At 59.6% G+C, this 41344-nt stretch carries 45 protein-coding genes and 1 tRNA gene; 17 read left to right on the forward strand and 29 right to left on the reverse strand.

Annotated features, from left to right (window positions below; translation table 11 throughout):
- Window positions 1–70: 70 nt before the first annotated feature.
- Window positions 71–1003, reverse strand: coding sequence for a LysR family transcriptional regulator (locus AC1D2P_RS16020; protein ID WP_046027480.1), 933 nt, complete (start codon window positions 1001–1003; stop codon window positions 71–73).
- Window positions 1004–1106: 103 nt separating this feature from the next.
- On the opposite strand from AC1D2P_RS16020, the gene AC1D2P_RS16025 reads away from it, so the two are divergent.
- Window positions 1107–2849, forward strand: coding sequence for an amidohydrolase (locus AC1D2P_RS16025; RefSeq protein ID WP_477757520.1), 1743 nt, complete (start codon window positions 1107–1109; stop codon window positions 2847–2849).
- Between the two features lie 109 nt (window positions 2850–2958).
- Window positions 2959–3696, forward strand: coding sequence for a TorF family putative porin (locus AC1D2P_RS16030; protein ID WP_477757519.1), 738 nt, complete (start codon window positions 2959–2961; stop codon window positions 3694–3696).
- Between the two features lie 106 nt (window positions 3697–3802).
- On the opposite strand, the gene AC1D2P_RS16035 is transcribed toward AC1D2P_RS16030, so the two are convergent.
- The 11 genes from AC1D2P_RS16035 to AC1D2P_RS16085 all read right to left on the reverse strand — a co-directional run bounded on the left by AC1D2P_RS16035 (window position 3803) and on the right by AC1D2P_RS16085 (window position 14632).
- Window positions 3803–4096, reverse strand: coding sequence for a DUF971 domain-containing protein (locus AC1D2P_RS16035; protein ID WP_046027484.1), 294 nt, complete (start codon window positions 4094–4096; stop codon window positions 3803–3805).
- Window positions 4093–5055 carry a HEAT repeat domain-containing protein gene (locus AC1D2P_RS16040; protein ID WP_477757518.1) on the reverse strand — a complete coding sequence of 321 codons (963 nt, stop codon included), beginning with the start codon at window positions 5053–5055 and terminating at the stop codon, window positions 4093–4095. The genes AC1D2P_RS16035 and AC1D2P_RS16040 overlap by 4 nt, the downstream gene beginning before the upstream one ends.
- Window positions 5052–5900: an ABC transporter ATP-binding protein gene (locus AC1D2P_RS16045; RefSeq protein ID WP_477811502.1), complete on the reverse strand. Its 849-nt coding sequence runs from the start codon at window positions 5898–5900 to the stop codon at window positions 5052–5054. Before AC1D2P_RS16045 ends, AC1D2P_RS16040 begins: the two co-directional genes overlap by 4 nt.
- Window positions 5900–6673: an ABC transporter permease gene (locus tag AC1D2P_RS16050; RefSeq protein ID WP_477757516.1), complete on the reverse strand. Its 774-nt coding sequence runs from the start codon at window positions 6671–6673 to the stop codon at window positions 5900–5902. The genes AC1D2P_RS16045 and AC1D2P_RS16050 overlap by 1 nt, the downstream gene beginning before the upstream one ends.
- A gap of 159 nt (window positions 6674–6832) precedes the next feature.
- The gene (locus AC1D2P_RS16055; RefSeq protein ID WP_177412208.1) at window positions 6833–8257 is read right to left on the reverse strand and encodes an ABC transporter substrate-binding protein; all 1425 of its coding nucleotides are present in this window, start codon (window positions 8255–8257) and stop codon (window positions 6833–6835) included.
- Window positions 8258–8472: 215 nt separating this feature from the next.
- Complete coding sequence (locus AC1D2P_RS16060) at window positions 8473–8718, reverse strand: 4Fe-4S dicluster domain-containing protein (protein WP_007946457.1); 246 nt, start codon at window positions 8716–8718, stop codon at window positions 8473–8475.
- Window positions 8719–8743: 25 nt separating this feature from the next.
- On the reverse strand, window positions 8744–10489 hold the full coding sequence (locus AC1D2P_RS16065) for a fumarate reductase/succinate dehydrogenase flavoprotein subunit (protein ID WP_477811503.1): 1746 nt from the start codon (window positions 10487–10489) through the stop codon (window positions 8744–8746).
- Entirely contained in the window at window positions 10486–11238 is a 753-nt protein-coding gene (locus AC1D2P_RS16070) for a GntR family transcriptional regulator (protein ID WP_109784689.1), read from the reverse strand. The genes AC1D2P_RS16065 and AC1D2P_RS16070 overlap by 4 nt, the downstream gene beginning before the upstream one ends.
- A gap of 269 nt (window positions 11239–11507) precedes the next feature.
- Window positions 11508–12476 carry a Gfo/Idh/MocA family protein gene (locus tag AC1D2P_RS16075; protein ID WP_477757514.1) on the reverse strand — a complete coding sequence of 323 codons (969 nt, stop codon included), beginning with the start codon at window positions 12474–12476 and terminating at the stop codon, window positions 11508–11510.
- A 16-nt stretch (window positions 12477–12492) separates the two neighbouring features.
- Window positions 12493–13380, reverse strand: a complete 888-nt coding sequence (locus AC1D2P_RS16080) for a Dyp-type peroxidase (protein ID WP_046027496.1) — start codon at window positions 13378–13380, stop codon at window positions 12493–12495.
- A gap of 205 nt (window positions 13381–13585) precedes the next feature.
- Window positions 13586–14632: an AraC family transcriptional regulator gene (locus tag AC1D2P_RS16085; protein WP_258668037.1), complete on the reverse strand. Its 1047-nt coding sequence runs from the start codon at window positions 14630–14632 to the stop codon at window positions 13586–13588.
- A 208-nt stretch (window positions 14633–14840) separates the two neighbouring features.
- Between AC1D2P_RS16085 and AC1D2P_RS16090 the strand changes: the two genes are divergently transcribed.
- Window positions 14841–15785 carry a SphA family protein gene (locus AC1D2P_RS16090; RefSeq protein ID WP_046027499.1) on the forward strand — a complete coding sequence of 315 codons (945 nt, stop codon included), beginning with the start codon at window positions 14841–14843 and terminating at the stop codon, window positions 15783–15785.
- Window positions 15786–15935: 150 nt separating this feature from the next.
- Here AC1D2P_RS16090 and AC1D2P_RS16095 read toward each other — a convergent pair whose 3' ends face one another.
- From AC1D2P_RS16095 to AC1D2P_RS16105, 3 genes are all read right to left on the reverse strand, one after another.
- Window positions 15936–17144, reverse strand: coding sequence for a DSD1 family PLP-dependent enzyme (locus tag AC1D2P_RS16095; protein ID WP_223524849.1), 1209 nt, complete (start codon window positions 17142–17144; stop codon window positions 15936–15938).
- 74 nt (window positions 17145–17218) lie between these two features.
- The gene (locus AC1D2P_RS16100) at window positions 17219–18613 is read right to left on the reverse strand and encodes a D-arabinono-1,4-lactone oxidase (protein ID WP_408980980.1); all 1395 of its coding nucleotides are present in this window, start codon (window positions 18611–18613) and stop codon (window positions 17219–17221) included.
- Window positions 18614–18632: 19 nt separating this feature from the next.
- Window positions 18633–19022 (reverse strand): c-type cytochrome, encoded by a 390-nt coding sequence (locus tag AC1D2P_RS16105; protein ID WP_109784685.1) that lies wholly within the window; start codon window positions 19020–19022, stop codon window positions 18633–18635.
- Between the two features lie 267 nt (window positions 19023–19289).
- Here AC1D2P_RS16105 and AC1D2P_RS16110 point away from each other — a divergent pair, with 267 nt between their 5' ends.
- Both AC1D2P_RS16110 and AC1D2P_RS16115 read left to right on the forward strand, forming a co-directional pair.
- Complete coding sequence (locus tag AC1D2P_RS16110; protein WP_477757513.1) at window positions 19290–20915, forward strand: NADP-dependent glyceraldehyde-3-phosphate dehydrogenase; 1626 nt, start codon at window positions 19290–19292, stop codon at window positions 20913–20915.
- Between the two features lie 41 nt (window positions 20916–20956).
- Complete coding sequence (locus AC1D2P_RS16115; protein ID WP_077430264.1) at window positions 20957–22000, forward strand: FUSC family protein; 1044 nt, start codon at window positions 20957–20959, stop codon at window positions 21998–22000.
- 3 nt (window positions 22001–22003) lie between these two features.
- Here AC1D2P_RS16115 and AC1D2P_RS16120 read toward each other — a convergent pair whose 3' ends face one another.
- On the reverse strand, window positions 22004–22897 hold the full coding sequence (locus AC1D2P_RS16120; RefSeq protein ID WP_077430265.1) for a DMT family transporter: 894 nt from the start codon (window positions 22895–22897) through the stop codon (window positions 22004–22006).
- A gap of 133 nt (window positions 22898–23030) precedes the next feature.
- On the opposite strand from AC1D2P_RS16120, the gene AC1D2P_RS16125 reads away from it, so the two are divergent.
- Window positions 23031–23468, forward strand: coding sequence for an Lrp/AsnC family transcriptional regulator (locus AC1D2P_RS16125; protein WP_046027511.1), 438 nt, complete (start codon window positions 23031–23033; stop codon window positions 23466–23468).
- Between the two features lie 56 nt (window positions 23469–23524).
- A complete protein-coding gene (locus AC1D2P_RS16130) occupies window positions 23525–23854 on the forward strand; it encodes a YceK/YidQ family lipoprotein (RefSeq protein WP_046027512.1) in 330 nt (109 codons plus the stop codon).
- 59 nt (window positions 23855–23913) lie between these two features.
- Here the strand turns inward: AC1D2P_RS16130 and AC1D2P_RS16135 are convergent, their stop codons facing one another.
- On the reverse strand, window positions 23914–24585 hold the full coding sequence (locus AC1D2P_RS16135; RefSeq protein WP_477757512.1) for a Bax inhibitor-1/YccA family protein: 672 nt from the start codon (window positions 24583–24585) through the stop codon (window positions 23914–23916).
- Between the two features lie 123 nt (window positions 24586–24708).
- Here AC1D2P_RS16135 and AC1D2P_RS16140 point away from each other — a divergent pair.
- Window positions 24709–24796 (forward strand) — tRNA-Ser (locus AC1D2P_RS16140).
- A gap of 78 nt (window positions 24797–24874) precedes the next feature.
- Here AC1D2P_RS16140 and AC1D2P_RS16145 read toward each other — a convergent pair.
- Window positions 24875–25498 (reverse strand): NIPSNAP family protein, encoded by a 624-nt coding sequence (locus AC1D2P_RS16145; RefSeq protein ID WP_477757511.1) that lies wholly within the window; start codon window positions 25496–25498, stop codon window positions 24875–24877.
- Between the two features lie 185 nt (window positions 25499–25683).
- Window positions 25684–27684 (reverse strand): peptidase U32 family protein, encoded by a 2001-nt coding sequence (locus AC1D2P_RS16150; RefSeq protein ID WP_477757510.1) that lies wholly within the window; start codon window positions 27682–27684, stop codon window positions 25684–25686.
- 1066 nt (window positions 27685–28750) lie between these two features.
- On the opposite strand from AC1D2P_RS16150, the gene AC1D2P_RS16155 reads away from it, so the two are divergent.
- The 6 genes from AC1D2P_RS16155 (at window position 28751) to AC1D2P_RS16180 (ending at window position 32762) form a co-directional block, all read left to right on the forward strand.
- The gene (locus AC1D2P_RS16155) at window positions 28751–29515 is read left to right on the forward strand and encodes a COG4705 family protein (protein ID WP_477757509.1); all 765 of its coding nucleotides are present in this window, start codon (window positions 28751–28753) and stop codon (window positions 29513–29515) included.
- A gap of 27 nt (window positions 29516–29542) precedes the next feature.
- Window positions 29543–29980: a hypothetical protein gene (locus tag AC1D2P_RS16160; protein WP_477757508.1), complete on the forward strand. Its 438-nt coding sequence runs from the start codon at window positions 29543–29545 to the stop codon at window positions 29978–29980.
- 106 nt (window positions 29981–30086) lie between these two features.
- The gene (locus AC1D2P_RS16165; protein ID WP_109784669.1) at window positions 30087–30752 is read left to right on the forward strand and encodes a response regulator transcription factor; all 666 of its coding nucleotides are present in this window, start codon (window positions 30087–30089) and stop codon (window positions 30750–30752) included.
- Window positions 30728–32083 (forward strand): ATP-binding protein, encoded by a 1356-nt coding sequence (locus AC1D2P_RS16170; protein WP_477757507.1) that lies wholly within the window; start codon window positions 30728–30730, stop codon window positions 32081–32083. The genes AC1D2P_RS16165 and AC1D2P_RS16170 overlap by 25 nt, the downstream gene beginning before the upstream one ends.
- Window positions 32084–32202: 119 nt before the next feature.
- Complete coding sequence (locus tag AC1D2P_RS16175; RefSeq protein ID WP_046027520.1) at window positions 32203–32412, forward strand: hypothetical protein; 210 nt, start codon at window positions 32203–32205, stop codon at window positions 32410–32412.
- A 116-nt stretch (window positions 32413–32528) separates the two neighbouring features.
- A complete protein-coding gene (locus AC1D2P_RS16180) occupies window positions 32529–32762 on the forward strand; it encodes a DUF6555 family protein (protein ID WP_046027521.1) in 234 nt (77 codons plus the stop codon).
- A 25-nt stretch (window positions 32763–32787) separates the two neighbouring features.
- Here the strand turns inward: AC1D2P_RS16180 and AC1D2P_RS16185 are convergent, their stop codons facing one another.
- The gene (locus AC1D2P_RS16185) at window positions 32788–33123 is read right to left on the reverse strand and encodes a hypothetical protein (RefSeq protein WP_477811504.1); all 336 of its coding nucleotides are present in this window, start codon (window positions 33121–33123) and stop codon (window positions 32788–32790) included.
- Window positions 33124–33214: 91 nt separating this feature from the next.
- A complete protein-coding gene (locus tag AC1D2P_RS16190) occupies window positions 33215–33415 on the reverse strand; it encodes a hypothetical protein (RefSeq protein WP_046027873.1) in 201 nt (66 codons plus the stop codon).
- A 172-nt stretch (window positions 33416–33587) separates the two neighbouring features.
- On the opposite strand from AC1D2P_RS16190, the gene AC1D2P_RS16195 reads away from it, so the two are divergent.
- Window positions 33588–33827 carry a hypothetical protein gene (locus tag AC1D2P_RS16195; protein ID WP_223524696.1) on the forward strand — a complete coding sequence of 80 codons (240 nt, stop codon included), beginning with the start codon at window positions 33588–33590 and terminating at the stop codon, window positions 33825–33827.
- Window positions 33828–33840: 13 nt separating this feature from the next.
- A complete protein-coding gene (gene osmE / locus AC1D2P_RS16200; RefSeq protein ID WP_477757506.1) occupies window positions 33841–34188 on the forward strand; it encodes an osmotically-inducible lipoprotein OsmE in 348 nt (115 codons plus the stop codon).
- Window positions 34189–34211: 23 nt separating this feature from the next.
- On the opposite strand, the gene AC1D2P_RS16205 is transcribed toward osmE, so the two are convergent.
- Window positions 34212–34559, reverse strand: a complete 348-nt coding sequence (locus AC1D2P_RS16205) for a hypothetical protein (protein WP_477757505.1) — start codon at window positions 34557–34559, stop codon at window positions 34212–34214.
- 117 nt (window positions 34560–34676) lie between these two features.
- Complete coding sequence (locus AC1D2P_RS16210) at window positions 34677–34874, reverse strand: SPOR domain-containing protein (protein WP_077430272.1); 198 nt, start codon at window positions 34872–34874, stop codon at window positions 34677–34679.
- A 210-nt stretch (window positions 34875–35084) separates the two neighbouring features.
- Here AC1D2P_RS16210 and AC1D2P_RS16215 point away from each other — a divergent pair, with 210 nt between their 5' ends.
- Entirely contained in the window at window positions 35085–35447 is a 363-nt protein-coding gene (locus AC1D2P_RS16215) for an NUDIX hydrolase (RefSeq protein WP_046027530.1), read from the forward strand.
- Window positions 35448–35453: 6 nt separating this feature from the next.
- Here AC1D2P_RS16215 and AC1D2P_RS16220 read toward each other — a convergent pair whose 3' ends face one another.
- The 6 genes from AC1D2P_RS16220 to AC1D2P_RS16245 all read right to left on the reverse strand — a co-directional run bounded on the left by AC1D2P_RS16220 (window position 35454) and on the right by AC1D2P_RS16245 (window position 41216).
- Window positions 35454–36146 (reverse strand): alpha/beta hydrolase, encoded by a 693-nt coding sequence (locus tag AC1D2P_RS16220; RefSeq protein WP_046027532.1) that lies wholly within the window; start codon window positions 36144–36146, stop codon window positions 35454–35456.
- Window positions 36147–36187: 41 nt separating this feature from the next.
- Window positions 36188–36961, reverse strand: a complete 774-nt coding sequence (locus tag AC1D2P_RS16225) for a 1,6-dihydroxycyclohexa-2,4-diene-1-carboxylate dehydrogenase (protein ID WP_477757504.1) — start codon at window positions 36959–36961, stop codon at window positions 36188–36190.
- 7 nt (window positions 36962–36968) lie between these two features.
- Window positions 36969–37982: a benzoate 1,2-dioxygenase electron transfer component BenC gene (gene benC / locus AC1D2P_RS16230; protein ID WP_477757503.1), complete on the reverse strand. Its 1014-nt coding sequence runs from the start codon at window positions 37980–37982 to the stop codon at window positions 36969–36971.
- Between the two features lie 10 nt (window positions 37983–37992).
- Window positions 37993–38481, reverse strand: coding sequence for a benzoate 1,2-dioxygenase small subunit (gene benB / locus AC1D2P_RS16235; protein ID WP_223524690.1), 489 nt, complete (start codon window positions 38479–38481; stop codon window positions 37993–37995).
- Window positions 38478–39842, reverse strand: a complete 1365-nt coding sequence (benA, locus tag AC1D2P_RS16240; RefSeq protein WP_109784662.1) for a benzoate 1,2-dioxygenase large subunit — start codon at window positions 39840–39842, stop codon at window positions 38478–38480. The genes benB and benA overlap by 4 nt, the downstream gene beginning before the upstream one ends.
- A 414-nt stretch (window positions 39843–40256) precedes the next feature.
- Entirely contained in the window at window positions 40257–41216 is a 960-nt protein-coding gene (locus AC1D2P_RS16245) for an AraC family transcriptional regulator (RefSeq protein ID WP_477757502.1), read from the reverse strand.
- Between the last annotated feature and the right edge of the window lie 128 nt (window positions 41217–41344).

The raw sequence follows: 41344 nt of genomic DNA on the forward strand, positions 1-41344 counted from the left end.
GTTCAAAAAATCGCAGCCTCGTTTCACTCGACAGCTGCTACAGGGGCCCGGTCAGTGTGTAAATGAAAACTCAACTGCCGCCGTCTTCATTCAAGCCCCGAGACGCCAGAAAACCTGCGATGTAGTCGATAAACGCCAAGACCTTCGCGGTTGCCCGGCGATGGCTCGGGTACACCGCCAGAATGTGCGGGCCAAAGCTGTCCGGGTCGATGTCATAGTCGGCCATCAGCCGCACCAGCCGGCCGTCGGCAAGGTATGGCGCGGCGCTCCACAACGGCGTGTGCAGCAAACCGCGCCCGGCCAGCGCGTTGGCCAGCAACAGGTCGTAATTGTCGCTGCGCAGTCGCGGTGAAACCGGTTGAGGCAGGCTCAGACGCTGCCCGTCGCGTTCGACCCACCAGAATTCGCGACTGAGCAACGGATGGCGGTACAACAGCCATTCGTGGTCATCCAGGGTTTGTGGGGTGACAGGCAGCGTTTTACGCGCCAGATAAGCCGGGCTGCCACACAGGGCCAGGCGATTACTGCCGACAACGCGAGCAATCAGCCCCGGCAAGTCGTCGTGGCCTTCGCGCAAGGCGAGGTCGTAACCGCTTTCCAACAAATTGACGAACTCATCGCACAAGTCCACTTGCAGATTGATCTGCGGGTATTGCTCCAGAAAGCCGCCACACACTTGATCGAGAAACGCCTGCCCATAGGCCAGCGGCGCGGTGATTTTCAGATTGCCGCGCAGGCCATGCTGCAATTGCTCGATTTCCTCACCCGCCTCCTCCAGCCGCTGCAACACCTGGCGCGCGGTTTCCAGATAAAGCCGCCCGGACTCGGTCAACAGAATCCGTCGAGTGCTGCGCTCGAACAACCGGGCGCCGAGCTCGGCTTCCAGGTGATTGACCGCTTTGGTCAGGGCCGACGGGGTTTTACCCAGCTGCTCGGCGGCACGGCTGAAGCTGCCGAGTTGCGCCGTGACCACGAACATTTTCAACGCACCCAGCTTGTCCATACTTTTTCCATTCCGGCAAAAACGTTTTTCGTGAGGAAGGCGTTCTGCTGCGCACAAGCAGCCACTAATCTGGCCATCAGACGCAATAACAAGGAAACATTCAATGAAAAGATTCATCCCGAATCTATTGATGGCCGCAGTGAGTTTTGCCTCGATGGAAGCCATGGCAGCCACCGACCTGGTGCTGATCAATGGCAAGATTTTCACCGCTGACCGCACCCAACCGAAGGTGCAGGCGCTGGCAGTACAAGACGGCAAGGTGCTGCAAGTGGGCAGCGATGCGCAGATCAAGGTCTTGATCACACCGGAAACAAAAGTGGTGGATCTGGGCGGTAAAACCCTGATGCCCGGTCTGATCGACACCCATTCCCATGCGATTTTCGGCGGCCTGGAAATGGTCGTGGCCAACATGGAAGACGAGGTGGTCGAGCTCGACGAACTGGAAAAACGCCTGCGCGGCTGGCGTGACGACGGTAAGGCCAAACACGGCGATGTACTGACCGTGGCCGGCATGAGCTCGGTTTACTGGGCGCAGGCCGAGGCCCTGGGCAAAAAATTCAACACCGGTGAATGGGCCGATGTGCCCGTGGTGTTCACCGGCAGCGACCACCACACGGCCTGGGCCAACGACTTCATGCTCAAGCGCGCCGGCGTCGATGCCGCGTTGCTCAAGTCATTGCCCGCCGCCGAAGTCGACACCATTGGCAAGCGCGCCGATGGCACCCCCAACGGTTTCCTGGTGGACGCCGGGTGGGACCGAGTGTCCTCGAAAATGCCGGTGCCGAGCACCGCCGATATGCTCAAAGCCGCCCAATCGGCCGTGCGCTACAACAACAGCTTCGGCATCACGGCGTGGATGGACCCCGCCGCCAATGCCGCGCCCGGCGAACCGCTGTTCGCACTCAAACCCACGGAAAAAACCGTTGGCGTGCTCCCTGCCTATAAGGCGCTGGCCGAAAGCGGTGACATGAGCGTCCACGTGGCCGCCCTGCTGGTGGCCAACTCGAAAAGCGTGCCGGCCGATCTCGATACGCTGGACAAGGTTCGCCAGCAATTCCAGGGCATCCCGAACCTGACCCTGCCGGGCGTGAAGATTTTCGCCGACGGCGTGATCGAATTCCCGGCCCAGAGCGCGGCAATGATCGACCCTTACAGCAACTCGCACAAACAGGGCGAACTGCTGATCGATCCGAAGCATTTCGGCGAACTGGTCAGCGCCATCGACCAGCGCGGCTGGCTGGTGCACATCCATGCGATCGGTGATCGCGCGGTGCGTGAGTCGCTGAACGGCATCGCCCAGGCACGCAAGGATCGCCAGAGCGGCGTGACGCACTCGATCACGCACTTGCAAATCGTCAATCCGAAAGAGTTTGCGCGGTTCAAACCGCTCAACGTCATCGCCTCGATGCAACTGCTGTGGGCCTCGGCCGACGACTACACCACGGACATGATCAAGCCTTACGTCAGCGCCCTCGCCTTCCGTTACCAATACCCGGCGCATTCGCTGCTCAAACAAGGCGCGACGATTTCGGGCGCCAGTGACTGGCCGGTGTCCTCGCCCAACCCGTGGAACGCCATGGCCCAGGCCATCACCCGCGTCGGTCCGCTGGGCGTGTTGAATGCCAAAGAAGCTGTCGACCGCGAAACGATGTTCTACGCCTACACCGCGAACGCCGCGCGCACCATCGGCCTGGAAAAACAGATCGGTTCGCTGACCCCAGGCAAGCAGGCTGACTTCATCGTGCTGGACCGTGACGTTTTCACCGTCGACAACAAGGCCCTGCACGACACAAAAGTGCTGCAAACCTGGTTTGCCGGCCGCGAAGTCTACGCCCCCACCCTCTAATAAAAATCCACGGTCACCCCTGCCCGACCCCGCGCTCAACGCCGGGGCCCGGCGCAGCTTTGCGTAAAAAAACTGCCCATAAAACAATCACAACATCGGGACTTTATTCATGAAAGCTTTCACCCTGTTCGCCCTCGGATCCCTGAGCCTGCTGCCATTGAGCAGCCAAGCCATTGTCCTCAATGATGACTTTTCCGTACTGGTGGACCTGACCCTGGCGAGCGATTACCGCACCCGCGGCATTTCACAAACTCAGAATGATCCCGCCGTGCAGGCCGGCGTGACCCTCACTCACAGCACGGGGTTGTACGTGGGGGCCTGGAGTTCGAATGTCGACTTCGGTGGCGGCCTGAAAACCCGCCAGGAAATCGACTACTACGCCGGCTGGTTTTGGGAAGCCACCGAAGACGTCAACCTGGACGTCGGTTACCTGAAATACTCGTACCCGAAAGAAAGCCAGTTCAACCAGAGCGAGGTCTACAGCATTCTCAGCGTCTACGGGGTGAAGTTCGGCGCCTACTATTCCGACGATGCGCCGGGCATCGAAAGCGAGCAGAACTCGCTGTACACCTATGTCGGTTACGAAACCCACTTGCCGTATGACACGGGCCTGAAACTGCGCTACGGCAACATGGACTTCAAGGACCCGCACCTGTACTCAAGCTCGGGCCACACCGAAGATTCGTACCGCGAATGGGAAGTCAAACTGACCCACGAACTGGCCGGCGTGATGCTGGGCTTGAGCTACGTCGACACCGACCTGTCGAAAAGCCAATGCGCCAGCAACTGGGGGTTTGACGACGTGTGCAGTGCGACCGTAGTGGCGAGTGTCAGCAAGTCCTTCTGACTGCGCACATCCCCCCTGTGGGAGCGGGCTTGCCCGCGATGAGGCCATTACATTCAACATCTATACCGAATGTCAGTCCGCCATCGCGGGCAAGCCCGCTCCCACATTAAATTTCAATAGACTCGCAAATGAGTTGTGCCAGGTAGGGCCACGGGTAGATGCCGCGTTCGTGGCCGTCGCTGAACACCAGTTGCAGGCCATAACCCTGGGCATTGAGTTCAACCACACGAATGCGCGGATCAACCTTTACCGTCAGCCCTTGCAGCCGAAACGCCCGGCACTGCGAGCACGGGCATTGGCGCCGCAACTCGGCATGTCCCAGCCACTGTTCACGCCCATCCGGCCAGTTCAATCGCAGCTGCTGTTTCCCCTGGGAGTTGACCACGGCCAACGGGTTCATTGCAGTTGACTCAAGGCGATGCGCACGGCTTTGCGTACTTCCGGGTCGCCGTCGTCTTGCGCGGCCTGCAAGGCGGCGATGGCGCCTTTGTCGTTCAATTCGCCAAGGGCCAGCGCCGCTTCCTTGCGCAGGTTGCTGATGCGGTGGCCGAGGGATTCGATCAGTGCGTCGAGGGCCGGGGCGTAACGCAAGCGGCCGAGGCTGCGGGTGGCACGCAGGCGGACTTGCCAGTAATCATCGCTCAAGGCTTCGACCAAGGCGTCGCCGGCATCCCTGTGACCGACTTTGCCCAGTGTGGTCGCGGCTTCTTCGCGCACTTGCCAGGCGTTGTCCTGCAACGCTTGGCAGAGCGCCGGCAGCACTTGCGCGTCGGATGCCAAACCGAGGGCCCCGGTGGCGGCGCGGCGAACTTCGGTGTCCGGGTCCTGACTGGCCAATCGGGCCAGGGCCGGCAAGGCATCGAGTTGCTTGAGCCAGCCGAGTACGCCGACCGCTTCGCGCCGGACACTGGCGTCCTCATCGTTCAACGCCACGATTGCAGCACCGGCGGCATCAGGAAACCGCAACTCACGCAACGCCCTGAACGCGGCAATGCGCACGCTGATCGCGGCATGCGCCGTCCATGGCAGAATCACCCGGCCCGCTGCTTCGCTTTTGAGCAAACTGAGGCTTTGTGCAGCGGCCGATTGCACGGTCAACGAGGGATCGGTCAGCGCCTGACACAGCGCTTCGACCACGGGTTCTTCCTCCCAGGCTTCGAGCAAGCGGGCGGCCTCGGCGCGGACTTCTTCGGTGGGGTCTTCGGCCAGTCGATTCACCAGCCACAGCAAGCCATCCGGTTCTTCAAGGTCGGCCAGTTTAATCAGCGCGATGCGGCGCACGCCGGGATCGTCATCGGTCAGGCGCGGTTGCAGGGCAAGGATGTCGTCGTTATCGGTTACATCGAATAGAGAGGTCATAGGGCAAATCGCGGCAGTTTGTTTTCAGGGGGGAGTCCGAGAGGGTTCAGGCGCGGTAGCTGCCGACCGTCTTCGTGACGCAGTAATTCGAGGCAATGGCGCTTCAAGCGGGAAAATTCAGGGCTCGTCACCAGCTCGGTGGTGCGAGGCCTGGGGAAGTCGAGGCGCACGTCTTCGATGATGCGGCCCGGTCGAGTGCTCATGACCAGCAGGCGATCGGCGAGGAACAGCGCTTCGTCGATGTCGTGGGTGACGAACACCACGGTGGTGCGGATCCGCGTCCAGATGTCCAGCAGCAGTTCCTGCATGTTCAGCCGAGTCAGCGCGTCGAGCGCACCGAAGGGTTCGTCCATCAGCAACAGGCGCGGGCGATTGATCAGCACCCGGGCGATTTCCACCCGTTGCTGCATACCGCCGGAGAGCTGATCCGGCCAGCGTTCGGCAAAACCTTTCAGCCCCACCAACGCAAGAATTTCATCGGCGGCGCGATGCCGTTCGGCCTTGCCGATGCCACGCATTTTCAGGCCGAAGGCGACGTTGTCGCGCACGGTTCGCCAAGGAAACAACGTGTGATGCTGGAACACCATGCCGCGCTGCGGCGACGGGCCCGACACTGGCGCACCATCGACCTTGAGACTGCCGGCACGCGGTTGCAGGTGCCCGGCCAGTGCGCCGAGCAATGTCGACTTGCCGCAACCGGACGGCCCGAGAATGCACACGAACTGCCCGGCTTCAATCTGGCAATCCAGACCTTGCACGGCTTCGAAAGCGTGTGYGCCGTCGCCGAGAACGATAGACAACTGGCGGATGTCGATCCGCCCTTCCGGGGTTTGCATCACGCTCATCAGGCTTTTCCTCGTGGTCGGTGCCAAGGCGTGAACAGCCCGCCGAGGCGTTTGATCAGCAGGCTGCTGCCCATCCCCAACACACCGATCAGCAACATCCCGACCACGATGTCGGCATAGTTCTGGATGGTGTACGACTCCCAGGTGTAATAGCCGATGCCGTATTGGCCGGAGATCATTTCGGCGGTGACCAGGCAAAACCATGAAGTGCCCATGCCGATGGCCAGGCCTGTGATGATGCTTGGCGCGGCGCCGGGCAGGATTACTTCCAGCAGGATCGCCCGCCGCCCTGCCCCCAGGCTTCGGGCCGAGGCGATCAGGCGTGGGTCGACGCCTTCGACGCCATGCACGGTGTTGAGCAGAATCGGAAACAACGCCCCGGTGAAGGTGATGAAGACCATCGACAGTTCCGAGGACGGGAACATCAGGATCGCCAATGGAATCCAGGCAACGGCGGGAATCGGGCGCAGGACCTCCAAGGGTGGCAGCAGCACATCTTCGGCCCATTTCGAGCGGCCGATGGCCAGGCCCAGGGCGATGCCGACGATCAGCGCGGCGAGGTAACCGGCGAAGACCCGGCTGAGGCTGCTGCTCAGGTGTTGGACGAATTTGCCGGAGTCGCCGAGGCTCAAGGCGGCGTTAATGACTGCCAAGGGTGTTGGCACATTGGCGAAGGTGACCAGGCCAAGGTTCCAGTGGCCACTGGCGGCGAGTTGCCAGAACAAAAGGCAGAGCAGCAGCGAGGCTGATCTGGGGAGCCAGCGTAAAAACATAGTCCTACCTCTCGTTCCCACGCTCTGCGTGGGAACGCATCCCGTGACGCTCTGCGTCACATTCATTGCGGAACGCGGAGCGTCCCTGGCGGCATTCCCACGCAGAGCGTGGGAACGATCTTCAAGCCCGCTCCCACAGGGAATTGCACTGTTCTGAAATTAGCGTGCGGCAACGGCCTGGGTGGTGGCTTCGCTGAAGTCGAGGACTTTGCCGCCCTGGGCCGTGGCGAACTGCTGGGCCTGGCCTTTGAGCAGGAAGGCGCTCAGCTGCCCTTGCGCATCACTGGCAAACCACGCCTGATCCGCCAGCAACTTGATCCCGCTGTCGCTCGCCTGGGCATACACCGCGCGGATGTTTTTGCCTTCCTGCTTGAGGCTGGCCAAGGCGCTGAATGCCGCTTGCGCCGAGGCGTATTGGCGGACTTTCGGCTCGCCGCGCACCCAGATTTCCGCCACATGGCTGACGTCAGTGATCGCCTTCCCGTTCGCTGCATCCACGGCTTTCAGAGGTGTCTGCGCGTAGTTGGCCAGTTGCGCGGTGTAGTCGAGGTTCGACGCCTTGAACGCGGCGCGGATGTATTGATCGTCGATAAAGGTGTTTAGATCGAGACCGCGATCCGCCTTCTTCAACAGCTTGAGGGTGTCGATAGCAGTGCCGACCGCCTGACGGTATTCCGGCTTCCAGCTCAGGTCGCGGGTCTGCACGCCCAACGGCCCGTGGAACAGGTAATTGACCTCGGCATCGACCCCGGTGACTTGGGCGATCAACTCGCTGTACTTCTCCGGTTCAGCGGCGAGCAACTGATTGGCCTCGATGCTCGCCCGCAGATAAGCGACGACAATTTCCGGGTATTTTTTGGCATACGCCTGATCCACCAACGCGCCATGGAACGTCGGTGCATTGGCCTGGGCACCGTCGTAAATCTTGCGGGCGAAACCACGGCTCGGGAACAGTTCGGCGAACGGCACGAAGTCCGCATGTGCGTCGATCTTCCCGGCCTGCAACGCCGAGCCTGCGACTTCTGGCGGCTGGGCGATGATGTTCACGTCTTTGAGCGGGTCCCAACCCTGAGCGGCCACCGCGCGCAGCAACATGCCATGGGCCGTCGAGGCGAACGGAACCGAGATGGTCTTGCCCTTCAACTCCGCCAACGACTGCACGCCCGAGGCGCTCGGCACCACGATGCCGTTGCCGCTGCCCTTGATACTGCCCGAGAGCACGCTGATAAACAGGCTGTGCTTGCCGGCGGTTTCGAACGCCACGCCGTTGAACGAGCCAGGGAAATCGGCCATGGCGCCGAAGTCGAGTTTTCCGGCGACCATCTCGTTAGTCAGCGGTGCGCCACTCGTGAAGTTCTTCCACTCGACCTCGTATTTCGCGTCTTTGTACTGGCCGTCGTGGGGCAGGTATTTGTCGAGCAGCCCGAGTTCACGAATCAACAGTCCGCCAGCGGCGCAATTGATCGTGGTGTCCTGGGTGCCAATGGCAATGCGGATGGTTTCGGCCGACGCCGACAGGGTGAATGAGGCCAGTACCAGACCGGCTAAAGCTGCACGCAACATAAGTGTTTCCCCTCGAATCATTTATAGGATGTTCGTCTCCGCCACGATCAGGGCGTGGTGGGAAACGAGGGGTGGTTTGAAGCTGGCGTCCGGTGTTGCCGGATGGCTTTTTGTTGTCTGTGGCGAACTCATCGCGGGCGAGCCCGGCTCCCACAGTGATTTGTGCTGAATCCAAAATTTTGCAGACACCAAAGAAACCTGTGGGAGCCGGGCTTGCCGCGATGGCGTCCGACCATTCAGCGCAACAGGTAAGGAATTTCAACTTTCACAGCGCCAGTCGGACAGTCCTTTTCGCACGGCATGCAGTACCAGCATTCGTCGAAGGCCATGTAGGCTTTTTGCGTGGCCGGGTTGATCGCCAGCAGGTCCATCGGGCAGACGTCGACGCACACGGTGCAGCCTTTGTGGGCGATGCAAAGATCCTCATCGACCGTGACGGGCGCGTTGGAGCGGAAGAAGATTTCCTGGGGTTGATAGGCCATTTTCGGTCTCTCTCTTGTGTGTAGCTCAGGCCGCAAAGGCGCCCACGCGCAGCCGGTCGTAGGCCTGCATTTCATCGACGTCCAGCGCGATGATGTAAGGTTCGACGGCTTTCTTGAAACTGCTCATCAAGCCGTTTTCATCCTTTTTCAGGTGGCAATGGCAGAACCAGTCGCTGTCGTTGCGTTGCGGGTGATCGACGCGATAGTGGTAAAGCCCCCAGCGGCTTTCAGCACGGAACAGCGAGGCCCTTGCGGCCATTTCGGCGCAATCGCGGATCATGCTGACTTCCATGGCGCGCATCAGTTCGTGGGCGTTGTGGGCTTTGATCTGATCGAGATCGCGCTGGATATCACTGAAGCGTTGCAGGCCGATCTGCATTTTCTTGGTCACTTTCGGCGGTTGCAGGTAGTCGTTCACAAAGCGCCGCAGCTTGTACTCGACTTGCGCGGGTGGCAGACCGTGTTCGCGGTCCAGCGGTGCGTAAACCCTTTGTTTCTCCGTCTCGATTTGTTGGGCATCGATGGCTGAGAACTCGCGCCCGGCGACGAAATCCGCCGCGTTGGTGCCGGCAAACCAACCGTAAGTGAACGCACCGAGCATGTAGTTGTGCGGCACTGCCGCCATGTCACCCGCCGAGTACAACCCCTTCACCGAAGTCTCCGCCCGCTCGTTGACCCACACGCCCGACGCCGAATGCCCGCTGCAAAAACCGATCTCTGAGATGTGCATCTCGACCATCTGCGTGCGGTAGTCAGTGCCACGATTGGCATGGAACTGGCCGCGACTCGGGCGTTCGTTGCTGTGCAGGATCTCTTCGATGTTCTGGATGGTTTCCTCGGCCAGGTGATCGAGTTTGAGGAACACCGGGCCGTTGCCGCTTTCGAGTTCCTGGTGGAACTCCCACATCATCTGGCCGCTCCAGTAGTCGCACTCGATGAAGCGCTCGCCCTTGTTATTCGCGGTGTAGCCGCCCAACGGACCGGTGACGTACGCGCAGGCCGGGCCGTTGTAATCCTTGATCAGCGGATTGATCTGGAAGCATTCCAGGTTCGCCAGTTCGGCCCCGGCGTGATACGCCATGGCGTAACCGTCGCCGGCATTGGTCGGGTTTTCGTAGGTGCCCATCAGGTAGCCCGAGGCCGGCAAACCCAGACGTCCGGCGGCGCCGCAGCACAGGATCACCGCTTTGGCCTTGATCACATGGAAGTCGGCGGTGCGGCAGTCGAACCCCATCACGCCGTTGACCGCGCCCTCTTCATCCGTCAGCAATCGGGTGCAGACCAGGCGATTGGTGATGCTGACCCGTGCGCGTTTCAACTGGCGATACAAAACCTTTTTGATGTCATGCCCTTCCGGCATCGGCAGCACGTAGGCGCCCATGTGGTGGACTTTTTTCACCGCGTAGTCGCCGGTTTCGTCCTTCTCGAACTTCACGCCCCAGCGGTCTAGCTGCTCGATGGTTTCAAAACTGTGCGTGGCATAGGCGTACACCGCCGCCTGATTGACGATGCCGTCATTGGCGATGGTGATTTCCTTGGTGTACTGCTCCGGCGTCGAGTGGCCGGGAACGATCGCGTTATTCAGGCCGTCCATGCCCATGCTGATCGCGCCGCTGCGTTTGACGTTGGCCTTGTCGATCAACAACACGCGCAAGTCGCGGTTGCGCTCCTTGGCCTYGATCGCCGCCATCGGTCCTGCGGTACCGCCGCCGATCACGACGATGTCGTATTCCTGTTCGAGGGTGCTTCTGGTTGTAGAGCTGCGCGTCATGCCTGTGCCCCTTTTTGCCGGTCGATTCGCAAGCGGTACTGGAAGGCATCGCCGCGGTAGTAAAGGTGTTCGAAGTCCACCGGCCGACCGTTTGCATCGTGGGTCAGTCGTTCGATGCGCATGATGGGCGAGCCCGGTTCGACGTTCAGTGCACGGGTCAGATCGCTGTCGGCCAAGACGGCATCAATGGCCAGGTCGGCGTGACCGAGGGCCAGGCCGCAGTCGTTTTCGAGGATCAGGAAAATGTCGCGGGTGACCAGATCAGCCTTCTCCAGGCGTTCGCCGAGGGCTCTGGGCAGGTAGGTGATTTCCAGCGAAATCGGTTCGCGGTTGATCAAACGAACCCGTTTGATCTGCGCCACGATTTCACCTTCGGCCACCTCTAAACGCTCGGCGACGAGTTTGTCGGCGGCGATGAATTTGAAGCTGCGCAGGCGGTTGATCACCTCATAGCCGCGACCGGTCATGGACTCGGCCAGGCCTTGCAGGGTGCTGACGTTCTGGAAGGTTTTCGGTTTGGCGACAAAGGTGCCTTTGCCGTGGATCTTGAAGATCAGCCCTTCCTTTTGCAGATCCCCCAGGGCCTGGCGCACGGTGATGCGGCTGACTTTGAACAACGAGCCGAGCTCGCTTTCGGAAGGCATCTGGCTGTCTTGCGGGTATTCACCGTCGAGGATGCGAGCGCGCAATATGTCCCGCAGTTGGGTGTGCAACGGGATGCTGCTCAGGGATAGAACGTTATCAGTCATGGCAGATCACTTGTTATAACGAGTTATAACGTGATCTTAGAGAGCCTGCAGGAGGGTTGAGAAATACTGTTTGAGCATAAGGTTAGATGCGTCGGACACACCCGAACCTCTGTAGCAGCTGCCGAGCACCGCGAGGCTGCGTCCGGCTGCGTAGCAGTCGTGAAATCTGATGACTCAGTGTGTCTGGCTAACCTTGCATGCAGGGTTTGCGACTGCTGCGCAGCCGGACGCAGCCTCGCGGTGCTCGGCAGCTGCTACATCGACTTGGTTCAGGTGCGCTTGAGGATCTGGTCCATCACCCAATCGGTTTTCAACGCTTCCCCGGCGACTGCCGGGTGCTGCGTGTCACCCCGAATGTGCGCGTTCATGCCCAGCACGTGGTGCCACTGGATGTGTTCGTGATGGTCGATGCTCAGGCTGAGTTGCTCATCCGCATCAAGTTGCACCGGGTGCTCATCGAACACCGAGAAACGGATCCGCCCCCGGCTGCCGATCAGCTCGACGCGATCCTCGCGCCGATCCGCCACGAAGTTCCAGCAACCCATGCCCGTCGCCCCCGAGGCAAACCGCCAACTGGCGCTGACCGCATCTTCGGCGGCATACAACTCGGCCTGTCGCGCGGTGAAACCGGCAACGTCGGTGATGTCACCGAGCAGGTACTGAAACAGGTCAAACCCGTGGCTGGCGAGGTCGGCGAAGTAGCCGCCACCGGCAACACGCGGGTCCGTGCGCCAGTTGTCCGTGCCGGCCAAATCAACCGGCGACGCTGCTTTGGTGAGTGTCCAGGTCAGGTGCCGGACCTCACCGATTCGCCCCGCATCCAGCCACTGCCGCACTTGCTGAAAGCGCGGCAACGAGCGTCGGTAGTAGGAAACGAACAGGTGCAATCCGGCGTCGGCAAAGACCTTTTGCATCTCGCGACTTTGCCCGGCATTCAGCGACATCGGTTTTTCGACGCAGCAATGTTTGCCGGCAGCGGCCACCAACAGGCTGTAGGCGTGATGACTGTCTGGCGGCGTGGCGATGTACACCGCGTCCACCTCGGGATCGTTGATCAGTGCTTGCGCGTCGGTGTACACCCGGGCGATGCCATGGCGCGAGGCGTAATCCGTCACCGCGTCCAGGCGCCGCCCCATCACGGCCACCAGCGCTGAACCGGGGGCCTTGTAAAAGGCTGGCCCGCTCTTGCGCTCGGCGACACTGCCGCAACCGATCATGCCCCAACGCACCACGTCCATCATCACGTCCCGAGGGTTAGCCGATGCGCAAGGCGCGCAGGTCCAGGCGACCGTCCTTGAGCGGCGGGCACCAGTAGTAGCCGCCCGTGATCGGGCGACTGATGCGGTACAAGCCGTCGGTGATGCCGTCTTCCAGACCGCTCATGCGCCGCAGTTGCGCTTCAAAGGCGTCGAGGGAAAAGCCAAACGCGAGGAACATCAGGCCTGCGCGATCACCTTCGATCCATGGCATTGAACGACGGACCACAAACGCCTCGGGCGCGAAGCTTTCCTGGGCGGTGCGCTTGACGTGGGCCGAGACCGGCGCGTCGTCGAGTTCTTCGTTGTCGCTCAAACGACGGCCCATGATGTTGTCTTTCTCATGGGACGGCATCGCGTGGAAGCCCTTGAGGTCATGCTGCCACTGCTGGATCGCGGCAAAGCTGCCACCGACCAGGCCCTCAGCGCCCTCGCCCAACAGGGCGGCGGCGACGGCGGCTTCATCGTGCGGGTTTTCGGTGCCGTCTTCGTAACCGGTCAGGTCGTGGCCGCTCATGTGGCGAAAGGTTTCGTTCATCTGCACCAGGCGCAAGGCCGGCGCCAGAGCGGCTTCGATGGCCTGGCTGCGATTGAGCAATTCGCCACGGTCGACGCCGTGCAGCCAGCACCACAATGCGTGTTGCGTCGACGGGTTATCGACGCCAACACCGGTCAACGCCGGAAAGGCTCGCAGGCCGTCAACCTGCGCGTGCAACGCCTTGACCAGCGATTCGCCGAAACCGACGACAGCCGATTTCCCGTCCACCAGTTGCATCAAGTTGTCGAGCGCGACTGGCAATGCTTCGGCGCATTCGAGGGCGAAGAACATATGGCGGGCTTGAGGCGGAACGGGGGTGGCGAGAATGCCCGGCTGGTAATAACTCATATGAACTCCTTGAAAAAGAGCATGGAGTTTAACCGGGGATGAGCATTTATGTGCAGTCTCGTGTAGCAGCTGACGAGCAGCGCGAGGCTGCGTTCGGCTGCGAAGCAGTCGTAATTCCTCTGTGCAAGGTGTGCCTGACACACCGCACTGCCTGGTTTCACGACTGCTTCGCAGCCGAACGCAGCCTCGCGCTGCTCGTCAGCTGCTACAGGGGGTCGAGTATCGGGGTTTCGTTGCGGAACGCGCTCGGGCTCATGCCCGTCCAGCGCTTGAAGGCGCGACGAAAGCTGCGCACGTCGCTGTAGCCGACTTCCTCGGTAATGCGTTCGATGGACATGTCCGGGTTGGCCAGCAGGCTCATGGTGCGGGCCTGACGTACTTGTTCCAGCAGCGTTTCGAAGGTCAGCGCGTGTTCGGTGAGGCGGCGGCGCAAGGTGCGGCTGCTCATGTTCAGGTCGCTGGCGATTTTCTCGATGTGGCTGCCCTCGGTCAGGTCCCGGGCAATCGCCCGTTCCACCGCTTGGATCAAGTCCATTTTCTGGTGCACTTGCGCCGCTTCCAGTTCGAGCAATTGCACCGCCTGACGCAGGGCCAGGGAATGGTGATTGGGCAAGTGAACATCCAGCCAATGCGCAGCGATCACCATGCGGTTTTGCAGACAACCAAAGCGCACATCCGGCCCCAGCAGGCGCGAATACTCGCCGAGATAGTCCGGCGCGGCGTGCATGAACTCCACCGCCATCGGCTTGAAATCCGCCCCGACCAGCGCCCGGCCATACACCAGCAAACTGGCGAAAAACTCCTCGACCGCAAACAGCTGCACGTCGGCGAACGGCAAGCGGCATTCGACGTCGACAAATACCCGGTCACCCGACTCCTCCACGCTCGACACGACAATGCCGCCAGAGGTGTGCTGATGCCGAATGCCCAGCTCAAAGGCATCGCGCAAGGTCTTGCACAGCGACAGCACATGCCCCAGCAACCCCAGCGTGCCGAGCACATTTTGCGCACCCACCCACAACCCCAGCCCTTGATTGGGCAAAGCCTTGAGCGCGCGTTGAATCATCGCCACGGCCTGGCGATAGGAAATCCGTTGTGCCGGGTCCTGAAGATCTTCAAAAGTGAAACCCAGCCCTCGGCACAGGTTGTCGGGGTTGACGCCCTGTTGCTGCGCGACTTCGGCCAGGGTTTGCAGGAGAAACGGCGACACTAGCGCCAGTTCAAAGGTGGGATCGATCACTTTCATTTGCATGGGGCTATACATTCCGGGTCGAGCTGCATTCTTATTTTTGTTACCGGTTATGTCGAAGGAAGTTAGCACAGGGTTCAAAGGCTGTCCGCAGAAGCCCCCCTAAATGGCCGCCAATACCCTGCCTTGTACGGCGCAGACAGCTTATTTCTATGTTGCGGCCCTCGTATGGACGCTGGACAGCCCGCTAACAATAATAATGAGTACCCCCATGATCCTGACCCGCACGACACTTCCCCTACTGGTCATTAGCCTGGCCGGCGTCTGTGCCCTTCAACCGGCACTGGCCACCGAGGCTGGCGTGGACAACATCGGCCCCGGCACCGACGGTTTTTTCATGTTGCCGCTGTCGCCCGACAGCCTTCCGGACAACATGCTGGCGTTCAACCTCTACTACAACCACTACACCTCCACGAAGCTGAACATCAGCTCACTCGGCGGCAAGGTGCCGGACGTTGATATCGAATCCACGGCGGTCATTCCGCGCCTCGATTACCTCAGCCCATTGCGGGTATTTGGCGGCCGGCTGGCGGGCTACATCGCACAGCCGTGGCTCAAGCAGGAAGTCGCGGTGTTCGGCTTGCACGACACCCGCGAGGGCATGGGCGACACCACGGTCGCGCCGATCATTCTCTGGGACATGGGCCCGAACCTGACCCTGGGCGCGGCCGTGGAAGTCACCGTGCCCACCGGCGAATACAGCGTTGATCGCCTGGCCAACACCAGCAACAACTTCTACACCTACAAACCGTTGTTCTCCTTCACTTGGCTGCCGACGGACAGAACCGAGGTGTCGATGAAGACCACGTACAGTTTCAACGGTAAAAACAAAGACACCGATTACAAGTCAGGGCAGATTTTCCACTTCGACTATTCCGCCAGTTTCAAAATCACCGACGACCTGATGCTCGGGTTGAATGGCTACTACCTCAAGCAAACCACCGACGACAAACAGTTCGGCCACACCGTGCAATTCAATGGCCAGGACGTAAACGACGGGGTACGCGGGCAGGTGTTTGCGATTGGTCCGGCGTTGCACTGGACCTTTCTTAAGTACGCCAGCGCGGAGATTCGCTGGGCCAAGGAGTTTGATGTGGAAAACCGGCCTGAAGGGGAAATGCTGTGGGCCAAAGTCAGTATCCCTTATGCGTTCTGACAACTGATCGTTCCCGCACAACTGATCGTTCCCACGCTCTGCGTGGGTATGCAGCCCGGGACGCTCTGCGTCCCAACCAAGCGGACGCGGAGCGTCCATTGAGGCATTCCCACGCAGAGCGTGGGAACGATCAGTTATACGGAGAAATCTTCAGGAATACACAGGCCAGGTGTCGACGATCCGACCACCCCGCACCGCCAGCAAATCCCCAAACTGCAACAACACCGACTCCGTCTGGGTCGGGCGCAAAAACACCTGATCCTCAACCCCAAGCCCCACCGCTGCCGAACCATTGACCATTTCCTGATTCGAGCTGCGGCCATACACCCCGTTACTCTGCAACCCCGAGGGCGACTCGAACTCCGCCATCCAGTTGCCGCCATAGATAAAAAAAGTCTCGCGCTGATTGGTGTCCCACCAGGAAAACAGCCTGGACTTGTCATCCAGCGCCGGAATCTCCACCGCCCCGGTGCTTTTCAAAACGGGCGTGGCGATGTACGCCGCAGGCACATGCTCCACCAGTGACGGCAGGTCATAGTGAGTGGGCTTGAGCATCGCCGTGCCCACCGACACTTCAGTGCTGAGCTGTTCGTGTTCATGCATGCGATAGCTCGGGCTGCCGGCCGTATTGAGGGTCAGCCCGTCGTGCCACAAACCGGGGTATTGCTGACGGGTGAAGTCGACGCAGCGGTTGTAAATCACCATCACCTTGGCAAACAGTTCTTCGGGCGAGCCCAGAATCCCCGGCACGCCCATGCCCACGAACGGGTCGTAGCCCATGAACCCGGCAAACTCCAGGTGCTGCGGGTTCTGGCTGATCAGCGTCAGCATCTGCCCGAGTACCCCCACCTCACTGACACCACCGCGATGCAGCCCGACATCCAGCTCGATGTTCACCCGCAATCGCGTACCCAAGCCTTGGGCCAGCGCCAGGTATTGCTGCAAGCGTTCCGGCGTATCGAGCAACCACTGCAATTGCTTCGCCGGGTCGAAAGGCCCCTTGTGCGACTGATAAAACAGCTGGGCCGAACGCGCCGGCAGCGGCTTGCCCAACAGAATGTCGGCCTCGGGAAACTGCACCGCGTCATGGTTGAGAAACGGTTGATGAAACGACATCAAGCGTTGCGTGCCGGCGCGCTTGGCGATGTAGGCCAGCAGCCCCGGCGCCGGCAGTGACTTTTCCACCAGTCGCAGGTGCTTGCCACCACGTTTGACCGAAAGCATCACCGCATCGATGTTGTGATCGAGTCGGTCAAGGTCGATCAACATCACTGGCCGCATGGGCCCGTGATCCTTGAGTTCGGTGTTCAGCGCACGGAAATAATCACTGTACGGCGCGCCCCGATCACCCGGCCGCAACCAGGTGCCGACACCTGCCAACAACACGCCGACACCGGCGGCTCCCATCAAAAAATGACGCCGATTGACCGCCATCAGTTCACCCCCAGAATCGATGACAAATGCGCATTGAGGAATTTGCCGCTCGGGTCCAGCGCCTGCCGGACATGAATAAAGTCCTGCCAGCGCGGATACAGCGGCTGCAGGGTTTTCGCGTTGAGGGTGTGCAACTTGCCCCAGTGCGGCCGGCCGTTGTACTTCCAGAAAATCGGTTCGACGGCGGCAAAGAAATTGTGATGATCCATCTGGTAATGCTGATGGACCGAAATCGAGCAACTGTCGCGTCCCTCGAACATGCTCAAGGGAATGTCGTCGGCTTTGACGTAGCGGTACTCAATCGGAAACCAGGTGCGCAGGTCTTTGTCCTGAATCAGCTTGAGAATCTCGCGCAGGCACGCCGGGCCGTGTTCGGCCGGCACCGAATATTCCATTTCGTTGAAACGCACCGTGCGCACGTTGGCGTAGATGTCGAACGAGTCGCCTACCCGGTCATCGAAACTGGCGAGGTGACGCAGGTTATTGAGCATCGTGCGGCGCAGGTCCGGGAAGTCGCTGCCGTACTTGTCGATCTTCTCGATCAAGGTCACGAACTCGTTGCCGCCCTCCTCATCCGCCGGGATCGGCGGTGTGGCCGGGTCGGTGGTTTCGTTCAGGGCGATCGACAAGGCGTAGTCGGAATGGGTCACGACAAGCATTTCCCAGTGCTGGTTTTCCCGGGTGTTTTTGTCGAGGTCTTCCAGCAACTCTTCGGTCTTGGCGATCCATTGGCGCTCCCTTAACCGATACGCCGGGCGGTTTTGCAGGCGAATTTTCGTGGCCACCCCAAGCGCGCCGAGCGACACCCGCGCCGCGCTGAACACCTCTGGATGACGCGTGCTGTCGCAGTCCAGAACCTCGCCCGTGGCGGTCACCAATTGCAGGCCACAGACGTGGGCTGAATAGGATTGAAAGTTCTTGCCGGTGCCGTGGGTCGAGGTAGAGATCGCGCCCGCGAGGGTCTGGTAATCGATGTCGGCCATGTTTTGCAGGGCCTGGCCTATGTCTTTGAGCGGTGTGCCCATGCGCGACATCGGGGTGCCGGCGGCGAACTCGGCTTGCAGCGTTTTCGCGTCGTGATCGAGCAAACCGGTGAAATAACTCAGCGACAGCAAGGTGCCGTCGGTGGGCACCAAGGCGCTGAACGAATGCGCCGAACCCACCGGGCGAATCTTGCCGGGCGCCTGGCGCACCACTTGCGTCAGCTCATCCAGATTCTTTGGCGCCAACCGCGCCGCCGGCAGGCAACTCTGGCCCCCCGACCAGTTGCGCCAGGGAATCAGCCGCGGCGCGCGCAGCAGTTCGGCCAGCGCAGGCGTTGAGCCGAGCGCAGTGAAAGCGCCAATGACGCTCGCCCGTTGCAACAACTGACGCCGTGTCAGGTCCATCGTCATGAATCGCACCCTGCCGTTCTTATTGTTGGATTTGCTGGCCGGACATAAAGGCAATCAGCGCCAGGAACTGTTCTTGCGAACACTGCATGCACATCCCCATCGGCGGCATGCCGTTGAAGCCGTTGATCGCGTGATCGAGCAGCGTGTCGGCGCCTTGCAAGACTCGCGGTTCCCAGGCTTTCGTGTCGCCGGTCAGCGGCGCCCCGGCCGCCGGGTTGGCGTGGCACAGCTTGCAGCTGTTGTCGTAGACCTGCGCCAGCTCGGCGTCGGCGGGCCTGGCGGTGGCCGCTTCGCTGCGGGTTGCCGGGTTTTTCGGCTCTTCGCCACACCCCGCAAGCAACACCGCGAAGACGCCCCCCACCAAGGCAAAACAAAGGCTAGGCTTTTCAGTGAATCGGCTTGCCCGCATGGCGGTCCTCTCATGGGGTGCCCGGACAGCCGGGTGCACCTTTTTTATTGTGATCAAGCACGGGTCAACACTAAGGCACCCCGCGTGGGCGGGTTGAGGGCATTGGGGGCCAACAAAGGGGGCTTCTGAGGCCATGACCGAACACGTTGGTAAATTCGCGGTTAATCACGCTGTGCGGCAAAACGCTGAGATGAGTCATGACAAGCGAGGCCGAGGTCTGCTAAAACGATTCATCACTGCATCACCCAATCCAGAGGGGGTAGCGACATGACCACAGCCAACATTCTCGACAACCTGTTCCCGAGCCACGCCGACATCCCGGAAAAGTACCGGCTAGACGGCCAGACCGAGCAACGTGAGTACCTGGTCGATGGCGAACTGAGAACCTGGAACGGGCCGTTGGCCCAGGTCCGCAGCCCGGTGTACCTGAGTGGCGCCAATGGCGACGAGCAAGTGATCCTCGGCAGCACGCCGTTGCTTGACGCCGACACCGCGCTGGTCGCCCTGGACGCCGCCGTCCGTGCGTATGACCGTGGTCAAGGCCTGTGGCCGACCATGCGTGTGGCCGAGCGCATCCAGCACGTCGAAGCCTTTTTAGGACGCATGCGCCAACAGCGTGACGCGGTGGTCAAGTTGCTGACGTGGGAGATCGGCAAGAACCTCAAGGACTCGGAAAAAGAGTTCGACCGCACCTGCGACTACATTGTCGACACCATCAATGCACTCAAGGAACTCGACCGCCGCTCCAGCCGTTTTGAACTGGAACAGGACACCCTCGGCCAGATCCGCCGCGTCCCGCTCGGCGTTGCACTGTGCATGGGCCCTTACAACTACCCGCTCAATGAAACCTTCACCACGCTGATTCCGGCGCTGATCATGGGCAATACCGTGGTGTTCAAACCGGCCAAGCTTGGCGTGTTGCTGATTCGTCCGCTGCTGGAAGCGTTCCGCGACAGCTTCCCGGCCGGCGTGATCAACGTGATCTACGGCAGCGGCCGCGAGACTGTCAGCGCCCTGATGGCCAGCGGCAAGATCGACATATTTGCCTTCATCGGCACCAACAAGGCCGCCAGCGACCTGAAAAAGCTCCACCCCAAACCACACCGTTTGCGTGCGGCGTTGGGCCTCGACGCGAAAAACCCTGGCATCGTCTTGCCGGAGGTCGATCTGGACAACGCGGTGAGCGAAGCGGTGACCGGCTCGCTGTCGTTCAACGGTCAGCGCTGCACCGCGCTGAAAATTCTCTTTGTGCATGAGGACGTGGTCGAGGCGTTCATCGAAAAATTCAACGCCAAACTCGCCAGCCTCAAACCCGGCATGCCGTGGGACAGCGGCGTGGCGCTGACGCCGTTGCCGGAGTCGGGCAAAGTCGATTACCTGCATTCGCTGGTGGCGGACGCCGAAAGCAAAGGGGCCAAGGTGGTCAACCCCAATGGCGGTCAAGCCCGCGCGTCGTTCTTCTACCCGGCGGTGCTGTACCCGGTGACGACGCAAATGCGTGTCTATCAGGAAGAACAGTTCGGCCCGGTCATCCCGATTGTGCCGTACCGTCATCTGGACACCGTCATCGATTACGTCCTGGAGTCAGACTTCGGCCAGCAACTGAGTATTTTCGGCACTAACCCGGTTGCGGTTGGTCGGCTGGTGGACACGTTCGCCAACCAGGTCGGGCGCATCAACCTCAACGCACAATGCCAGCGCGGCCCGGACACCTTCCCGTTCAACGGCCGCAAGAACTCCGCCGAAGGCACGCTGTCGGTGCATGATGCATTGCGGGTATTTTCGATCCGCACGCTGGTGGCCACCAAGTTCCAGGAAACCAACAAAGACTTGATCAGCGAGATCATCAGCGGACGGAGTTCGAGTTTCCTGACCACCGATTACATTTTCTGAGGACACCGAGCCTGAGTACGTTCAGCCATCGACTGCCACCGCTGTTGCGCCGACTGCTACGGCCGTTGCTGGACCCGTATCGGCGCTATCGCCACGCCAGACTGATCCATGCAGTGCGGGTATCGCTCGGGTTGCTGGCGACGATTTTGCTGACCACCGGCATCCATCTGCCCCACGGCGAATGGGCGTCGGTGACGATGCTGGTGGTGATCGGGGGTTTGCAGCATCACGGCAACATCGGTAAAAAAGCCGCCGAGCGGGCCATTGGCACCTTGATCGGGGCGGGCGTCGGCCTGGTRCTGGTCGCGCAACAGGCCTGGCTCGGGATGCCCTGGCTGACCTATTTCGCGATGTCGGTGGTGTGCGGATTCTTTTCGTATCACGCCATCGGCAAGGGCGGTTACACGGCGTTGCTGGCGGCGATCACGGTATTTATCGTCGCGGGGCACGGCGACAACCCGGTCACGGATGGCCTGTGGCGCGGGGTCGACATTCTGATCGGCATCGCCTTGGCGTTGGCGTTTTCCTTCGCGCTGCCGCTGTATGCGGTGTTTTCCTGGCGCTACAACCTGGCCGATGCCCTGCGCGATTGCGCGACGATCTACGGGCGCATCATCAATGGCCAATCGGTCAGCGATGACGAACACCTCAAACTCATGGGTCGCCTGAACTCGGTGATGGTGCAATTGCGTTCGCTGATGCCGTCGGTGTCCAAGGAAGTGAAGATTTCCATGACCGAACTGGACGCTATTCAGCGCAACTTGCGGATGTGTGTCAGTACCCTGGAAATCCTCGGCAACACCCGACCGGATGCCAGCGAACCGAATGCCGTGGCGCAGTTGCAATCGGCGATGACCGAGGAACATCGGCACATTCGCGTGCAACTGATCGGCATGGCGCGGGCCTTGAAAACCGGCGCATCCCAACGTCTGAGCCGCCCCGTCGACCTGCCAACTGCGTCAAGTCTTGAGGCACCGGTTTACAGCCCGTTGGACGGTTACCGTTTGTTGACCCGCCAGTTCGCCGCCAACATCGGCGAGATGCGCCAGCGCCTGGCAAAAACGGCCCCGCGCTGGAACATCTGACACCTACTGCGCCGCCAACTTACGCTGTTTGAAGCCCCAGCCCTGCTGCATTCCGGCGGCGGCCAGCAGAATCGCCACCACGCCAACCCATTGCAGCGGCTCCAGGCGATGGCCGAAGGCAAACCAGTCAACAAAAATCGCTGCAATCGGGTAGATGAACGACAACGCCCCGGTCAGTGCGGTCGGCAGTTTTTGGATCGCGCCGTACAACAGCACATACATCACGCCGGTGTGAACGATGCCCAGCGTCACCAGGCTCGCCCAGGCAGCAGGCGCTTGCGGCAGCGCTGAAAAGTGCGCGAACGGTGCCAGCAACAGCACACCAGTGCAGACCTGGATCAACGCGATCAGATGCGGCGGCGTACCGGTCAGGCGTTTGATGATCAGCGCGGCAATCGCGTAAAGGAAGGCCGCGCCCAATGCCAGGCCGATCCCCATCAGGTAATCATTGCCGTCCTCGCCCGACCCGCCATGAGCACTGACAATCGCCAGCATCCCGAGAAACGAAATGCCCAGCCAGAACAGTTTCTGCAGGGTGATTTTTTCATTGAGGAACAACGCGGCCAGGCCCACCAACATGAACGGCTGAACGTTGTACACCGCCGTACCAATGGCAATCGAGGCGCGCGAATACGAGGCAAACAACAGCACCCAGTTGCCGACGATCGCTACGCCACTGAGCACGGCCAACAGGAACGTGGTGCGGGTCAGAATGCCGGGGCGCAGGAAGCCGAAAGCCGCGCAAATCAGCAGCAAGGTGCCGGCGCCAAACAGGCAACGCCAGAACACCACGTCCAGCACCGGTTGCCCGGACACCAGCACGAACCAGCCGATGGTCCCGGAGATCAGCATGGCGGCGCTCATCTCGAATGAGCCGCGACGTATTGTTTTGTCCATCATCAGACTCCTGTGTTTGAGCGCAAAGTATGCCAATCCATCCGTGGGCTTCTCCAGCGCAAAAAACAGGCTAGACTCGGTTTCTGCCTTTTTTATCAAGGCGTTTTTGTTTAATTGCCTTACGAGGATTGCCATGACCGACGACATCGACCAAGTGCTGATCACGGCATTGATGGAGGACTCCCGGCGCTCACTCAAGGCCTTGGCGAACATCAGCGGCCTGTCCTCGCCCAGCGTCGCGGAGCGTCTGCGCCGCCTTGAAGAACGGGGTGTGCTCAAAGGCTACACCGTTGAAATCGACCCGAAATGCTTCGGTTATCAACTCCAGGCCATCGTGCGGATTCGCCCGCTGCCGGGACAGTTGCAAGAGGTGGAGCGGCAAATTCAGGCCATTCCAGAGTTCACCGAGTGCGACAAAGTCACCGGCGACGACTGCTTCATCGCGCGCCTGCACGTGCGCTCGATGGAACAACTGGACACCCTGCTCGACCGCCTCAACACCCACGCCGAAACCAACACGGCGATCGTCAAGAAAACCCCGGTGAAACGCCGGTTGCCACCGATGGCCTGAGTGAAGTTTGCGCCCGACTGGCGTAGATTGGGGTTTTCCGGCGAAGGATTGGCGGCATGAAAATTCAGGCAATGCTACTGGCAGCGCTGATGCTGGCGGGGTGCGGCACGATTCAATCGGCCTTGCGCGGTGACGAAGTGGCGGCAAACAGTCTCAAGGAACAGAAGAGCTATTGCGGCGCCATTCCGCGGATCTACAGCGGTGTCAGCTATGATTTTTGCAGTTTGAATGCGCCGCTGAAAAAGGGGCTGGATGCACAAGATCACACCGATGCTCCAGCCATTGTGTTGATCGACGTGGTCATGTCCGGCGCGCTCGACACCTTGCTACTGCCCTACACCATCTACCGCCAACAGACCGATGGCAGCATTATCATTGCCGAGTAGCCCTGGATTTCAGGCAATAAAAAACCCGCCTAAGCGGGTTTTTTACTCAAGGCCTTCGATTAATCATCGCGGCCCATGATGCCGAACAGCTGCAACAAGCTGATGAACAGGTTGTAGATCGATACATACAGGCTGATGGTCGCCATGATGTAGTTACGCTCGCCGCCATGAATGATAGCGCTGGTCTGGAACAGAATGCAGACCGAGGAGAACAGCACGAAACCTGCGCTGATCGCCAATTGCAGGCCGCTGATCTGGAAGAAGAAGCTCGCCAGCGTCGCACCCAGCAGTACGAAGAAGCCTGCCGTGATGAAACCGCCCAGGAAGCTCATGTCCTTGCGGGTAATCAGCACGTAGGCCGACAGACCACCAAACACCAGCGCCGTCATCGCGAACGCCGAACTGACCACTTCTGCGCCGCCCTGCATTCCCAGGTAACGGTTGAGGATCGGGCCAAGCAGGAAACCCATGAACCCTGTCAGGGCAAAGGCAGAAACCAGGCCCCAGGCCGAATCACGGAGTTTGTTGGTGAGGAAGAAAAGGCCATAGAAACCGATCAGCACCACGAAAACGTTCGGGTAACCGACACGCATCTGCTGAGCGACAAACGCCATCACGCCGCTGAATGCGAGGGTGAGAGCGAGCAAGCCGTATGTGTTGCGCAGGACGCGGCTAACCTCTAGCTGCTCAGCCTGCACGCTGTTATTAACTGCGTAATCCTGTTCGCGCATGGCGACACTCCTGTTGGTTTGAAACGTTCAGTCGCAAAGATCATAACAGACGCTCTGTAACAAGCTACGTAGAGAGTTTGACAGTGTGTTTCATTCAGGTATTATGGCGCCCGCAACGCAAACGGAGGTGTGGCCGAGTGGTTTAAGGCAACGGTCTTGAAAACCGTCGACTGTAACAGGTCCATGAGTTCGAATCCCATCGCCTCCGCCATATTTGTACCGATAAAGCCCTGATTATTCAGGGCTTTGTCGTTTCTGGGGTTTGGTGCAACCCATAACCGCACACGTTTCATTGCAATGGCGAAAAGGCCGCGGGCCGATAAATCGTCGAGCGCATGTCACGCAGTTGCGGACCAGAATTCTCGGGTGGCCAGACACCGTCCTCCACGGCTTGAGTCCGCACTTGCAGGCGCTGTTCCAGGGTTGACCATGGCCAGATGTGCAGGTAGCGCGGCAAGGCACCGTCGGTGGCATAAAACGCCGCATACACTGGCGAATACTGCTCGGCCGTACGCGGTTCCACGGCCTTTATCCAGCCATCGAGTGTCGGTTGAAGCCCGGAACTGACCAGGTCATACACGCGCATTTCGTAATACGGCCCGTGTTTTCCGGCGCTCAGGGGATTGAGGAACGGGAACAAGCTGTAGTTTTCGATTCGCAGGTCGGTGATATAGGCGTTGATACCGAATGCTTCGCCTTCCAACAGGAAGCGTTCGCGCTCCGCTTGCCGCAGACTTTCGTCGGCATAGCCGCGCAGCACGGCAATTTGATTCAGCTGGCCGATTTCCGACGCCCAACACCCCATCAGCGTGCCGCCCACCCCGGGCTTGGCCAGCGCGGCCTCGATGCAACCCAGCGCATCTGCAACGGTTCGCACACGCACCGTAAAAGTAATCAGTTCAAACAATCGCATGACGTGCTCCGCTCATTCATTGCCATTAGCCTAACCCGGAGCCTCCAAGGCGAATATTGAGCCGAACCCCTTGGGGTACGGCGATCACCTTAGTGTTCTAGGTAGTTTCTTTATGGCAACAGTCAGCGGACTAGCCCCATGCAGCAAGTACGCCCATCACTCGATGCGGCGTACTTGCCTGGCACTCAATGCGGCGCGCGCGGGATTGTCTTGAGCAGGTCTTCGGGACTGATGTAACCAACGACCGGTTCCGCGACGCTGCCCGGCAGTGGCAGGTCAAGGATGTGGCCCTTGATCTTGCCGATGACGTGCATTTCGCAAGGTTTGCAGTCGAACTTCAGCGTCAGCACCTCGTCACCGTGCACCAGTTGCATTGGCGCAACCTTGGTGCGCACACCCGTGACGCCTTTGGCTTGCTTGGGGCACAGATTGAAGGAGAAACGCAGGCAGTGCTTGGTGATCATCACCGGCACTTCCCCGGTTTCTTCATGGGCCTCAAACGCTGCGTCGATCAACTTGACGCCATGGCGGTGATAGAAGTCCCGGGCCTTCTGGTTGTAGACGTTGGCCAGGAAGGACAAGTGCGACTCCGGATACACTGGCGGCGGAGTGGTTTCGGCCTTGCGATGACCTCTCGGGTGCGCAAGCAGACGGGCCACGGTCAACGCCTCAATCACTTCGCGGCGCAAGGCCTTGAGTTGCGAGTTGGGAATGAAGAACGCCTCGGGTGCAATCAACTCGATGGCGGTGGCGTGATAGTCAGTGGTGCCCAGTTGACCGAGCAGATCGCGCAGTTGCTCCAATGCCTGTTCCGGTTTGTTGGCCAGACCGAACGGACCGTCCAGCGACAAGCTGGCGCTGACACCCTCCTCGCTCGTGGCGGTCAGTTGCAGGCGCTGCGCATCAAGACGCGCAACCCAACTCAAACCGATACGACGCTCGGCAGAGGTCTTCTGCAAGGCTTGCTGCCAGTTATGGTCAAGGTTGCGGCTCAGTGGATGGTTGGGGCGTAACTTGAACATCCCATCCGGCATCTCGTTGGGTTCGACACGGTAGCGATAGCGCTTCTGGCCCTCTTCGAGGAACTCACCCTTAGGCTCGGCGATGTTGGCGCGAAAGCCCACCACCTCGCGCTTGATCTGCACATTGAGGCCGTCGCCATTGGACAGCGGCTCAAAGGTCACCACCTGCAAATCACGCTTGCCCACCTTCTCCACCACGCCCACCGACAAGCCAGTGAAGGTCGGTGAATCGAAGGCGCCGATGTCGATCTTGCGCTCACTGACGAAGTAGTCGGTGCTGCCACGGTGGAAAGTCTTGTCCGGGTCGGGCACGAAGAAGTGTGCGGTGCGGCCGCTGGATGCCCGAGCCAGGTCCGGACGATCTTCAAGCACGTCGTCCAGACGCTGACGGTAATAGGCTGTGATGTTCTTCACATACCCCATGTCCTTGTAGCGCCCTTCGATCTTGAACGAGCGAACACCGGCTTCGACCAACGCACGGATGTTGGCGCTCTGATTGTTGTCTTTCATCGAGAGCAAGTGTTTTTCGTAGGCGACGACGCGGCCCTGGTCATCTTTGAGGGTATAAGGCAAACGACAGGCCTGGGAGCAATCGCCACGGTTGGCGCTACGACCGTTCTGTGCGTGGGAAATATTGCACTGCCCGGAGAACGCCACACACAACGCGCCGTGAATGAAGAATTCGATCGCCGCATCGGTCTCGTCGGCGATGGCGCGAATCTCTTGCAAGTTCAGCTCGCGGGCCAGCACCAGTTGAGAGAAGCCAGCCTGGTCAAGAAACTTTGCCCGCCCCAGTGTCCGAATGTCGGTCTGGGTACTGGCGTGCAGTTCGATCGGCGGGATATCCAGCTCCATCACGCCCAGATCCTGAACGATCAACGCGTCGACGCCCGCATCGTACAACTGGTGGATCAGCTTGCGCGCCGGCTCCAGTTCGTTGTCATGCAGGATCGTGTTGATCGTGGTGAACACGCGGGCGTGGTAGCGACGGGCGAACTCCACGAGTTGGGCAATATCGCTGACTTCGTTGCAGGCGTTATGGCGAGCGCCGAAGCTCGGGCCACCGATGTACACGGCGTCGGCACCATGCAGGATGGCCTCGCGAGCAATGTTCACGTCACGGGCGGGGCTGAGCAGTTCCAGGTGATGCTTGGGCAGAGACATATTTTTTATCTGGTTTGTCACGGTCGAGGTGCGCATTGTAGCGGCCAAAAGCTGGATGGGCACGCGTCAAGGGTTTCGGTGCTGACAGGCAGTTGTCAGCTGTTGTTCACGAGCGCCCTGGCCACAGAGGTTGGCCGAGCAAGACCAGCCTGCCCGCGGGGCCTCATGCGCCCTACCCCGACATGCCCAACGTACCGAACCTGCACGACATCACCCCAAACTATGTGGATGCTGATCGGGAATTCATCAAAAACAGGCACGATGATCCCAAGGCAATCAAAATGAGTTTCGATTACGAAGGGTTGCTCATCGGATTCCCGCAACGTCGCTTGATTTAGTGGCAAGTAGCCGCTACTTCTTAAAGTACTGAAACGCTACTACGACAGGGGAAAGCCGATGCCTAGATTCGTTGTTGTTCCCTCAATACCAAAGGAAACAGGATCAGCACGCAGCGGATCACGCTTCTATTGCACMACCGCTCCTATAGATTTCGACATCTACGACAACGAAGGTAAGTGCAGGCTAAAAATCTGCTATCCGACCCGGATGGAAGCCAACGCAGAATGCGAACGGCTGAACGCTGAACTCATTGAAACCCTGCAGGCTGAATATTCGAGGGTCAGCTCGTCATGGTCTTCGACGGCATGATCGGGAGACCTGTCGCAGGCATCGGATGCGTTCGATACCAGTGGTGGCCCCGTCTGCGCTAAAAAACCCACTTCAAGAGAACATGAGAAGCGATCCAGGGAGATGCCGCGGCTACCCCCCATGCAATCAGTGCAGAGACGGACAAGTACGCTGCAAAAAACTTGATGATTGCTGGCCTTCCCATTGCACCTCCCTCCTATAACCGCTCAGAAGCTGCATTTTTTGACTCAGTTGAATGCTCGCGGTTCCATGCCGTATGTCGTGGGCTTACATCGTCGTCCTGACGCGTTCTGGATCCAAATCAGACCCACCACGACGCAATGCCCGTTAGTTCGGCGCCCTCCTCAGTCTGCGCTAAGTTTCGTTGCGTACCTTCTCCCCTGCGCACTTTCAGCGCTGCTCAGGAGAGGCTATCCACATGAATTCCGCCACAGCCGGTTGGCTCAATAAAGTGCCCGAGGTGACGCTGTCGTTTTGGGTGATCAAGATTTTGTCCACGACCGTGGGTGAAACCGGCGCGGACTTTCTTGCCGTGGACGCCGGTTTCGGCGCGGGCTGGACCAGCATCGGCATGGCGACATTGCTGGCGATTGCGCTGTTCTGGCAAATGCGCACCAAAGCCTATACGCCATGGATCTACTGGCTCACCGTGGTGCTGGTGAGCATCGTCGGTACGCAGATTACCGACATTCTGACCGACGTCCTGGACGTCAGCCTCTACACCAGCACAGCGGTGTTTTCCGTATTGCTGGCGGTCAATTTTCTGGTCTGGTACCGGATCGAGCGCAGCCTGTCGATTCGTGAAATTGTCACGCCACGGCGGGAGTTGTTCTATTGGGCGACGGTGCTCTGCACATTTGCCCTGGGGACGGCGGCCGGCGACCTGGCCACTGAAGCCCTGGGTCTGGGTTTCACCCTCGGCATCGTCATCTTCGGTGCGCTGATCGCTGCCACACTGGCAGCCTGGCGCATGGGCGGCAATGTGGTGCTGACCTTCTGGATTGCCTACATCCTGACCCGACCTTTCGGCGCCTCCCTGGGCGACTTGCTGACGCAATCCAAAACCTATGGCGGCCTCGGCATGGGGGCTACCTGGACCAGTGCGATCTTCCTGAGCGTCATCCTCCTGCTGGTGGTTGCCGCCCAGATCAGCGTCGGCACGCGTAAATCAGTGACTCAGTAACGTTTAAACGCCAATCAAGGAATCTTCATGCGCCACTTTCAAACCCTTATTCGTCACGCCGCGATCGTCTCGTCCATCTGCCTGCTGAGCCTGGCCAGCGGTTGCTCCAAACCTGCTGACAAACCCAATACAGGCGCCGCTTCCAGTTCGATGAGCAGCACAAGCCGGTCAGGCACCCAACTGGGTGACCTGTCAGAGTTTCGTAACATCGCCGCCGACGTGACCGCCCTTGTCGACAAAAATGACCTGCCTGGGGCCAAAGCCCGGATCAAGGACCTGGAAACGTCCTGGGACTCTGCCGAGGCCGGCATCAAGCCTCGGGCCGCCAGCGATTGGCATGTCGTGGATAAAGCCATTGACCATGCACTCGACGCCTTGCGCGCCAGCAGCCCGAAACAGGCTGAATGCAAAGCCACAATGGATGATTTAATGAAGGCCTTCGACTCGATGAAAGGCAAGGCCTGACCGGGCCCGCTAGCCGCAGTCATCCGGCGGCGGACAAACCTTGGTGCAGGTGCTTCAATACAGGCGCGACGGTCATGACCGCCGCGCCTTTTTTACGGAGCAGGACATGCGGATATTGCTGGTCGAAGACGACCCGATGATAGGCGATGCCATTCAGGGCGCCCTGAATGATGCGAGCTATGCCGTCGACTGGGTGAAAAACGGTCTCACCGCGCTCACGGCGCTGGAGGCTCAAAAATATGACCTGGTGCTGCTGGACCTCGGTTTGCCGGGCAAGGACGGGCTGGATGTACTCGACAGCATCCGTGGCCGCAAAAACCCGGTGCCGTTGCTGATCATCACCGCGCGCGACAACCTCGAAGATCGCCTGCGCGGCCTCGACGGTGGCGCTGACGATTATTTGGTCAAACCCTTCGAATTGTCAGAGTTGCTGGCCCGGATGCGCGCGGTATTGCGGCGCAACGGTGGCAACGCCCTGTCCGTGCTCGACAACGGCGTGGTGGCACTGGACCTGATATCCAAGCAAGCCAGCACCGAACAGGACCGCGATGTCCAGCTGTCCAGCCGGGAGTTCGCCCTGTTGCAAGCCCTGTTGATTCGGCCCGGCGCRATTCTCTCGCGTAGCGAGCTCGAAGACCGCCTCTATGGCTGGGGCAACGAAGTGGAAAGCAACGCGGTGGAATTTCTGATTCACGCGTTGCGGCGCAAGCTTGGCAACCATGTCATCAAGAACGTCAGGGGAATGGGATGGATGGTTTCAAAAAGCGCTTGAGTGATTCGGTACAACTGCGGCTGTCCGTCACGCTGTCGCTGGCCATCCTGATCGTTGCTGTCGTGGCCGGGGTTTTTGCGTTCGTCTCGGCGTTCGACGAGGCCCACGAAATGCAGGACGACACCTTGCGTCAGGTGGCCGTGCTGGTTGATCGCCAACACATGACCCCGCGCTATCCCGTGGGCAATAAGGTCGACGATGACAACGAAGAATCCAGGGTAATCGTGCAATACCTGGCCGACGGCAGCAAAGCCCTCGGCAACGATGACGCCACGCTGCCGCTGCCCTTCCCCACGACATTGGCCGATGGCCTGTCGACGTTGAATGTCGCAGGCGAGGATTTTCGTGTCCTGGTCAAGACCACCACCCAGGGCGAACGTATTGTCGTCGCTCAGGAAACCGGTATCCGCGACAAGGAGGCTCGCGAAAGCGCCTGGCGCAGTCTGCTGCCGTTTTTGATCCTGTTTCCGGTGCTGTTGCTGGTGGTCGGCGATCTGGTGCGCAAGCTGTTCCGCCCGATTGCCACGCTCTCGACCGAAATCGACCAGCGCGACGAGCAGGCCCTGCACCCTATCGACGAACACCATTTGCCAACGGAAGTCCGTCCTTTCGTGGTGGCCATCAATCGCTTGCTCGAGCGCGTCGCGCAGTCGATGGACGCCCAGCGCCGCTTTGTCGCCGACGCCGCCCATGAACTGCGCTCCCCCATGACCGCCCTGTCCTTGCAAGCCGAGCGACTGGCCGCCACCGACATGCCGGCACCCGCCCGCGAGCGTTTGTTGCCCTTGTCACTGGGCATCGATCGCAGCCGAAAACTGATCGATCAACTGCTGACGCTGGCCACTGCACAATCAGACTCCCATCGAGCGCAGTCCGCCGTTTGCGTACATGAAATCTATCGGCGGGTACTGGAAGATTTATTGCCACTGGCAGAGCGAAAGCACCTCGACATTGGTGTGGAGAGCATTGAAGACGTACAGGTGATTATCAACGAAACGGATCTGGTGATCCTGGTGAAGAATCTGGTGGACAACGCCATCCGTTATACCCCCGACGGCGGGCGTATCGACCTGTCGGTTGAGCGTGTGCAAGGGCTGGTGATGTTGCAGGTCAAGGACTCGGGGCCGGGAATTTCCCTGCTGGAACAAACGCGGGTATTCGATCCGTTTTATCGCAGCCTGGGGACCGATGAAGCGGGTTCCGGGTTGGGGTTGTCGATCGTCAAGGCGATAGCAGACCGCACGGGCGCGCGGGTTCAGATGGGGTATACGGATGAGATAAACAAAAACGGATTGTGTGTGTCGGTATGGCTGAACGCCGGTAAACAATAGGAAGGAAACGCACCATTACAGTGCGACTGCAGTGGCAAAAAACCGAATCCTCTACTAAGGTCTCTACGCAATCAAATGCCCCTGCTTATGGATTGGGTTGACTGATCAAGGAGAGATTGATGACGTCCGTTCGCAACGCCGAAAAAACCTATCGCGCCTGGTCGAGCCCGATCCTGCTGGAGCTCAAGGCGCGAGAACACCAAATGGATCCCGCCTCGCGCCAGGCACTCGAAAACATTCTGGTTGAAAGACGACTGATAGACCTCGGTCATCCTACAGGCACGGATCGACGTAAAACCGGGCGCACTCAACAGGACAAACCTCAGTGACCCGCGTGCGTCTCGCTGAGTCCCTGTCCGTTTTTGTTCGCGCAATCAGAAGTCCGAATCCGAAGGGAACTGGCACTACGCCATTAATGTCGTAGTGGCTGCACCTGGAGAATTGGATGACTCGCACTCGCTACTTTCAAATCACGTACTGCCTCAATGATGAGCGGCATACTTTTGTGCAGTCGGACACGCACATGCACCCCGCAGACGCTTGGTATTACGCCTGCCTGCATTCAGGGATTGGGCTTTCGTATGGGCAAAATCACGATCAACAAAACGACGCGGCGCTTCGAAGCCATGCGCAAGCAAAAGGTTTGACCGACGTCAGCTGGGTAAAATTACCCGGTTGACGAGACCGGAACGCGCCCTTTCAACTTACAAACAGTTCTTCACTGCCTTGCGCATCGCGTCGGACTTGGCCCAAGGTGGCCCCTRATACAGCGAAACCCGGCTGCCGTCCTTGTACTTGACGATGTCCAGCACTTCATCCGCCGTGATGATGCTCGGCGCCTTGATTCGGTAGCCGTTGGAAATGCCGACCTGAGTCGTATTCGAAACTTCTTTCTGCCACACCGGCAAGATGCACGCGGCCAGCTCTTTTGGCGGCTTCTTACTGTATTTGCTGACGTTCGGTTCACCCGGCACCACCGACGCCGGCAATGAACAACCCGCCAGCATTGCCAGCGTTACTCCCCCAATCAACATCCGCATGACGCATCCTTATCCCGTAAAAACGCGAAATGTAACGCTTCGCCGTCCGGACATCCATCTATTGCACACAACTTAATGCGCGGCATTGTTTTCATTGGGGTACTGGATAGGTTCTTTCGTTCAGATAGGCCATCCACCGTTCATACGCCTCATGCTGCCATTGCGTGACCCGATCCCACTCCGGGCCGCTGAACTGGTGAGCCGAAATCAGCTTCATCATCTCAGTGGTGGCGGCATCCAGATCAACAATCAACTCCTGGGCGTGAAATCTGAAATCGTCGGTATTGCTCATTGGGGGTGGCCTCGCCCTGGTGAAATGGCACTGACCTTCGTACGACATCCACCTGGGCCTCTTGCCCTCATTTTCCCGACCAATGGACCCACCTCCTGCCTCACGGACGAACAAACGCCGCATCGGGCCAAATCGGACTAATCTTTCTTGGCGAGACATGCAGGAGGTCGTCATGTGGCTTAACAAAGACGAAAACGAACTTCGCCGTGCCCTACAAGGCATTGCGTCGGATTTGAGGTGGTCGGCGGTAGAACTGCTGCGAATTGAAAAACAGCTGCGCCTGGCCGGTAATGACGTAGATGCGGAAGCGATTCTCAGGTTGTGTGCGTTGTTTCAGGGTGATGAGGAACGACTGGCGGGCTATGCCGAAGAAGTCAAAGCGAAGGTGATCAGCCGAACGAAAGCCCACTGACAGGAGCGTTGCAATGAACAAGCCTTTGTTCACGCTGGTGGTTGTACTGGCGGTGGGTGGCTGCAGCACCGAGGAGCACATCTACGGTACCCAACCGCTGGTCGCCAAGGTCGAGACGGGAATGAACAAGGATCAAGTGCAGCAAATTGGCGGTCAGCCTGCCTCGATTACCGACCGCACGGTGGTACCTGGCACCTGTTTTGATTACCGGTTAACGCAGGCTGGCCAGCATCAACCGTACAGCATCAGTTTCGATGGCAACGGCCAGGTCGACCACAAAAGCTTTATGACCTGTGCGGAGTGGAGTCACGCCCAAGAGAGGGCGAGGGAACCTACCCGCTCGGGTGGCGGCGGCTACTGATCGAACGTGGACTGCCAAACCTGCTAGCCGGAAACCGACTTGTTACAGGTATCGCGCCATTTATCGGCGAAGGCATTGATTGCCTCGTTCTTTTGCTCTTGAGAACCGCGAACGGGCAGGCTGTATGCGTCGTTGATTAACATGGCGCCCAATTTGTCATGGTCCGGGTTGCCCGATTTTACTGCCAGCAAACTGGCCTTTGACTCATCATTCTGACGAGACTGCATGATCGATCCGGCCAATACACGGAAGACATCGCACACGTGCGGAGTCGTTTGTATTTCGCCGAGAGTCTGCGCTTGAGCCGCGTTCGTGCAGGCCAAACCGAGTGCAGACAACACGAGCAGGGACATCCAGCGCCCTTTCAACATGGGTTCTTCCTTGGAGTGAAAGCGGCCACCCTATCACTCAAATGTCGCGTTTCAAATCCTCCATCCTCGGTTCCGTGACAAAAAAAGCCCCGGGATTCCGGGGCTTCAAATGGGCTGTCATTCGGATTTCTGGCTTGGCGCTCGTGTCGCTCTTGCCCTATAGGCGGGAAGCGACGCGGCATACGCCAGTGCTTCTTCCCGGCTGCTAAAAGCTCCCAGCCGATCACCTTGGGTGCACACCCGCCAGGGGCCGTTGTTCACACTGAGTACTTCATAACCGTTCATGCGCATTTTATTCAGCATCGGAACGCTCATGGTCACCTCCTGTTCGGCAGTGAGAATTGACGATTGACCTGATTACCTTACACCTGACCTTTGTCCAGGTGCCAACCAGACGTCGCGCCAGTTTTCCAGCACCCGATGGCACTTTACGCGAAGGCCATCGCTCTAACCCTTGAAACAGGGGGCTCGGCCCGAATGTTGCATTTTGATGTCTTTTTTGTGACAGCGACTATCAGGTAACGAATGAAAGTACGTGCAACGGTTATTTGCGAGCAGGATCGGCATGTTCTGCTGGTGCGCAAACCCAGGTGTCGCTGGAGCTTGCCCGGCGGAAAAGTCGAGCCCGGCGAAACGACAGGCGGCGCCGCCCTGCGTGAACTTGAGGAAGAAACCGGCCTTGGCGCCGACCACCTGTTGTACCTCATGGAACTGGAGTCCGGCAGCACCCGCCACCATGTCTATGAAGCATCGGCACCGAACCTTGAGCAGGCCCGGCCACAAAATGAAATCGTCGACTGCATCTGGCATCCACTGGAGACGGTCGACAACCTGAGCACCAGCGATGCCACTCGCCAGATCATCAAAGCATTTCGGCGTCGCCTGTAAGCGTATTCAGGCCAGGGCCGTCGCGGCCTTGTCGATGAACGCGGCAACCTCGACCGGCATTGAGGCCAGCGACGCATGACCGGCGTTCAAGGTCAGGATCTCCCTGGCATTCAGCCGTCCAGCCATCCATTGCTGATTTTGCGGCGCGATCATCCGGTCATCGCTGGAGACCTGATACCACGACGGTTTGTTCTTCCAGGCCACGGTGCTGATGGTGTCGCCGAAGGTGCTGGCCAGCGGTGCTTTCTGGGTGATACCCATCACCAGGCCTTCGGACGCAGGTAAGTCCTGGCAAAAACTCTCGTGATACAACTCCGGCTTGACCCACAAATACCCATCGCTGTCAGGGGCCAGGTTCGCCGCCGCAGCCGGTGGATGCTGGTGAGTGATGCTGCCGGGACTTTCACCAGCGTCCGGGGCGAAGGCTGCGATGTACACCAGCCCCACCACGTTCGGCTGATCGCCCGCCTCGGTGATTACGGCGCCGCCATAGGAATGCCCCACCAGCAACACCGGCCCCGGCACCTGGGCGACCATTTTGCGGGTGCGCTCTGCATCGTCAGCCAGGGAAGTCAGCGGCATCTCGACCGCGCGGATGTTCGTGTAACCCTTTCTCAGCAGTTCAGCGATGACCTTGTTCCAGTGGGCTGCGCCACCCCAAAAACCGTGTACTAGCACAATCGTGGGTCTGTCACTCATGACGATGACTCCTGTTCATGGGTAGGTTTTAGTGAGCCGCGTCAGCCCTGGTCGCCGCCACCGACCGGCATGATCATGCCGGTGATGTACGACGCCTCGTCGCTGGCCAGAAACAGAATAGCCCCGGCCTGTTCATCCAGCGTGCCGTAGCGCTTCATCAAACTGCTGTCGAGCGTCTGTTCGACGATCTGCTGATACCAGACCTTTTCTTCCGCACTTTGCTCGGCATTGTTGCGGGCAATGACCCGAGGTGGCGCTTCGGTACCGCCGGGCGCGGTCGCGTTGACCCGAACCCCGCGACCGGCGGTTTCGAACGCCAGGCAGGCGGTCAGTGCATTCACCCCCCCTTTCGCCGCGCCATACGGCACGCGGTTGATGCTGCGCGTGGCAATCGAGGAAACGTTGACGATGGCGCCACTGCCCTGCTCCAGCATGAACGGCAGTGCCGCATGACAGCACCACAGCGTCGGGAACAGCGAACGCCGGACTTCTGCCTCGATCTGCTGCTCTTCGTAGTGCTCGAACGGCTTGGCCCAAATCGTCCCGCCGACGTTGTTGACCAGCACGTCCAAGCGCCCGAAACGCTCGACGGCGGTGCGCATCACACGGCTGCATTCACCGTATTGCTCAAGGTCAGCGGTCAGGGCCAGCACCTGACTGCCCTGCCCCAACTGCTGCTGTACTTCGAAGACATGCTCGGAGCGGTCGACCAGGATCAACCGCGCCCCTTCGGCGGCCAAGCGTTCGGCCACCCGCCGACCGATGCCTTGCGCAGCACCGGTAATCAGCACGACTTTTTCGTGAAATCTGTTCATGACGACCTCAGGCCGCGCTGGCGGCAAACTTCTCATAATAAAAATTCGCCGGCTGGATGCCTTGTTCGCGAATGAATTGACTGACCGCCTCGACCATCGGCGGCGGGCCGCACAGGTAGACGTCGACGTCGCCCTCGTTCAAATGCCGGGGCTCGATGTGCTGCGTCACGTAGCCCTTGAGTGGGTGCTGACTGTCGGGATTGGCCACGCAGGCGCTGTAACTGAAGTTCGGGATGCGTGCGGCAAACGCTTCGAGGCGATCAAGCTCCACCAGATCGAAATCGTTGGTCACGCCGTAGATCAAATGCAGCGGATATTCACTGCCCTGCTCGGCGATTTTTTCCAGCATCGCCGTGAACGGCGCCAGCCCTGTGCCGCCGGCCAGCAGCAACAACGGGCGGCGGATGTCGCGCAGGTAGAAGCTGCCCAACGGCCCGGCCAGGCTCATGCTGTCGCCGGCCTTGGCCATGTTGGTGAGGAAACTGCTCATCAGGCCACCGGGCACGTTGCGAATCAGGAAACTGACCTCGCCGTCGCACTGCAACGAGCTGAACGAATAGGCCCGCGTCTGCTCGCTGCCCGGAATCCCGAGGTTGACGTATTGCCCCGGCAGGAACGCCAGTTTGCTCAACGCTTCACCCTTGATCGACAACGCGATGGTGCTGTCGGACAACTGCCGAACAGCGCTGATCGTGGCGTCGTAGCTGGCCTGGCGGGTGCGGCAAACCTGCGAAGACGTCGGCACCCGCACCACGCAATCGCTCTGGGCGCGCATCTGGCAGGTCAGGACAAAACCTTGCTCCGCCTCTTCAGGGCTGAGGGCGTCTTCGATGTAGTCCTCGCCCAAGTCATAACGACCCGCTTCGGCAAAGCACTTACAGGTGCCGCAGGCGCCATCGCGGCAGTCCAGCGGAATATTGATGCCTTGGCGGTACGCCGCATCGGCCACGGTTTCGCCGGCATTGGCGTCGATGAACCGGGTGACGCCGTCTTCAAAATTGAACGCAATGGAATGAGTCATGACGGGCGCCTCACAAGTGGTAGACATCGATGACCTGGCGAACGTAATCGTTCTTCAAGATCACTTTCTTGGCCTTGATCAGCGGGTTCTGACCGCGCACATCAAGGGTGTAGAAACTGCTGCCGAAATAGCTGTCGACGGTCTTGTAGCGAAAGCTCAGGGTGTGCCAGTTGAAGCGCACCTTGCACAGGCCATCCGCCTGTTCGAGCAGCTCGATGTTGCTGAGGTTGTGCGAGGTGCGGGTGTCCGGAATGCTCGCACTGGAACGTTCGGTCTTGATGCGGAAGATGCGGTCCTCAAGGCCGGTGCGGTTGCCGTACCAGATCAGCGAGATTTCCCGCTGGGGGTCTTCGGTCAACTCATCGTTGTCGTCCCAGGACGGCATCCAGAACGAGGCATCGGCGGCGTACAGTTCCAGCCAGTCGTCCCACTGTTTGTCATCGAGGTAGCGTGCTTCGCGATAAAGAAAATCGCGCACGGCGTCGTAGGTGATGGTCATTGCACGGCCTCCACGGCAATCAATTCGCTCTGTTCGGTGGCCAGGGCCTTGAGCATCGTGTCCTGCCAATATGTGTGTTGCAGCACAAACAGGCCTTCGTCTTCGGTGCGCACGCCGCTGAGCAGCGGATGCAGGTCGATCTCTTTGGCCGCCTCGTCTGCGCCTTCGATCCAGTGTTCGGCGCCCCGGGACATGTCATTCCAGGTGGTGACGCTGCCCTGGTAGCTGGTCTGGCACGAGCGAAACTCCTCCAGATCATCCGGGGTGGCCATGCCGCTGACATTGAAGAAATCTTCGTACTGGCGAATCCGGCTCGACCGGGCGTGGTCGCTCTCACCTTTGGGGGCGATGCAGTAAATGGTGATTTCCGTGCGGTTGACCGAAATCGGCCGGGCGATGCGGATTTGCGAACTGAACTGGTCCATCAGGTACACGTTGGGGTACAGGCACAGGTTGCGAGAGTTCTCGATCATCCAGTCCGCGCGGGCCTGGCCGAAGTCCTGGGCCAACTCATCACGGCGCTCGTACAGCGGACGGTCTTCGGGGTTGGACCAACGGGTCCAGAGCAACATATGGCCCTTGTCGAAGGAGTAGAAACCACCGCCCTGCTTGGCCCAGGTGCCGGCACTCATGGTCGGATTGCTGTCACCGGCCTCGCGCTGCTTGCGCTGGTTTTGGGTAGCTGCGTAGTTCCAGTGCACGGAGCTGACGTGGTAACCGTCGGCGCCGTTTTCGGCGGTGAGTTTCCAGTTGCCTTCGTAGATGTAGCTCGAAGAACCGCGCAGCACTTCCAGGCCATCGGTGGACTGGTCGACGATCATGTCGATGATTTTTGCTGACTCGCCCAAGTGCTCGACCAGCGGCACGACATCCGCGTTGAGGCTGCCAAACAGGAAACCGCGATAGGACTCGAACCGCGCGACTTTGGTCAGGTCGTGGGAGCCTTCGCAATTGAAGCTCGCCGGGTAGCCAGCCGCCGCCGGGTCTTTGACCTTGAGCAACTTGCCGGAGTTATTGAAGGTCCAGCCGTGGAAGGGGCAGGTGTAGGAGCTTTTGTTGCCGGTTTTGTGCCGGCACAGCGTCGCACCGCGATGGCTGCAGGCATTGATAAAGGCATTGAGCACACCGTCCTTGTTGCGCGCGATGAAGATCGACTGGCGCCCCATGGTGGTGGTGTAGAAATCGTTGACGTTGGGGATCTGACTGTCGTGGGCCAGGTACAGCCAGTTGCCTTCGAAGATGTGTTTCATCTCCAGATCGAACAACCGGGGGTCGGTGAACATCTCGCGCTTGCAGCGATAGATGCCGTTTTCCTTGTCATCTTCAAGCAGGGATTGAAGGTATTCGGGTCGCAGGGACATGGCCGCCGCCTCCATTGTTTTTATTCAGGCAGGGCCATGCTAGGACGGGGGGATGGGGCGGACTATCCGCTGGGTGCAGACGTGTATCCGTTTAGTGCAGCATTGAATGCACAGATTCATGTAGCAGCTGCCGAGCTTGCGTGCCTGCGTGTAGCAGCTGTCGAGCTTGCGAGGCTGCGTGTAGCAGCTGTCGAGCTTGCGAGGCTGCGTGTAGCAGCTGTCGAGCTTGCGAGGCTGCGTGTAGCAGCTGTCGAGCTTGCGAGGCTGCGTTCGAGTGCGCAGCACTCGCAGAATGCTTCCCACGATATTTCAGCCAGACCGCATTGCTCCTCGGCGAGCGCTGCGCACTCGAACGCAGCCTCGCAAGCTCGACAGCTGCTACAAGCTCGGCTGTTACGAGGGTTTGGCGGTCTGTCAATGCCGGCGTTTGAGGGTGTCGGACGGCAACTCGCCGAACTGTTTGCGGTAGTTGTCGGAGAACCGCCCCAAGTGAAGAAAGCCATAATCCATGGCCACTTCCGTAACGTTGCGCACGTTGCAGGTCGGATCACTCAGGCACAGGTGGATGCGTTCGAGTTTCTTCTGCCGGATGTAGTGTTGCGGTGAAGTGCCCGCGTTGCGTTCGAACAACCCATACAACGACCGAAGACTCATCCGCGCCTGGCGTGCCAGCTCTTCACTGTCGATGTCTTGTTTGAGGTGGCGTGCGATGTAATCGGCAATCGCCTCGAACGTGACCGACGGCGCACTCGGGCTGGTGCGGATCACGTTGGTTTTCATCAGGCTGAGCATCTTGCTGACGATGATCTGCGCGTAATGCTCCTGCACCCGGGGAATCTGTTCGGTGGCCTCGGCTTCCTGGCAAATCATTGCCAGCAGGCTGACAAAACCTTCCAGCTCATCGAGCTGATAACGGCTCTCCAGAAACCGCACGCCCTGCCCCGGATAACGCCAGCGCTGTTCATCGCACACGGACTCGAACAAGCGGGTGGGAACTTTGAGGATGAATTTTTCGCAATCGTCGGAGTAGGTAAGATCGACCGGCTCATCGGGGTTGATCAGCAACAGCTCACCCGGTGCAAAGTAATGGTCCTCGCCCCTTCCGCGCGAAAGGCAGTTGCCCCGCAGCAGCACTTGCAGGTGATAAATGCTGTCGAGCGCGCCCGACGTCACGCGCACGCTGGCGCCGTAACTGATGCGGCACAGGTCCAGGCTGGCGAATTTGCGGTGATCGAGGCTGGCCAGCGGTCGGCCGACCCTGGGCATCAGGATGCAATGGTTGCCGACATGCTGATTGACGTAACCCGAGACCGCATAAGGGTCGGCATGGTCGAATACTCTGCTGCGCTGACTCAACAGTTGCGCGTGCATCATCGGGTCACTCTCGTTGTTGTTATTGGCGGTGTCAGTTCCATTCTAGAACATTGACTGAAAATCCCTGTGGGAGCCGAGCTTGCTCGCGATGACAGAGTGCCAATCAACATAGATGTTGAATGTTAAAC

The organism is Pseudomonas sp. P1_F1_2 (assembly GCF_056405815.1).

Coding starts and splice junctions, on each gene's coding strand:
- AC1D2P_RS16110 (WP_477757513.1), top strand. CDS start 19,290: ATGACCACAGCCAACATTCTCGACAACCTGTTCCCGAGCCACGCCGAC.
- AC1D2P_RS16180 (WP_046027521.1), top strand. CDS start 32,529: ATGACTCGCACTCGCTACTTTCAAATCACGTACTGCCTCAATGATGAG.
- AC1D2P_RS16025 (WP_477757520.1), top strand. CDS start 1,107: ATGAAAAGATTCATCCCGAATCTATTGATGGCCGCAGTGAGTTTTGCC.
- AC1D2P_RS16020 (WP_046027480.1), bottom strand. CDS start 1,003: ATGGACAAGCTGGGTGCGTTGAAAATGTTCGTGGTCACGGCGCAACTC.
- AC1D2P_RS16105 (WP_109784685.1), bottom strand. CDS start 19,022: ATGCGGGCAAGCCGATTCACTGAAAAGCCTAGCCTTTGTTTTGCCTTG.
- AC1D2P_RS16050 (WP_477757516.1), bottom strand. CDS start 6,673: ATGTTTTTACGCTGGCTCCCCAGATCAGCCTCGCTGCTGCTCTGCCTT.
- benB (WP_223524690.1), bottom strand. CDS start 38,481: ATGACCATCACCTACGACGCCGTGCGCGATTTTCTTTATCGCGAAGCA.
- AC1D2P_RS16190 (WP_046027873.1), bottom strand. CDS start 33,415: ATGAGCAATACCGACGATTTCAGATTTCACGCCCAGGAGTTGATTGTT.
- AC1D2P_RS16210 (WP_077430272.1), bottom strand. CDS start 34,874: ATGAGCGTTCCGATGCTGAATAAAATGCGCATGAACGGTTATGAAGTA.
- AC1D2P_RS16040 (WP_477757518.1), bottom strand. CDS start 5,055: ATGACCTCTCTATTCGATGTAACCGATAACGACGACATCCTTGCCCTG.
- AC1D2P_RS16035 (WP_046027484.1), bottom strand. CDS start 4,096: ATGAACCCGTTGGCCGTGGTCAACTCCCAGGGGAAACAGCAGCTGCGA.
- AC1D2P_RS16245 (WP_477757502.1), bottom strand. CDS start 41,216: ATGATGCACGCGCAACTGTTGAGTCAGCGCAGCAGAGTATTCGACCAT.
- AC1D2P_RS16120 (WP_077430265.1), bottom strand. CDS start 22,897: ATGGACAAAACAATACGTCGCGGCTCATTCGAGATGAGCGCCGCCATG.
- AC1D2P_RS16170 (WP_477757507.1), top strand. CDS start 30,728: ATGGATGGTTTCAAAAAGCGCTTGAGTGATTCGGTACAACTGCGGCTG.
- AC1D2P_RS16135 (WP_477757512.1), bottom strand. CDS start 24,585: ATGCGCGAACAGGATTACGCAGTTAATAACAGCGTGCAGGCTGAGCAG.
- AC1D2P_RS16195 (WP_223524696.1), top strand. CDS start 33,588: ATGTGGCTTAACAAAGACGAAAACGAACTTCGCCGTGCCCTACAAGGC.
- AC1D2P_RS16070 (WP_109784689.1), bottom strand. CDS start 11,238: ATGACTGATAACGTTCTATCCCTGAGCAGCATCCCGTTGCACACCCAA.
- AC1D2P_RS16125 (WP_046027511.1), top strand. CDS start 23,031: ATGACCGACGACATCGACCAAGTGCTGATCACGGCATTGATGGAGGAC.
- AC1D2P_RS16090 (WP_046027499.1), top strand. CDS start 14,841: ATGATCCTGACCCGCACGACACTTCCCCTACTGGTCATTAGCCTGGCC.
- AC1D2P_RS16220 (WP_046027532.1), bottom strand. CDS start 36,146: ATGAGTGACAGACCCACGATTGTGCTAGTACACGGTTTTTGGGGTGGC.
- AC1D2P_RS16155 (WP_477757509.1), top strand. CDS start 28,751: ATGAATTCCGCCACAGCCGGTTGGCTCAATAAAGTGCCCGAGGTGACG.
- AC1D2P_RS16145 (WP_477757511.1), bottom strand. CDS start 25,498: ATGCGATTGTTTGAACTGATTACTTTTACGGTGCGTGTGCGAACCGTT.
- AC1D2P_RS16080 (WP_046027496.1), bottom strand. CDS start 13,380: ATGAGTTATTACCAGCCGGGCATTCTCGCCACCCCCGTTCCGCCTCAA.
- AC1D2P_RS16130 (WP_046027512.1), top strand. CDS start 23,525: ATGAAAATTCAGGCAATGCTACTGGCAGCGCTGATGCTGGCGGGGTGC.
- AC1D2P_RS16055 (WP_177412208.1), bottom strand. CDS start 8,257: ATGATTCGAGGGGAAACACTTATGTTGCGTGCAGCTTTAGCCGGTCTG.
- osmE (WP_477757506.1), top strand. CDS start 33,841: ATGAACAAGCCTTTGTTCACGCTGGTGGTTGTACTGGCGGTGGGTGGC.
- AC1D2P_RS16215 (WP_046027530.1), top strand. CDS start 35,085: ATGAAAGTACGTGCAACGGTTATTTGCGAGCAGGATCGGCATGTTCTG.
- AC1D2P_RS16175 (WP_046027520.1), top strand. CDS start 32,203: ATGACGTCCGTTCGCAACGCCGAAAAAACCTATCGCGCCTGGTCGAGC.
- AC1D2P_RS16085 (WP_258668037.1), bottom strand. CDS start 14,632: ATGCAAATGAAAGTGATCGATCCCACCTTTGAACTGGCGCTAGTGTCG.
- benA (WP_109784662.1), bottom strand. CDS start 39,842: ATGTCCCTGCGACCCGAATACCTTCAATCCCTGCTTGAAGATGACAAG.
- AC1D2P_RS16030 (WP_477757519.1), top strand. CDS start 2,959: ATGAAAGCTTTCACCCTGTTCGCCCTCGGATCCCTGAGCCTGCTGCCA.
- benC (WP_477757503.1), bottom strand. CDS start 37,982: ATGACTCATTCCATTGCGTTCAATTTTGAAGACGGCGTCACCCGGTTC.
- AC1D2P_RS16100 (WP_408980980.1), bottom strand. CDS start 18,613: ATGACGATGGACCTGACACGGCGTCAGTTGTTGCAACGGGCGAGCGTC.
- AC1D2P_RS16150 (WP_477757510.1), bottom strand. CDS start 27,684: ATGTCTCTGCCCAAGCATCACCTGGAACTGCTCAGCCCCGCCCGTGAC.
- AC1D2P_RS16075 (WP_477757514.1), bottom strand. CDS start 12,476: ATGGACGTGGTGCGTTGGGGCATGATCGGTTGCGGCAGTGTCGCCGAG.
- AC1D2P_RS16060 (WP_007946457.1), bottom strand. CDS start 8,718: ATGGCCTATCAACCCCAGGAAATCTTCTTCCGCTCCAACGCGCCCGTC.
- AC1D2P_RS16205 (WP_477757505.1), bottom strand. CDS start 34,559: ATGTTGAAAGGGCGCTGGATGTCCCTGCTCGTGTTGTCTGCACTCGGT.
- AC1D2P_RS16160 (WP_477757508.1), top strand. CDS start 29,543: ATGCGCCACTTTCAAACCCTTATTCGTCACGCCGCGATCGTCTCGTCC.
- AC1D2P_RS16225 (WP_477757504.1), bottom strand. CDS start 36,961: ATGAACAGATTTCACGAAAAAGTCGTGCTGATTACCGGTGCTGCGCAA.